Genomic DNA, 57,256 nt, shown 5'->3' on the forward strand with positions numbered 1-57,256 from the left:
GTCGGCGCGGCCATCGGCATGGCGGCGATGGGACTCAAGCCTGTCGCGGAGATCCAGTTCGCCGGCTTCATCTATCCGGCGATCGACAACATCCTGAATCACGCGGGTCATATGCGGCACCGCACACGCGGCCGGATCACGTGCCCGATGGTCGTGCGCGCGCCGAGCGGCGCGGGCATTCACGCGCCCGAACACCATTCCGAAAGCCCGGAGGCCCTGTTCGCGCAGATGCCGGGCATCCGCGTGGTCATGCCTTCATCGCCGGCGCGCGCCTACGGGCTGCTGCTTGCGGCGATTCGCGACCCGGACCCGGTGATCTTCCTGGAGCCCACCCGCCTGTATCGGCTGTTCCGGCAGGAGGTCGCCGACGACGGCCAGGCGCTGCCCCTCGACGCCTGCTTCACGCTGCGCGAGGGCACTGACCTCACGCTGGTGAGCTGGGGCGCGATGTTGCGGGAAACGCTGGCCGCAGCCGATGTGCTGGCCGACGAAGGCGTTTCCGCGGCAGTGATCGACGTGGCCACGCTCAAGCCGCTGGATATGGAGACCATCCTGGAATCGGTTGCGCAGAGCGGCCGATGCGTGATCGTGCATGAAGCACCGCGCACCGCCGGCCTGGGCGCGGAGATCGCCGCCAACCTGGCCGACGCGGGACTCTATTCGCTGAGCGCCCCGGTGCAGCGCGTGACGGCGCCTGACACGGTGGTGCCGCTGGCGCGACTCGAACACAGCTACATGCCGTCGGTGGCGCGGATTGTCGACGCGGCGCGACGCGCGCTGGAAGCAGCCTAGCCAAGGAGAGATAGCGATGCGGATCTTCAAGCTGCCCGACCTGGGCGAAGGCCTGCAGGAAGCGGAAATCGTCAACTGGCATGTGAAGCCCGGGGACATCATCGCAGCCGACCAGCCGCTGTTGTCGGTGGAAACAGCCAAGGCCATCGTCGAGATCCCCTCGCCGTTCGCCGGGCAGGTTGCGAAGCTCTTTGCGCAGCCCGGCGACATCGTCCACCTGGGCGCGCCACTGGTCGGCTTCGAGGGCGCGGGGGCGTCCGACGATGCTGGCACGGTGGTAGGCGCCGTGAAGGTCGGCACGCATGTGGTCAATGAAGGCGTCACGCGCGTAGGCGCCGCCGGCATTCCCGGCGGACACGGCATCAAGGCCACGCCGGCCGTGCGCGCGCTGGCGCGCAAGCTGTCGGTCGACCTGTCGATGGTCACCCCATCCGGCCATGATGGTGTGATCACGGCCACCGATGTGCAGCGCGTGGCCACCACCCTGGCGGACGTCGGCGCGCCGGACGTGCTGCGCGGTGTGCGCCGCGCAATGGCGCAGAACATGGCGCGCGCGCAGAGCGAAGTGGCCGCGGCCACGGTCATGGACGATGCGGACCTGCACGCGTGGCAGGCGACCGGCGCATCGGTGACCGGTCAGGACATCACGATCCGCCTGGTGCGCGCGCTGGTGGCCGGCGTGCGCGCGGAACCGGCGCTCAACGCGTGGTACGAAGGCAGGACCGGCAGACGCCACCTGCTCGAACGGATCGACGTGGGCATTGCGGCGGACCTGCCGGAGGGGTTGTTCGTGCCGGTGCTGCGCAACGTCGGCAAACGCGATGCCGCCGACCTGCGTGCCGGGCTGGACCGAATGCGCGCCGACGTGGTCGCGCGCACCATCGCGCCGGAGGAGATGCGCGGCAATACCATCACCCTGTCGAACTTCGGCATGATCGCGGGCCGCTACGCGGCGCCCATCGTGGTGCCGCCAACGGTTGCCATCCTCGGGGCGGGGCGCGTGCGCGACGAAGTGGTGGCATCCGGCGGCGTGCCTGCCGTGCACCGGGTCATGCCTCTGTCGCTGACATTCGATCACCGCGTGGTCACGGGCGGCGAGGCGGCCCGGTTCCTGCGCGCGGTCATCGAGGATCTGGAACGGCCCGAGTAGCACGACAGGAGTGATTCCGGCGATACCGGCACGGCCCTGGCCAGGCCGGCCATCCGCCACATGGATGAAGGCCATTTGTCCGTCCGGCAGGCAAACCAGTTCCTATACTGGATTTTCGCCGCATAGACGGCTGCGTCACGCCCCCACCCAACCCACCAATAAAGGAGCACGACCATGGCAATCCGACTTGGCGAGGAAGCACCGGACTTCACCGCCGACACCACTGAAGGGAAGATTCATTTTCATGAGTGGATCGGCGACAGCTGGGCCATCCTGTTCTCGCACCCCAAGGATTTCACGCCGGTCTGCACCACCGAGCTCGGCTACATGGCCAAGCTGAAGCCCGAGTTCGACAAACGCAATACGAAGATCATCGGCCTGTCGATCGATCCGGTTGGCGACCATTCGCGCTGGGTCAAGGACATCGAGGAAACGCAGGGCGCCACGGTCAACTACCCGATGATCGGCGATCACGACCTCAAGGTGGCCAAGCTCTACGACATGATCCACCCCGAGGCGAGCGGCGGCCCACGCACGGCAGCGGACAACGCCACGATCCGCGCGGTGTTCATGATCGGCCCTGACAAGAAGGTCAAGGCCATGCTGGTCTACCCGATGAGCGCGGGACGCAATTTCGACGAGGTGCTGCGCCTGCTCGACTCGCTGCAACTGAACGCGAAACACACCGTCGCCACGCCAGTCAACTGGAAGCCGGGCGACGACGTGATCATCCCCACTTCGGTGTCGGATGACGACGCGAAGAAAAAATATCCACAGGGCTTCAAGACGCTCAAGCCCTATCTGCGAACGGTTGCCCAGCCGAAGTAAGGACCGAAGTAAGCACCTCTGTTAATACAGATGGGGTAGTCCGCACGACGGATAGGAACTATCCACAGAGAGCGTGGATAATCCCCCTCTTGACAACCCGCCAGCCCGCGCCGGTATTGGCTCAAGGTTGATTGCCTAATTTTTGGGCAATCAACCCTGGCGGGGTTTTGCTTGCAGGGGTTGAAAATTTGTGCGTTGAGTTGGGGACCGAAGTCGGGGACCGGCCTGCTGCGCTCTGCTCCGATGCATGAGAAGGGGAGGGAGGCTGGACCTCCCTCTCAATGAAAATCCCGACTCCCCACCATCAGCCTCCCCAGCAACGGACTCAGATCCACCAGTTCGTCCGCGACCAGATGACGCACCTCGCCCTGTCGTTGCCAGGTGCCGATCACGCCGAGCAGCGTCGCTCCCAGGACCTCCTTGCGCTGCCGCTCCACCAGGTCTGGCCAGATGATGACGTTGACGGCGCCGGTCTCGTCCTCGATCGAGGTGAAGATCGTGCCGCTGGCCGTCGATGGCCGTTGGCGCACGGTCACGATGCCGCAGGCGCGCACGCGGCGGCCGTTGGCGCAGTTCGCGAGTTGGCGTGCCGTCGCGAACTTGAGCGCGCGCAGTCTGTGCCGCAGTAGTGTCAGCGGATGGCACTTCAGCGATAGCCCCAGGCTGGCGTAGTCGGCGGCCACGTCCTCACCGAGTTTCGGCTCGGGAAGTTGCAGTGCGTGCTCCTGCGGCGGCGCATCATGCAGCAGATCGCGATGCGCGGTCTGCACCGCCGCGCCACGCGCGTGCCAGCGTGCCTGGCGTCGATGCCCCGCGAGAGATACCAGCGCATCGGCCGCGGCCAGCGCGTCAATGTCGTGCCGGTCCAGTGACGCGCGGCGCGCGAGGTCCTCGACGCTGTCGAATGGCCGCGCCACACGCGCCGCCTCGATCCGCAGCGCGGCAGCCTCGCGCATCCCCTTTACGCGATTCATGCCCAGCCGCACGTCGCGGAAGTTCTGCCCTTCCCGGCGCGGCTCCAGCGTGCTCTCCCAGTTGCTGATCGTCACGTCCACGGGCTGCGACGTCACGCCATGCCGGCGCGCGTCCTGCACCAGTTGCGACGGCGAGTAGAAGCCCATCGGCTGACTGTTGAGCAGTGCGCACAGGAACGCCTCGGGGTGATGACACTTGATCCAGGCGCTGACGTATACGAGCTTGGCGAAGCTGGCCGCATGGCTTTCCGGGAAGCCATATTCCCCAAACCCCTCGATCTGCTTGCAGATGGCCAGCGCGAACGATTCGGGATAGCCGCGCCCGGTCAGCGCCCGTACCAGCGCGTCCTGATGCTTCTTGAGATCGCCACGACGACGCCAGGCCGCCATCGAGCGCCGTAACTGATCAGCCTGCCCGGGCGTAAACCCGGCCGCCTCGATCGCAAGCTGCATGACCTGCTCCTGGAAGATCGGCACACCCAAGGTGCGGCCCAGCACGCGGCGGATCACGTCGTCGAAGTAGGTCGGCAGCTTGCGGGTGAGGCGAAACGCTTCGCGCCGCTTCAGATAGGGATGCACCATACCGCCCTGGATCGGCCCCGGCCGCACGATGGCCACTTCCACCACGAGGTCGTAGTACTTCCGCGGTTGCAGCCGCGGCAGCATCGATTGCTGCGCGCGCGATTCGATCTGGAACACACCGATCGTATCGGCCTTGCAGATCATGTCGTAGGTCTTGACGTCGCCATCGGGCAGATCTTCCATGCGTGTGGGCAGTCCGGCGCGCTCCGGGTCCGGATTCGGGATCATCGCCAGCGCACGACGGATCGCGGTCAGCATGCCCAGTGCGAGCACATCGACCTTCAGCAACCCCAGCGATTCCAGGTCATCCTTGTCCCACTGGATCACACTGCGGTTTTCCATCGCCGCATTCTCGATCGGCACGAGCCGCGACAGCTTGTCCCGCGCGATCACGAAGCCGCCCACGTGTTGCGACAGGTGACGGGGAAAGCCGCGCAACTGCTCCGTCAGGCTGGCCCATTGCCGCACGGTGATGGAATCGGGATCAAGCCCGTAGCGCGAAATGCGGTCAATGAACGCCGCGCCGCCATCCCACCAGGCCTGCCCCTTGACCACCTGTTCCACCACGCCCGGGTCGATGCCGAGCGCGCGCCCCACGTCGCGCAACGCGCTGCGCGAGCGGTACGTGATCAGCGACGCGGCCAGCGCGGCGCGATGGCGGCCGTATTTTCCATAGATGTACTGGATCACCTCCTCGCGCCGCTGGTGCTCGAAGTCGACATCGATATCGGGCGGCTCGTCACGTTCGCGCGACAGGAACCGGCCGAACAGCAGGTTGGCCTGTTCCGGGCTGACCTCGGTGATATGCAGGCAGTAGCAGACTAGCGAGTTGGCCGCCGATCCGCGCCCCTGGCACAGGATGCCCTCCTGGCGCGCGAAGCGGACGATATCGTGCACGGTCAGAAAGAACGGCTCGTAGTGTTTCTCCTCGATCAGTTCGAGTTCTTCCTTGAGTTGCGCCTCCCATTCCGGCGCCATGCCATGTGGAAAACGTTCGGTGATGCCGCGCTCCACCTCCTTGCGCAGATAGGTGATCGGCGTTTCGCCGTCTGGCACGAGTTCCTCGGGATACTCGTAGCGCAGCATGTCGAGCGAGAAGCGGCATTGGTCCGCCAGCTTCAGCGTCTGCGCCAGCGCTTCGCGCGGATAGAGCCGCGACAGCACCTGGCGCATGCGCAGATGCGCCTCGGCATTTGGCGCGAGGGCCCGTCCACACGCGGGCAAAGGCTGGCCGATGCGGATCGCGGTCAGCACATCGGCCAGCGGCTTGCGCGAGCGGACATGCATGTTGACCGCGCCGGCCGCCACCAGCGGCACGCCGGTTTCCGCCGACACCTGCTGCAAACGCGCGCGATGCATGGCTTCGGCATGGCCCTGCAGCAGTTCCATCGCCATCCATGCGCGATCGCCGAAGGTTGCGCGGCACCAGCGTGCCTGCGCGCGCAGGACGTCGAGATCGGCGCAGTAATCGGGCAGCAGGACCACCAGGCAATCCGGCATGCCGCGCAGATGCGCCTGCTTCGGCTGCGGATCGGCAAGATCGGATGGATACAGCAGATAGCTGCCCTTCTCCGCGCGGGTGCGGCCCAGCGTGATGAACTCGCACAGGTCGCCAAACCCGATGCGATTGCGCGCCAGCAGCACCAGGCGCGGTGGCGGCATGGTGTCTTCGGGCGCGGCTGTCAACGTGAAGCGGCTGCCGATGATCAGGTTGAACGCATCGGCAGCGGCGGCGCGGGCTTCGAGCACGCGATGACGGCGCGCGGCGGCATCGGGGTCATCGTCGAAATCGTCCGGCGACAGCGCATCCTCATCCTCCGCATCCCCCGCATCCTCCACACCTCCTGCATCGCTCTCTTCGTCGCCGGTGTCGAGGTCGAATACCGACAGTTCTTCCATCTCGTCGACATCGCCCGTCGTCTGCCCCGCGGCAAGCCGCCGGGCGCTGCGTGCCACCGCCTCCCACATATCCTCGCGCAGCACCTTGATCGCATGATGCGCGCGGGCGGTGCCGGCCACCGAGCATTCATCGGTCAGCGCCAGCCCGCTGTAGCCCAGTTGGAACGCGCGCGAAATCAGTTCCTGCGGATGCGAGGCACCGTTCAGGAATGTGAAGTTGGAGATGCAGTGCAGCTCGACGTAGTCGGGCAGCGACGGCAACAACGAAGACAGGCCGGACAGCACGATCAACCTCCTGGCATCCGGGGCGCTCAGGCAAACAGCCCATGCAGGAACCAGCGGTATTCGCCGCCGTCTTCCTGCCCGTCGCGCGTGGGATGCCCCGGGCGTTCACGATAGACCCAGCAACGCAGCCCGTCGTCGCGCTCGGCGATGAAGTAGTCGCGCGTGGCCAGGCCACCATCCCACCAGCCGGCCTCGATGCGTTCGGGGCGCGTCAGCATCACCAGCGGGCCCTCATGAATGGGGCGATGCTTGTGCACGCGCAGCGGCAATGGCGATTCCAGCAGCCATAGCGGCCGTTCGGGCGGGGTCGTGCCGCCGTTTGTCGTGCCGTTTGTCGTGCCGTTTGTCGTGCCGTTCGTCGTGCCCCGGGCGGGCGGTTCGTCGACAGGCGCCCATTGATTGGCGCGCTCGGGCCGGTGATCCGCCAGTGGATGCGGTTGCAGCACGTTGTCGCGCCCTAGCCGCGCCACCAGCGTATCGAGCAGCCGGCCCAGTTCCGCCGGTTCGGCACCCGGTTCCGGAAACAGCGAGTCGCTTTGCGGTACGCAAATTTCCATCGCCTCCACGCGCAACGCCAACCCGCCCACCGGCGCATGAAAGCGGATCTTGTCGAGCTTCTCGCGCAGTAGCTTCGACAGATGCACGGGATCGCGGCTTGGCTGCGCCAGCCTGAGCGGCACCGGCGTGCTGTCGGTGTCTTCGCCCAGCCGGTAGCGTTCGTGCTCCAGCATCAGCACGCAGCGCGTCACGCCGGCCTGCTGCACGGCCAGCCAGCCCGCGAGCGCCAGCAACAGCCGCTGCGCCCCGGCCAGCACGCCCTCGGCCGACTCCACGCGGCCTGGCAGTTCCATGCGCTGCGCAAACGCCGGTGGCGCCTCGAACCAGGCAAACCCGGACGAGATCTGGCCATAGGCCTGGTCAAGCCGCGCCAGCAATTCCGTGCCGATACGGCGTGACAACCCCGCGCGCGGCAACCGGCGCACCTGCCCCAGCGTGCGGCAGCCAATGCCTTCGAGCCATTCGGGATCGGCCAGCCTGTGCAGGCATTCCACCGGCAGGCGGTCGAGCAGGTGCGTCATGCGGGCGGCACGCACCGCGCGGCGCGCGGGCCGGACAATGCCGCGCGACGTCTTGCGCAACGGCTGACGCGCCAGCCATGCGGCGCCCTGCGCCGTGGTACCGCTGCCAATCTGCGCAAACGTGCCCAGTTGCCGCACACGCGCGCGAATCGCCCGGCACAACGCGCGATGGCCGCCGAACAGGCGCAGGCTGGCCGTGACATCGAGCATCACCGTGGCCGCTTCGGGTTCGGCATCGATCGCCACCGCCGGCGTGAAATGCAGCAACGCCAAAGCGGCCGAGGTCATCAATGCGGACTCCGCCGCGAGATCGCGATCGAGTTGCACCACATCGGCCGACAGCGCCTGCACGCCGCCGCGCCGCATTCCATAGCGCACGCCCAGCGCCACGGCCGGGCCATTGGCCAGCACCACGCGCTCGTGCTCGATCACCGCCACCGGCAGCGCCTGATGCAGCGTTCCGGTATGGGGTGCGGGCCGGGGATCGGCGGACGCACCGGCGGACGCACCGGCGGACGTAATGGCAGACGCACGGGCAGACGTAGCGGCGGGCATACCGGCATCGACCGGCTCAGGCCAGCTCGGCTGCAGCGCGTCCAGCGGCAGGCGCGGCAGGTGCACCGCGATCCAGTACGCCGGGATGGCTGGCGCTGCCGCGGATGTCGGAGATATCGGGAACATGATGATCGGCTCCTGCCGGAGTTGCTGGAACGACCAGAGCGACCGGAGCGACCGGAGCGACCGGCGTGGGCACCGCGGGCACACCCGCGCGCCGCGGCACATGGAGCATGCCTTCCAGCGGCAACAGCAGCGGCGTGTCGCGTGCCGGGCCGCGCCGCTTGTGAAAAACGATGGATAGCAGATTGCCGGGCAACGGCGATAACGCCAGCCGCAGCATGGCCGGCGACGATTCGTGCAGCACGCGGATCGGCCGCAGCACCCACACCACGGTATCGCCGGCCTGCGCCAGCACCTGCAGACGCCGCAGCGCCTCTGGCCGCGCCGCCGGGAGCCAGACCAGCACCGCGCCGAACGCCTGGCTGCGCAACATCTGCTCGGCCGCCCACGCCATGTCGGCGCGGCGCGATGCCACGGTCGCACCCGCCTGCGGACGTACCCAGTAAAGCTGACGCGCGGGCAGGCCACCGTCGGCCAGTCCTGCCGCCAGTCCTCCCGTCAATCCGGCCGCATTGGGCAGGTACGGAGGATCGACGAAACCGATGCGGCGCCCCGCCGCGGCCAGCGCGCGCAACGCCGGCATCAGCAGACGCAATTCGCCCGCGCCACCCTGGGCCAGCAGCAACTCGGTCACGGCGCCAGCAGGCCAGCCGCCGCCTGGCAGTTCGGCCGTCAGGGCGTCGTACCCGGTCGGGCACACGGGCAAGCGCCCGGCGCGGCCGAGCTGACCCGCGCGCCACAGCCCGGGGTAGCGGTGCTCGAGTTCGCTCACCGATGCACGGGGCGCGGAGGAGGAGGAAGCCGCATGGCCCGCCACGACTGTCGGCGGCGTGACATGCGATGACACGGTCATGATGTGGATGAAGAGGCGCAATCGACTGGCGTTGCCCTCGTATTTTTACGAATACTGTATATTTATACAGTATCGAGACCGATGCAAGCCTGCAGCACGAATGTGGCGCGCTCACCGCCTGGAATGTGCGCTTGTCAGCGAACTGCCACGGATTCCCGGCACGAATGCAAACAAATGTCATGCACGATTGTGCAGTCCGGGGCAGGTACGCAAAATGCGCGACATGAAACAACGGAATACGCGCGATTGCGTGCATCTGCTGATCGATGGTCTCAAGCGTCAAGGTCCGCTGCGCCGTGACGTGATGGCCGACGCGTGTGGTCTCACCCCCGAGGAAACCACGCGCGCGCTGAAGGCCGCGCGCCAGATGAGCGTGGTCGATCACGTGCCCTACGGTCCCGGCACGTTGCCCGCCGCCATCGTCTACCAGCTCACGGGCCGGCAGCTCCCGCCCGCCCGCAAGAGCACGCGCGTACCGCGCGCGCCCGACGACCGCTTCCAGCCGCTGCTGGAGGCCTGGTGGAGCAGCAGCGAACTCGATCACGCCGATCGCGCGTAACCACGCTCATGCGCTCGCCGGCCCGCACCGGGGAGCTGGGGAGACTTCAATCGGGAATTAGGAGCGGGGCTGTCTCACGATGACCGACTCGATGGCCGATTCAATGACCGATTCAATGGCTGATTCGGCGCCGTGACAGGCCGCGTAATGGTCGCAGCCCTCGCACGAGGGCTCAGGGCAAGGATGAATGTCGAGCCGCTCGCAGACGCGGTGATAGAAGAACTTCTTCCATTTCATGTCCGTGGTATTGGCCGCGAAGACCGGCCAGAAGACCTGCCGCAGCAACGCGGACACATCGTCGCGCCCGGACAGGCCCATGTCCTGCCACAAGTGCGTATGGCCAAAGCAGCCGCAGGCCAGCGCGTGCGCGGCCCAATGCACCAGCATCCCTGCCGCGCCCGGCGCGCAGCCGTCCTCGAGCATCTCCACCAGATCGGCGAATTCGCACGGCAGGCTGTCCGGCGCCTGTGGTGGAACATCTGGCGCCCACCCCGCCTGCGCGGCCCCGGGAAAGCAGTGATCCAGCATGTGCCGGAACGCGTCCGGCGGCAGGCCGAGCCATTGCGCGAAGCGCGGCAGGCGCCCCGCGCAGGCAGACTCCAGCACCCCGGCCAACGCCCGTGTAACGGGATCGCCGGGTTGGGCAGCAAAGGCATCCAGCAACAGCAGTGAGCGGTTCATCGTGGCAGCAGTACGGCAGCGCGCCCGCGGAATGGCGGGCATCGCATCGCAATATAACCACGTATATAACGCCAGTCAAACCGCGAACGGCGTCCTACTTCTCGCGACGATAGCGAGCCTGCACGATCTGCATCCACTCGCCGTTGTCGGCCTGCATGAACGACGTCAGCGTGCGGTGATCGTCATCCACCAGGGCCACAACATCGCGGTACTTCGCCGTTTTTCCCTCGATCATATTGCCATCCGGGCCGAACGCCGGGCCATCGGCACGCAGCGTGAGCGTGCGCCCATCGGCCTCGAGATCGCCTTCGTAGACCCACATGTGGGTCATCATCGAACCGATGAACGTGCCGACGAAATGCTTGCGAACGGGGTCGTAGCCGAGCGTCATGATCGTGACCGCCGACCCGCAGCCCGGAAACTCGCCCTCCGCACGCGCCTGCACCCAGACGTCGCCCACCTGGCTGACCTGCTCGGGGATCTTCCATTTTTCAGGCGGCGCCTCCGGGCCCATCTGGGCCTCGCCTTCGCCTACCCACCTGCCGACGAGCTTCTGTAGCCAGCGGTGTTCGTTGGTCGCTTCGATCTTCATGCAAACGCCTCCTTGTGAGTTGCGCCGCCACTTGTGTACGGCGTACACAAAAGGTTAGAGGACGGGGTCGTCGATGTCCAACAAAAACCCGCAAGATGACAAAAATGTCATCTTGCGGGTTTCCGGTGTGGCAGGGTCAGCGCGGAAATTACTGGGGCAAACGCACCTTCGGCACGATGAACTGGTTACCGGGGGCGCGCATCACATCGCACTGCGCCTCGCCCTTGCGGGCCTGTCCGGACTTGTCCACGTACTCGATGCTGCCGACCACGCTGTAGACGTCTTCGGCCACGCGGCGAGTGGTGCCTCGCACCCAGCGAAACTGGTCGGGATTCGGCAACGCGGCCTTCACTGCGTTCATGCAGGCACCGGGCGCCTCGGGCGCTTCGGGCTTGCCGCCGCGCTGGCCCAGCTCGACGTTGACGGGCGCGTCGGCCGAGGATGCGGCAGGCGCCGCCATCGCGGTCACCGGCAGCGCGATCAATGCGAGCGCCGTCAGCACGCGGCGCGCTTGGATCGTCATGGTATGCACTCCAAACAAAAAAAGGCCGGCACGCGCGTTGCATGCCGGCCGGTTGCCATTGTACTGGCGTACGGATCGAATGTTCCGGGTCGCGTTACACCGACTACACCGACATGTCGCGCGGCTCCGGCTTGCGGTCATCGAACCAGCGGTACAGCGTGGGCACCATGACCAGCGTGAGCAGCGTCGACGTAATCAGCCCGCCGATCACCACCACCGCCAGCGGGCGCTGCACCTCGGAGCCTGGACCCGTCGAGAACAGGAACGGCACCAGACCCAGCATGGCGATCGTCGCGGTCATCATCACCGGACGGAAACGCTGCGTGGCGCCGCGCACCACCGCGTTGCGCAGCGACATGCCCGACTCGCGCAATGTGCGGATGTACGACACCAGCACCACCCCGTTCAGCACCGCCATGCCCCACAGCGCGATAAAGCCCACCGACGCCGGTACGGACAGGTACTCGCCCGTGACGAACAGCCCGATGATGCCGCCGATCGATGCAAACGGCAGCACCGTGATGATCAGCGTGGCATAGCGCACCGAATTGAACAGCAGGAACAGCAGGAAGAAGATCGCGGCGATGGTAATCGGCACGATGATCTTCAGGTGGCCCATCGCGCGTTCCATGTTCTGGAACTGGCCGCCCCACTCGAAGTAGTAGCCCTCGGGCAGCTTGACCTTGCTCTCGGTGGCGGACTGCAGTTCGGCCACGAAGCCGCCGAGATCGCGATCCTTCACGTTGATCATCACCACCACGCGGCGCTTGGCCATTTCGCGGCTGATCTGCGCCGGGCCATCGGTCACTTCGATCTTCGCCACGCTCTGCAGCGGCACCTGCACGCCATCGGGCGCCGATACCAGCAACTGGCGAATCTCCTGCACGTTGCTGCGGAATTCCTCAGGCAGGCGTACGGCCGCCGCAAAGCGACGTTCGCCTTCGAAGATATCCGTGGCACGCTTGCCGCCGATGGCGATCTCGATAATGTCGTGGATGTCCGACACGTTCAGCCCGTACCGCGCAATCGCCTGACGGTCGATCTCGATCGACAGGTATTGCTGGCCCGAGATCCGTTCGATACGGATGTCCTGCGACCCCTGGATGCCACCTGCCACGCGGGCGATCTGGCCGGCCAGGTCACGCAGCGTCTCCAGGTCGTCGCCGAAGATCTTCACGGCGATATCGGAACGCACGCCGCTGACCATCTCGTCCACGCGGTCCGAGATCGGCTGCGCCATGACGATCTGCACGCCGGGAATGGCCTTGAGCTTCTCGCGGATCGCGTTGGCGATGTCGTCCTGTGTCCAGCCATCGGGCCACTCGTCGCGGTCCTTGAGGCTGGCGATCGGCGTCGATTCGTTCTGGCCCTGCGGGTCGGCCGGGCTTTCGCCACGACCCACGCCCGAGACCACCGACTTCACGCCCGGCACTTCGAGCACCAGCTTGTTGGCCTGTTTCTCCAACTTGATCGACTCTTCCAGCGAGATGTTCGGCACACGGTCGATAGCCGGCACGATCGAGCCTTCCTTCATCTCCGGAATGAACGATGTACCAAGCAGCGGCACGATCATCAGCGTGGCGATGAACACCCCCACCGCCGACAGCACGGTCTTCTTGCTGTTTGCCAGCGACCAGTGAAGCATGCGCAGGTAGTAGCGCTTCATGAACGCGATGACGCGCGTGTCGTGTTCGGCGCCGCCCTTGAGCAGGTACGACGACAGCACCGGCGACAGCGTCAGCGACAGGAACAGCGAGATCGCCAGCGCGATCGAGATCGTGAAGGCCAGCGGCGCGAACATCTTGCCTTCCATGCCGGACAGCGTCATCAGCGGCAGGAACACCAGGATGATGATGCCCACGCCCACGATCACCGGCGTGGCCACTTCCTGCACCGCCTTGACCAGCACTTGCGTGCGCGTCAGCCCGGTTTTCTCCGCGTGGCCGAGCCGCTCGAACGCGTTCTCGACCACCACGACCGAGCCGTCGACCATCAGGCCGATGGCGATGGCCAGCCCCCCCAGCGACATCAGGTTGGCCGACAGCCCCACCTGGTTCATCACGATGAACGTCAGCAATGGTGTCAGCACCAGCGTGGCCAGCACGATCACCGAGGAACGCACGTCGCCCAGGAACAGGAACAGCACGATCACCACCAGCACCACGCCTTCGAGCAGCACCTTGGTGACGGTCCACAGCGCGGAGTCCACCAGTTCGCTACGGTCGTAGTACGGCACGATCTGCAGCTTGCCCGGCAACATGCCACGCTCGTTGATATCCGCCACGCGTGCCTTCACGCGGCTCACCACTTCCTTGGCGTTGCCACCGCGCATCATCATCACGATGCCGCCGACGGCCTCGGTCTGGCCGTTCTTGACCAGCGCGCCCTGGCGGACCTCGTGGCCTATCGTCACCTGCGCCACGTCGCGCAGGTAGACCGGCGTGCCATTGATCTCCTTGAGCACGATGCTGCCGATATCGTCGACACCCTTGGCCAGGCCCACGCCGCGGATCAGGTACTGCTCGGCGTAGTGCGGCAGCACGCCACCGCCGGAGTTGGCGTTGTTACGCGCCAGCGCCTGGTAGACCTGCTGGATGTTGATCCCGTAGTGGCGCATCCGCTCCGGATTGACCAGTGCCTGGTACTGCCGCACGAAGCCGCCCTGCGAGTTGATTTCCGCCACGCCCGGGATCGAGCGCAGCAGCGGCCGCACCACCCAGTCCTGCGCGATACGGCGCTCCGACAGTTCCTCCTGCGTCAGTTCGCGGTCGCCGTCGTCGGCGCGGTCCAGCGTGTACTGGTAGACCTCGCCCAACCCGGTGGAAACCGGCCCGAGCACCGGCGTCACGCCCTCTGGCATTCGGCCGGAAACCTCGATCAGCCGCTCCATGACGAGCTGCCGCGCGAAGTAGACGTCGGTCTTGTCCGTGAACACGAGCGTGATCAGCGACAGGCCCGCCTTGTTCAGCGAGCGCATCTCCTCGAGTCCGGGCAGGCCCGTCATCGACATCTCGATCGGCACCGTGACAAAGCGCTCCACTTCCTCAGGCGAGCGTCCCGTGGCTTCCGTGGCAATCTGCACCTGGACGTTGGTCACGTCCGGGAACGCATCGACGGATAGCTTCCCGGCCGCGCGCAGGCCAAAGAAGAACAGCACCACGGCGATCACGCACACCACCAGCCGCTGCTTGATCGCGGCTTCAACAAGCGATGTCATCATGGCCGGTTACCCCTGCTCCTGCTGCTTGCGCTCGTTGTCCAGGTGGAACGCGCCTTCCACGACCACGCGGTCGCCAGGCTTGATGCCACTCTGGACCACACGCATGCCGTCGCTCTCCGGGCCCAGCTTCACCTTGGTCAGGCGGTACTGGCCGTCGCTAACTTCCACATAGACCTGTTCATCGTTGCCTTCACGGACCACGGCTGAACCCGGCACCACCAGCAGTTCCACCGGTTTGGCGGCGATCAGCATGGTGGCGAGCATGGCGGGCTTGAGACGACCATCCTTGTTCTGGAGTTCGGTACGAACCAGCACCGTGCGCGACTGCGGATTCACGGTCCGACCCACGTAGATCAGCTTGCCCGTGATGCGGCCATTGCTGTTGGCGAGTGACGGCACCTCGATATCGACGCTCTGCCCTTCGGCCACCTGCGCAGCCTGCTGCTCGGGCACCTCGGCGACGACCCACACACGCGACAGATCGGCCACCGTGTACAGCGCGTCAGCCGGCTGCACCACCTGGCCCTGCGCCACATTGCGCTCGACCACCGTGCCGTTGATGCTCGAGAACACCGGCGAGTACGACTCGATGCTGCCGCTCTTCGCCAGCGTGGCGATCGACGCGGCGGACATGCCGAGCACGCGCAGTTGATCGCGGTAGGCACGGGCCTCCGCCGCGGCAATCGCGTATTCGCTTTCGCGGCGCTGCAGTTCAGCACGACCGATCACGTCGGCGGCGAACAGTTGCCGCGCGCGCTCCGCATTGCGGGACTGCAGCGTGTTCTGCGCCTCGGCCTTCAGGAAGGCCATCTGGGCAGCGCCCAGTTCGCTACTGTGCAGGCGGGCCAGCACCTGGCCCGCCTTGACCTCCTGGCCGAGCACGGCATAGAGATCGGTCACGCGGCCAGTCACGCTGGCGCCGATGCGCGAGACGCGCTGCTCGTCGAAGTCGATACGGCCCGCCACGCGCAACATCTCGCTGAATGGGGACGCGGCAACCGGCGCCACCTTGAGTGTGCGCTTGAGGTTCTCCTCGGGCTTGACAATGCCAGGTGGCAACTTCGGCGCCTCGGCGGCCGGGGCGGGGTCATCGGAACAGCCGGCCAGCGACAGCATCATCACGGCGGCGGCTGCAAAGGAAAGCAGGAATTGGGGACGCATGATCAGTTCAGATTCGGGAGATCGGGCATGGACGACGCCGGGGCGGTATTGACGCCCGGCGAGGCCGACATGAGCTTGTCAATCTGGATGGCGGCGACTTGCAGTTCGTACTGCGCGGCAATCAGCTCGCTGCGCGCGCTACGCAGCACGCGCTGGGCGTCGAGGTAGTCGAGAATGCCGCGCTCGCCGAAGCGATACGCGGACTCAGCCACGCCCAACGCCGACTCGGCCTCGCGCACAATGCCCGATTCGAGCGCCGTCACCTGGGCCTGCGCGATCTCGTATTGGCGATAGGCGGTGTCGAGTTCCTGCATCAACTCGAATTCACGCGCTTCGAGCGCCGTGCGGGCCTGCGTGGCCTGCGCCGTCGCCTCGCCCACCGGGCCGCTGCGGCGATCCCAGATCGGAATCGTCATCACCAGGCCGATCTGCGAAACATTGTTGTCGGGCTGCCGCTCGGAGCTGGCACGCACCGCCACCTCGGGCCAGCGCAGCGCGCGCTGGTAGTCCACGCCCAGCTTCGCGCGTTCCAGCTCGCTGCGGCGCTGGGTCAGCTCCGCATTGCTGGCCTGCAGCGTGTCGCGCAACGTTGCCAGCGGTGGCATGTCGGGCGCGTGCCCGAGGCTGCCGTCCAGCGCGAAGCGCGCGGGCATTACGCCTCCCACCTGCTGGCGCAGCGTGGCCTTGGCCTGGTCGACACGCAGCTCCGCCGTCTGCAGCGTCTTTTGCGCAGCCAGCAGTTCGGTGTCGGCCTTGATCAATTCATAGCGCGGGGCCTCGCCGACGTTCACGCGCACCTTCGCGCGCTCCTGGATCTGACGCGTCATGTTCAGGTCCTCGCGCGCGGCGGCCAGTTCGGTCTCGCGGCGCAGCACCTGGTAGTACGACGTCTTCACGCGCGCGGCCAGGTCGCTGCGGAAGCCTTGCCGCATTGCCTCGGACGCCTCCAGGCCACGGCCCGCCATCTGCTCGCGCAGATTGCGCTGGTTCGGGTAATCGAGTTTCTGGACGATTGCGTAGGACGGCGCATTGCCGCTGGTCACGCCCGGCTGCTTGCCGGACAGGCGTCCATACATCACTTCCACCTGCGGGTTCGGATACGCACGGGCGCTGGTAATAGCAGCCGTGGCAGCATCCACATTGGCCTGCGCGGCTTCCACGCCCTTGTTGGTCGACTGCGCCAGTTGCAGCAACTGCGGCAGGTCGAACGTGTCGGGGGCTGGCGTGGTAGCGCGCGGCATGGCCCTGGCGGCGAGCTTCGCCGCTTGTGGCGAGGCAGCCCCGGGGGCGGCGGTAACGCCGGCCGGCACGGGCTGCGCGGCCCAGGTCGGCGCGCTCATCAACGACAGCGCGGCGGCCCAAGTCAACGTTTTCTTGGTCTTCATGTCAGGATCGGTCGAACGGTACGACTGCCCCGGTGCCTACACACACGTTTCCCGTCACACGCCCCGCCACCGAACATCGTTCGGCAGGCGGGCACGCATGGCGTCAGACCGCGACGGCAAGCGTCACGGACGTGTGTGGGCTCAGGGGCAATGAAGGCGCACCGCGCGTGCAGTCAGCACGGACGGCGGCCTGAGCGATCAGACGAAGGGTCTGGGCGGCCGGAACTGGCCTTCGGACTGGAACTTGCCGCGTTCCGTGAGCGTGGGCAGCACGACATCAACGGATTGCGCAAGCTGGAATGCGGGAAGGATGAATAACGCGCTGGTCTCGTCGACCGCGTCGAAAAGATCGAGCGGATCGAGCAGATCAGCCGACCAGATATTGCAGTACCCCGGCGGCGGACCGTCATCGAATTCCGCCTCGTCACCGAAGTCGGGATCTCCCGGCAGGGCAAGCTGCGCGAGATCGTCACCGGTGGCGAGCCTCGCATCGTAATCGGGGATGGCCACCTCGACCTTCGCCGCTTCCGCTTTCGCCGCTACCACCTTCGGCACGGCCGAGCGCACGTTCGCCGCTGCCGAGAACGACAGCGCGGACAGGCACAAGGCAGTCAGCAGGAAGAGGACGAAACGCATCAAATCGGGGGCGTGAAAATCGGATAAAAATCACATTTCTTGTGACTGATACGGTACAACTGCAGCATCAGTCTGAGAATTGTGATATTGCGGCACAGCATTGTAACCGACCGCAACAATGGACCCGGCGGAGGGCGGCAAGTTCCTTTGGCGGCTCCAACGACCGATCGGTGTGAAGCATCCGCACGGCGCGCCGGGGCGGAGCCACCGCCGCGAATGCGGCGCGGATCCCGCTTCAATCCGGCGTCCCCGATTCCACCGCATCACCGTTTTTTGCCCTATGCCAATCGCGGGATTGGCATACCTGCCAAGTGTCCGGGCATGTCAGAATGACGCCTTCGGGCCAGATCGGACTGGATCGGGCCAGATGAATCCTGGCTTTCCCGCACACATCGACTGTCCTGGCACCCAATGAAAATACACGGCAAGACCGCCGCGGAGATCTTCGACTGTGTACGCACCCTGACGCAGTCCCGGCAACTGCTCCCCGGAACGTCTCTTCCCCCCGTACGCGACCTGGCCCTGGAACTGGGCATCAATCGGAACACGGTGGCCGCGGCCTACAAGCGCCTCGCCATGGCGGGCATTGCCGTAACGCAGGGGCGGCTTGGCACGATCATCCGCGACCAGTACGAGCCGGGTGAGCAGGAAGGCACGCTGGCGGGCAGCCCCCTGACCGATCTTGCCAGCGGCAATCCGAATATCGAGTGGCTGCCGGATATCTCGGCCGCGCTGCAGAGTCGCCCCTACAAACCGCGGCTCTATGGCGAACCCACCGTCAATGCCGGGCTGGAAGCGTATGTGCGGAAATGGTTCGAGCCCGACTGCCCCACGCCTTTCGAAGTCAATCTGGCGCATGGCGCCGTCGATGCCATCGAGCGGCTGCTCAACGCGTATCTGGTGGCTGGGGACAAGGTAGCGGTCGAAAATCCCTGCTTCCTGAGCAGCATCAACATGCTGCGCGCCATCGGACTGCAGCCGATCGGCGTGCCCGTGGATGCGGAAGGCATCCAGGCAGAAGGTCTGGCAAGCGCCCTTGCCAAAGGGGCTCAGGCTGTCATCCTGACGCCGCGCGCGCACAACCCGACGGGCTGCTGCCTGAGCGAGAAGCGGGCGCGGGCAATCTCGCGATTGCTCGCAAAGCATCCCAATGTGCCGGTAATCGTGGACGACCATTTCGCCCTGCTCTCTGGCGCCTCCTACCACCCGGTGATTCCTCGCAGCACCTATCGCTGGGCCGTGGTGCGGTCCTTCACCAAGGCACTGGGCCCCGATCTTCGCGTCGCCGCGGTTGCCAGCGACGTGGCCACATCCCGGCAGCTACGCTTGTGCCTGGCGCCCGGAACAAGCTGGGTCAGCCACCTTCTGCAGGACATCGTCGAGGTCACCGTCACCCGCCCCGAGACCATCAGGCTGATCGACAAGGCCCGGAACGACTACGCCCGACGCCGGCAGGCGATGGAGCAGGCGCTGGACGCTCAGGGCATCGGGCACATGGCGCAGGGCGATGGCTTCAACCTCTGGGTGCCCTTGCAGCGCGACGACCAGGCCATCGCCCTGGCGCTAGCGCGGCAAGGCTGGCTGGTCCGGCAAGGGAGCGTTTTCTCCGTGCAGGATGGCGTGCGGGGCCTGCGCATCACGATTTCCGCCATCGAACCTGCGCAATGCGAACGGCTGGCGCAGGACATCAGGCGCAGCCTTGGGTAGATCGCCGTCACCACGGTGGCAATACAGTGATTCCCTGCCGTAACAACGACACCTTGCGACGACACCTGGCAGAAACGGTACAAACAGTACAAACGGGATCGTTCCACATTAGAATTCTGCCCCATGAAACAATCAGCGGCCCGATGCGTTGCACCGGGTCGCCCCAACGCCCGCCTCCATGTCCTTTTCGGTCCTGCTGCAACGCCTCGCCCCGCTACACCTGCTGACCCGTATCGCAGGTCAACTGGCGGATTGCCGTCAGCCCTGGCTCGCCCAGTACCTGATCCGCACGTTCGTGCGCCGGCACAAGATCGACCTCGATGAGGCATTGGTCAGCGACCTCACCACCTATCCGACGTTCAACGAGTTCTTTATCCGCGCGTTGCGCCCCGGCGCGCGCCCGATCGCTGCGGCGGACTGGACCAGCCCGGTGGACGGCACGATCAGCCAGATTGGGCGCGTCGAAGCCGGCCAGATGATCCATGCCAAGCAACATGCCTACAGCGCCACCGCGTTGCTGGGGGATGCCGCCCTCGCGAAACAGCTGGAGGGTGGGTGCTTTTCCACGGTGTATCTGAGCCCCCGCAACTACCACCGGATTCACATGCCGTGCGATGGGCGCCTGCTGGGCATGCGTCATGTGCCCGGCAAGCTGTACTCCGTCAGGCCAGATATCGTTGAAGGCATCGACGGACTGCTCGCCATCAATGAGCGTCTGGTTTGCTGGTTCGAGCATCCGCAGCACGGCGTCTTTGCGCTGGTGCTCGTGGGCGCGGCCATCGTCGGGCGCATCGCCACGGTCTGGCATGGCCTGGTGGAGCCCAAGCGATCCGGGCAAGTCTCGGAGTGGCACTACGCCGACGGCGCTACCGCACCTCAACTGAAGGATCTGCTCCAGGGTGTGGAGATGGGGCACTTCCAGCTCGGCTCGACGATCGTGTTGCTGATGCCGGGATCGGCATGGCAATACCATCCTGACTGGCAGGTCGGACAGCCGGTGCGGCTGGGTCAGGCAATTGCCAGCCGCGGCTGAATCGTCCCGCAATCGCCCCACGATCACCCCACAACCGCCCCACGCATCTGACCGATTTCAGCCCTGGACGTGCTCGTCCAGGGACGTCTTGACGAACAGCGGCTCGATGCCGAGCACCCGCACGCCACCGGGGCCGCTTTCCACCACACGACGCTCATCCGTTGCCACAAGCAACTCGAGTCGATAGCCATCCGCAGCACCCAGGCGGCCCGCAACGTCCTTGACGGCCTCCGCGGCCCACGGCGTGCCGGAGTCGAAATGGCCCAGCAGCCTGTCATGGCGCCAGATGTTGAGTCGATACGTTTTCATCGGATCACTCTCGATGCGTGGTACAGGGGTTCGATGGCAATTGAAGCTCCAGGCTTTGCGCGCGACGGGTGGCTTCCAGAGCGGTCACCACGTGGTCGCTGGCGCTTGCAGCGGCCTCGGCCAGCGGCATTCCTTCCAATAGCCGCGCGGTCAACTTCGCGCTGAACAGGTCTCCGGTGCCCTTGGGCGACACCGGGATGCGGGGATGGCTCAGCACCTGCGCATCGTCCCGGGTGACGATGAGCAGTTTCATGTCGTCGTGTCCCCATGTGCCGGGGGCCGCGCTGGTGACTACCATCCATTGCACGCGATCGGTCAACAGGCTGCGCGCGGCGGCGACGACCTGCTCGACGCTGTCGGCGGAACGGCCGCTCAGATGCCCGAGTTCGAAATCGTTCGGCGTGAGTCCATGCGCCAGAGGCAGAAGCAGTTCGCGCACGGCCTCGACCATGCCATCCGCGACATAGATCCCGGTGTCATGGTCACCGATCACCGGGTCGACGATCACCTGCACATCCGGGTACTCGGCCAACACCTGATTGATCCAGCGGGATAGCACGGCCACCTGCTCCGGATTGCCGAGATAGCCGACCAGGATAGCTTTCAGGCGCTGGAGCGCACCACGGGCCGACAGGTCGCTTAGATATCCCCCGAACCAGTCGGTGGGTAGCGCCCCACCGTGCAGCGTCGGGTAGTGAGGGGTGTTGCTGAACATTACCGTCGGCACGGCGGCCACGTTCAGGCCATGCGCGCGCAGCGTCGGCAACGCCACGTTGTTGCCAACATGGCCATAGACCACCTGCGACTGTACGGACACAACGTCCATGAAGATGGGACGCAGCGCGTCCCCGGAATCTGTCTCAGCAGACATGGATCATTCCCTTGCGATGCAATTCAGCGTGTGCCATCAACGTTCGTCTTGAAGGCCGGAGCGAGCAGCACTCATTGTAGAGTCGCCCTCCTCCGCCTCTGGCCAGTAATAGCTATCGGGCGTAGATCTGGCGCCAAAAATTGCCTGACCAACACGCACGACCGTGGCGCCTTCCTCGATAGCAATCTCGAAATCCCCGGACATACCCATCGAAAGCGCCTCGAGCCCGATGCCGACGGGCGCATCCTGCCGTAGCCGCTCGCGAAGCTCGCGCAGCAGCACGAAGCACTGGCGTACCCGCTCGGCTTCCGCCGACAGCAGCGCCAGCGTCATGAGCCCGCGCACGCGCAGGCCGGAGAACGCAGGCAGCGCGCGCAGAAATCCCGGCACCTCATCGGGATGCAGACCAAATTTGCTCGCCTCGCCGGACGTGTTGACCTGCACGAACACATCGAGCGCCCTGCCCTCGATCTGCAGACGTCGGTCCAGTGCCTCGGCCACGCGCAGGCTGTCCAGCGCCTGGAACTCGGTGGCGAAACGCGCCACGAGCTTGGCCTTGTTGGTTTGCAGGTGGCCAATCACCGACCACTGCAGGTCTTCCAGATCCGCCAGCGCCTCCCACTTTCGGTAGGCCTCCTGCGGCTTGTTTTCGCCGAGCAGACGGCAGCCGGCCGCATGGGCCAGACGAATGCTCGCCTCCGGCTTGGTCTTGCTGACGGGCAACAGCCGCACACCGGCAGGATCACGGCCAACCCGGTGACAGGCCGCCGCGATGCGCGCATGAACCGCTGCGAGGTTGTGACGGAATTCCTCCACGGACTCGGCCTGTGGCCAGCGGTTGTGCAGGTCGTGGAGCGGCTGCGTCGGATGTGCGGCGTCTGGGGAATCAGGGGAATCTGTGTGCATGGCCCGGGCCTCGGCGCATATCGGGATATCAGCGGTGAGCGGACATGCCACTCCCGCCGCAGCATTGTCATAGGACAAATTCTATCACGACACAGGACGGAATGGGATCCGGCGAAAACCGAAACCATGCACGGGCACAGGCCCAAGGGTGCAACGGCAGCCCCTACAGATCCAGCACCAGACGTGACCCCGCGCATCCGGCCACACAGACCATGACGTCCTGGGCGCGCTCCTCCGGCGACAGGACCCGGTCCCGATGAATCGGCGGGCCTTCCAGCCAGGTCGTCCTGCACGCGCCACAAACGCCGCCTCCGCAAGACACGGACACGTCCGCCCCAAGTGCCTCCAGCGTTGCGACCAGCCCGACATTTGGCTCGACGATCGCCTCCTTCCCGCTCCTTGCCAGCACCACGGTATAGGGCGCCGCGTCGGTATCTTCCACAGGTTTGGGCGGCGTGAAGCGCTCGATGTGCTTGCGGGCGTCCGGCCAGCCTTCGACGATCCGCTCGAAGACGTCAAGCATCCTCACCGGACCGCAGCAATAGGCTTTGGCGTTCCCATCGCACGCATTCAGAATTGCATCCATATCCGGCGCGGATTCGACGCGCGTGTCGTACAACCGGACCCTGCCCGCCGCGATGGCGTCGCCCAGCATGTCGACGAGCGATGGCGCCCCCGCGCTGGACCAGTGCAACACGTAGTTCGTCTGGCCCCGCAGTTCGAGATCGCGGATCGTCGAGATAAACGGCGTCACACCTATCCCGCCTGCGATGAAGACGTTCATCCCCGTATCCGTGGTGCGGATGCCACCTCTGGGCAGCGACACCCCGATCGACGCCCCGACATCGAGCCGCTCGTGCACGAAGGCCGATCCCCCTCGCCCCGCCACCTCGTGCTTCACGGCGATGACATACCGGTTCCTGTCCGAAGGCGCGTTGCACAGCGAGTACGTGCGCACCAGGCCGCCTCCGAGATGCAGGTCGATATGCGCGCCGGGGGTGAAAGGCGGCAATGGCCAGTGGTCCTGGTCGCTGAGGACGAACCGCTTGACGCCGGGCAGTGGCTCGTCGATGGCGGACACCACCACCGAGACGGTCTTGATGGGCCGGGCCGCCATCAGGCTGGCCTCACTACATCGCCAATACGGACCACACCGCCGCTGAGTATCTTGCAGTTGAGACCCGAGCGATGAACGAGCGGATCGAAGACAGCCTTGCCCAGGATTTCCTCCAGGTGACGGCATGGCGTGGACAGGCGAGTGGCTTCCAGCAACGTGTCGCCAAGCCAGAACCGGCGCCCCACGAGGTGATTGAGAGGCACGCCCTCTACCGTGACGTTCCGGCGGTGTTCCTCGGGATGCAACACGACCTTGGCATCCCGGGCCAGCGCCTCGAGCGTTTCCAGTTCGAACAGCGTGACCTGCCGGCCCTCTTCAGGCTTGTGAGAGTAGAACCCTGCCTCGTTGCCGATCATGTAGCGATCCCCTTCGATACCCTTGCCAGCGACGAGGGTGATCTCCGGAAAGGGCAGCATCGGCAGGAAAGCCCTTGGCGTTTTGTGAAGAAAGCGGACAACACCACGCCACGACGGCGCAGTGGCTTCGACGCTGCGGTCTGAGGTCTGACTCACGGTTTCCTCCATACCCTTAAAATTTCCTATATGACACACTGTGTCATGAAATCATAGGGCCAGAGGTACGGCGCGGCAAGTGAATTGCAGAACTACGTGATCCGTTGTTGCCTGGAGCGAAAGTCAGCCTCCGCGAGGGTTCGCCTTCGCGTCACGCCTTCTTGCGATCGCTGACGACTACCAGGGCCTGTGCCTGAATCCGCCCCAGCGAACGTGACCGGTGCGGAATGGAAGCGTTGAAATACAGCGAATCGCCAGCGCTCATGCGCACGGTACGGTCATCGAACAGGACCTCCATCTCGCCCGAAACGACGAAGATCAGTTCCTCTCCCGCATGGCTCGCCATGGGCTGGCCTTCTTCCAGCGTGAACGGCGGCACCATGATGAACGGCTGCATCTCCTTGTCGGGCCGTTCGGTCGCAATGGCCTCGTAGGTATAGCCAAGGCGCTCCGTGGAAGGGCTGAAAGGAATCCGGTCCGCCGCCCGGATATGAAGAATCTCGTTGGCTCGCGACGACCGCGTGATGAGCTGATCCACCGTCACGCCCAGCGCATCGGCCAGCTTGAGCACAGTGCCAATGGTCGGCGACGACAGTCCCCGCTCCAGCTTGGACAGGTAGCTCTTGGTCAGTGACGCGCGTTGCGCCAGTTCTTCGAGCGTCAGGCCGTTGAGTTTGCGCAGCTCGGCCAGCCGCTCGGCAATGCTCGGCTCGGCCGCCACGGGTTCCACTTTTTGCTTTTTGCTCATCCCGGAATCGAGGTTTGTGCGCGCCTGAACCGGCGCATCCATCGGTCCGCGATTTTACGGCCCGATGGACCCACCCGGCAACTCGGTTGCACTAAGGACACTTTGGTGTCATGCTAGACACACTTGTTTCCAATATGCCCCCTGAAGGAGAATGCAAGTGCGTCCCACCCGCCCTACCCGCCCCCACCGCCGCCGTAGCCTGTCATCCATGGCCAGCCTGGCTGCCGCCATGCTGCTGAGTATCCCGTTCACCGCCAATGCCACCGGATACCCCGACAAGCCAATCACCCTGGTCGTGCCGTTCGGCGCCGGTGGCATTACCGACCTTATCGCGCGAGCGACGGGCAAGGCGCTCTCCGAGCAGCTTGGCCAGTCGGTGGTGGTAGAGAATCGGCCCGGCGCCGGCGGCAACATCGCTGCCGACTTCGTGCGGCGCGCGCGCCCCGATGGCTACACGCTGATGTTTGCCACCGTTGGCGTGCTGGCCGTCAATCCGCATACGGACGTCAAGGTCAACTTTGATAGCGCGAAGGATTTCACCTACATCTCGCTTGTGGGGTCCACGCCATTCCTCGTCGTGGTTGGCGCGGATGTTCCGGCTAACACTCTGCCCGCACTGATCAAGCTCGCTCAGCGCAAGCCCGATGCCATCAGCGTCGGCACCGCCGGCGTGGGGAGCGCGCCCTATCAGGGAATGCGCATTTTCCAGGACGTGGCGAAGGTCGAATTCCTGCATGTGCCATTCAAGAGCGGCGCGGAATCCGTCACCAACGTCGTATCGGGCCAGGTCAACATGACATTCGAGGCCACGCCCCAGGTGATGCCGTTCGTGACGTCCGGCAAGCTCCGCGCGCTGGCCGTGGCAAGCCCGCACCGGCTCTCCACCGCGCCGCAGGTACCCTCCACAGCAGAGCTTGGCTTTCCATCACTGGTATCCGGCTCCGTTGCCGGCCTGATCGGACCCGCGGGACTTGATCCGGCCATCGTAAAAAAACTCAATGCCGCCGTGGCGAAGGTGGCTGCCGATCCGAAGTTCAAGGCAACGCTTATCGCGCAAGGGACCGAGCCCGCCGCGTCATCACCCGAACAATTCCGCAAGCTGATCAGCGACGAGAATCAGCGATGGTCTGCCCTGCTTGGCGCAGGCAACAAGTAAAGCCACCTCCTATCCCGACTCCAGCACATCCCTGAAGGACACAACATGGCCAATACCATGCAGTTGAGCAAGAGCGAAATCGTCGCGTCTTCGCTCGAAAAAATGCAGACCGAACTCCGCGCGGACAGGATGCCGCTGCGCGAAGCTGTCGCCGAGACCTGCCGGATCCTGTTCACGTTCGGGCACGATTCCGTGCTCTCCGGCCAGATCACGGCGCGGGCGGAACAACCGGGCACGTACTACACGCAACGCCTGGGTCTTGGCTTCGACGAAATCACGGCGGACAACCTCCTGCTCGTCAATGAGGACCTCGAAGTGATTTCGGGGAACGGGATGCCAAACCCCGCCAATCGCTTCCATTCATGGCTCTATCGCGCGCGTCCCGATCTGAACTGCATCGTGCACTCTCACGCGCCGCACGCTTCCGCGCTTGCCATGCTGGAAGTGCCGCTGACGATCTCGCATATGGACACGTGCGTGCTGTACGACCAGACCGCGTTCCTGGAAAAATGGCCTGGCATTCCAGTCGGCAATGAAGAGGGCGAACTCATCGCGGGCGCCCTGGGCGACAAGAAGGCGATTCTGCTGTCGCACCACGGCCTGCTGGTAGCGGGCGCATCGGTGGAAGAAGCCTGTGTGCTGGGCGTGATGTTCGAGCGCGCCGCTCGCCTGCAACTGCTGGCGATGGCCGCCGGGGAGATCCAGCCGATCCCGCCCGAACTCGGTCGCGAGGCTCAACGCTGGGTCAGCACGCAGAAGCGATTCGAAGCGACCTTCGCCTACTATTCGCGCCGCGCGCGCCGCCAGCTCGACGCGCAGTAAGGTTGGCGTAGTCCCCTCGACTGCCACAACGCCGCCGCCCGACCAGGCGGCCAGGCGGCTAGGCGGCGGCGTCGTGGACGATGCTTCCGGTCGCCGGCGTATTCATGGCCCCGACCGCGATATCCATCAGCACCCTGCTGCGCTCCGGCGACATCACGACCACAAGGTATTGCACGGGGTGCTGCTGATCGTCATAGATCAACCGGTTGATACCGATCAGCGGCTGGCCCGGGGGTACCTGCAGCAGCCGCGCCTGCGCCGGCGATGCAGCGATGGCGGTGAACTCCTGCGCCACGCGCCCAAACCGGATGCCCCGCTTCATCAGCAGTTCGAACAGCGGCTCTGTTTCCAGATCCGACTGGTTGATCTCTCCGATATACGCCTCCGGCACCCATGTCTCGGTAATCATCACGGGCACTGCGGCCTTGCGGCGCAGACGCGTCACGTGCAGCAGCGGCGACGCCTCCTCGATCCCCAGTAGCTGCACGATATCCCCTGCCGCCAGCAGCCGCTCGAAGTTCAGCACTTCGACCTGCGTTTCATCCGAAATCTGACGTAGCGATTCGAGATACCCAAGCGTGGCCATCGGGCGCATCGCCGGCAGTTCAAGGCGAACGAACGTGCCCTTGCCCTGGCGCTTCTCCACCAGCCCTTCCGCTTCCAGATCGGCCAATGCGCGCCGCACCGTGATGCGCGAAACGCCAAACATGGCGCAAAGCTCTTCCTCCTTCGGAATCATCGCGCCGGCGCGGTACTGGCCGCGCACGATCTGATCGCGCAGGACCGTGAACATCTGCCGGTGCAACGACGTGCCCGGGCTACGTTTTAGCGCGCTATGCATCACATCCGATGTCATTTGTGGCGAATCCCTCCTGTCAGTCCGGAGCTTATCCGAAATTCTCCTTGCTGTGCCGTACCTATGACATCATAATAATATAACAACATTAATTGCGGACGAGGCAGCGCATGCCGAGTCCGTACAGATAAGACGGAGACAACATGACTGATCGGACGCTGTCCGCGGCATCGCAGGCCGCCCCCGCACGCATCAGTGCCGGCGAACTGGCCGCACGGATAGACCGCCTTCCGGCCACGCGCAGCACCTGGAGCCTGGTCCTGCTGCTCTCGCTGGGGGCCTACTTCGAGTTCTATGAGCTCTTCTCCACGGCCTATGTGCTGCCAGGGATCATCCACAGCGGCGTGCTCAGCGCGACCACGGAAGGCTTCTTCGCCCTCGACGGCGCGGCGAGCTATATCGCCGCGACATTCCTTGGCCTCCTGATCGGCGTACTGGCATTCGGGTCGATTGCCGATCGGCTTGGGCGGCGCTCGGTATTCACCGTCGCCCTGCTCTGGTATTCGGCGTCGGCGGTATGCATGGCGTTCCAGCACGACGCGGTCTGGCTGAACTTCTGGCGGTTGATGACGGGCATCGGCCTCGGCGTGGAGCTGGTCACCATCGACGCCTACCTGAGCGAACTCGTGCCGGCGCGCATCCGTGGCCGCGCGTTCGCGGTGAGCGCGGTGATTTCCTACCTTGCCGTGCCGTCAGTCGCGTTGATGGCCTGGTGGTTCGTGCCGCGCGCCGTGCTGGGTCTCGACGGCTGGCGCGTGGTGGTGCTGATGGGCGGCGTCGGAGCACTGTTCGTCTGGCTGTTGCGGCTGGGCCTGCCGGAAAGTCCTCGCTGGCTGGCCAGCCATGGCCGATTGCAGCAGGCCACGGCAGTGGTCGAGCAACTGGAAGCAAAAGCCCGCCAGCAGAGTGGCCGCCCCTTGCCGGCACCTCTCCCGCCGCGCGAGGTGCCCGTTGGCAAACCGGCCGCCTTCCGCGAGATCTGGCGCGCGCCGTACCGACGCCGAACAGTCATGCTCGTACTGTTCCACGCCGCCCAGGCCATTGGCCTCTATGGCTTTTCGAACTGGATGCCCACGTTCCTGGTGCAGCGTGGCGTGGGGCTTTCCTCGAGCCTCGAGTACGGATTGATGGTCTCCCTCGTCGCACCGCTTGGCCCGCTGCTGGCGGTGGCCTTCGTCGATCGTGTCGAGCGCAAGACCCTGATCGTGGTCTCCGCGCTGGTAATGGCCGGCGCAGGCACGATGTTCGTGAACCTGAACAGCGGGGTCGCCATCCTGATGACGGGCGCGCTGCTGACACTCGGGGGAACCATGATTTCGCTGGGCTTCCACTCGTACCAGGCCGAGCTGTATCCGACGCGCCACCGCGCCAAGGCGATCGGCTTCGTCTATGCCGTGAGCCGTGTCTCCGGCGCATTGAGCGGATTCCTGATCGCCGCATCGCTGAAGCACGCTGGCGTGCCCGGCGCGGTGGGGCTGATCGTCGCCTGCATGCTGCTGGTGGCCCTGAGTATCGGCCTGCTCGGACCGCGTACCTCCGGCCTCTCGCTCGAGGAGATCAGTCAGTGACCCAACCCTTCGCATCATCCTCAAATCAAGCCAGGAGACCTCGATGAACGCTGCCACCCAGCTGCGCCAACTGCTCGCCCGACCGGAAATCGTGGTCGCACCGGGCGCTTATGACGGCCTCACCGCCCGCCTCGTTCAACAGGCAGGATTCAGCGCCGTGTACATGACCGGCGCTGGCACCGCCGCCGCCCGCGGGTTCCCTGACTTCGGCCTGCTCGGCATGAGCGAAATGGTCGAGAACGCTGCCGTGCTCGCGCGTTCGGTGGACATCCCGCTGATTGCCGATGCCGACACCGGCTATGGCAACGAGCTCAACGTCACGCGCACCGTGCGCGAGTTCGAATCCCGCAACGTCGCGGCCATCCATATCGAGGACCAGGTCTTCTCCAAACGCTGCGGCCACCTGGACGGCAAGGAGATCGTGGAACGAAACGAGTTCCTCGCCAAGATCCGCGCCGCCGTGGCCGCGCGGCGGCATCCGGACTTCACGATCATCGCGCGGACCGATGCGCGCGCCGTGGTCAGCCTCGAAGAGGCCATCACCCGCGCGAACCTCGCACTTGAGGCCGGCGCCGATATGGCATTCGTGGAAGCGCCGCAAACCCGCGAAGAAGTCGCCACCATCCCGCGCGAAGTCAGCGGGCCTTGTTTGCTCAATCTGGTCCCCACCGGACGCACACCGCTGCTGCCATTCGCAGAAGCGGGGGAACTCGGATATCGCATGGTCATCCTTCCCGGTCTTCTGCTCAAGGCCACCATCGAAGCCTGCGACGCCGCGCTGCAGGACGTGCAGCGCGAGGGGCAAATGCCCGCGCCCCGGATGGACGCGACCGTCGCCGCGCTGTTCCGCCGGCTGGGTGCCGACGAATGGAGCGCGCTCCGGCAGCACTTCCAGCAAAGCCCTCAGGAGTGAAGCATGGATCGAACGCTTTTTGACAAGGTCTGGGATGCGCATGTCATCAAGGACCTCGGTGACGGCTGGGCGCTACTGCACATTGACCGGCATCTGCTGCACGATCTCTCCGGCGCGCCGGCCCTGGGGGAGCTCGCCAAGCGCAAGCTGCCGCCGCACAACCCGGAACTGTGCTTTGCAACGCCCGATCACGTCGTCTCCAGCGCGCCCGGTCGCACGGAAACAACGTATCCACTTGGTGCCATGCTCTGGGCCGGGCTCAAGCAGGGGAGCGAGAAAGGCCGCATTCGTCTGTTCGACCTCGGCCAGCCGGGTCAGGGCATCGTTCACGTCATGGCGCCCGAACTGGGCATCGCGCTCCCCGGCACGACCCTGGTTTGCGGTGACAGCCATACGTGTACCAACGGTGGCCTTGGCGCGCTGGCCTTCGGTATCGGCTCGTCCGAAATCGTGCATGTGCTGGCCACCCAGACGCTGCGCCAACAAAAGCCGCTGCGTATGCGCGTGCGTGTCGATGGACGACTGCCCAGGGGCGTGACACCGAAAGACCTGGCCCTGCATATCATCGCAACACTCGGGGCATCCGCCGGCGTCGGCCACGCCGTGGAGTTCGCCGGACCGGCGATCGAAGCCATGCCGATCGAGGGCCGGCTGACCTTGTGCAACCTCGCGGTGGAGCTGGGCGCCAAATTCGCCATGGTCGCACCGGACGACGCCACGTTCGACTACCTGCGCGGCCGGCCTTTCGCCCCAAAGGGCGAGTTGTTCGAGCGTGCCGTCGAGACGTGGCGGTCCCTGGCCGGCGACGCGGACGCCGTGTTCGATCGAGAAGAACGCATCGTTGCCGAAGCCGTGCGTCCGGTGATTACGTGGGGCACCAGTCCGGACCAGGCAGTCGCCATCGACCAGTGCGTTCCCCACCCGGACAGTGCCCCAAGCCCGGCCGTAGCGGAGGAATGGCGCGCAGCGCAGGCGTACATGGGGCTCGAGGCCGGACAGGCATTGGCAGGCACGCCCGTCGACTGGGTTTTCATCGGCTCTTGCGCCAACTCCCGGCTGTCGGATCTGCGCGATGCCGCGCACGTCGTGCGTGGCCGCAGCGTAGCCGCCGGCGTGACAGCCTGGGTGGTGCCCGGCTCCGAGCTGGTCAAGCGCGCCGCCGAGGCCGAAGGGCTGGATCGCGTCTTCGAAGATGCTGGATTCCAGTGGCGGGAGCCCGGCTGCAGCATGTGCGTGGCGGCGAACGGTGAACAGGTGCCTCCGGGCGCGCGAGCGGTCTCCACCTCGAACCGCAATTTCGTCGGCCGTCAGGGACCGGGCGCCCGCACGCATCTGGCCAGCCCGGCCATGGCAGCGGCTGCGGCGATCACTGGGGTGTTGACCGACATTCGGAGCTTCTGAGATGCAACCGTTCCATACACTTGCTGGCCTTGCGGCGCCGTTGCCCCGCGCCAACCTCGATACCGATGTCATCATCCGCATCGATCGCCTCACCACCGTACCCAGAGACCAACTTGGCGTGCACGCCTTCGAGGCGATTCGTTACCTGGCCGATGGCAGCCCCGATCCGGCATTCCTTCCGGCCCAGCCTGAGTTCTCCGGCGCGCCGATTCTTGTCAGCGGTGCCAATTTCGGCTGCGGCTCGTCGCGCGAGAGCGCCGTCTGGGCGCTGCAGTCGATGGGCTATCGGTGCATCATCGCGCCAAGCTTCGGCAGCATCTTCTACAACAACTGCTTCCAGAACGGCATCCTGCCCTTGATTCTCGACGAGGCGCTGGTCAGCGAACTGATGAACCTCGCGCGCCATGCCATCCCGTTCAAGGTGGATCTCCAGCACAAGGTGGTCGAAGCCGGCGATCGCCGCTGGAGCTTCGATATCGACCCACTCCGCCGGGAGATGCTCCTCCAGGGCCTCGACGAGATCGGGGGCACGCTGCTCGAAGACAACCAGATCCGTGCCTGGCAGGCCGCCGACCGTCAGCGCCGGCCCTGGGTATGGGACCTGTCCGAAGCCAATGCCGATAGCGGAAGCGGAGTCAAATCATGCTGAGCCGCCTGCTGGGACGTCTCCTGAAAGGACGAAGGGCCGGAGAGCAACGCCTTGCCTGGCATCACCCGGCCGTTGCCTCTGCCCCCGCTCTGCTGGAACTCAGCAGCGGCAGCTTCGGCGCCGGGCAAACGATTCCGGTCGCGCACGCCGGCAAGGGCGTCGGCGAGAATCGCTCGCCCGCACTCGCCTGGCGCGGCTTGCCTTCGGAGACCGAGGAACTGGTGCTGATCATCGAAGATGCCGATGCGCCCTTGCCACGCCCATTCGTGCACATGATCGCCACCGGCATCGACCCCAACCTGCCCGGCCTGCCGGAGGCCGCCTTCAATCCACCGGCAAGCATCCATGCCGTGCTGGGCCGCAACAGCTTCGGCAAAACCGCCTATGCCGGCCCGAGAGCCCTGCCCGGCCACGGCCCCCATCGCTACTCCTTCCAGTTGCTGGCACTCAACGGGAAACTGCATTTCGACAAACCGCCGACGCTGCCCGAAGTGCTGGCGCAGCTTGACCGATCGGTCCTCGCCCGGGGCCGTCTGGATGGCATTTTCGAACGTATCTGAAAACATGGAGAACAGCATGAGCGAACAGGCTCGACGACAGGCCAGCGATCCCTCCGGCCCAACCGGTCAACTGGCTACCTGGCTGGCCAACTTCGACTTGAGCGCGGTGCCTGACACCGTGCGCGAACGGGCCAGATTGCTGCTGCTGGACGGCGTGGGTTGCGCGCTGGTTGGCGCCCAGCTGCCGTGGTCCCGCACCGCGGTCGAATCGGTCATGGCCCTCGAAGCCGAAGGGCCGTGCAGCATCATTGGATGGGGTCGCAAGGCGACCGCTCCGGTGGCCGCCTTGCTCAATGGCACCTTTATCCAGGGGTTCGAACTCGACGACTTCCACCCGCTGGCGCCGCTGCATAGCGCGTCACTGATCCTGCCTTCGCTGCTCGCCACGGCGGAAAGACTCGGCGGCATCCGTGGCGATCGGATGCTGGCGGCGGCGATCGCCGGCTTCGAGGTGGGTCCGCGCGTCGGCCTGGCCCTGCACGGTGGCCAAATGTTGTCGCGTGGATGGCATTCCGGTCCGGTGTTCGGCACGCATGCGGCGGCTGCGGCCGTGGGCTTGCTGCTACAACTGGACGCCGCGGGCTTCGAAGACGCCCTTGGACTGGCGGCAACGCAGTCCGCCGGCCTGATGGCCGCGCAATATGAAGCGATGTCGAAACGTATGCACCACGGCTTTGCCGCGCGTAACGGACTCTACGCCGCCCATCTGGCGGCCAGCGGCTACAGCGGTATCCAGCGCGTTTTCGAGCGCGAGTACGGTGGCTTTCTCTCGACCTTTGGCGAGGGGCACAACCCCGATGCCACACAGATCGCGCACGGACTCGGCGACCACTGGGAGACGCCCCGCTTCGTGCTCAAGGCCCATGCGGCGATGGGCGGGCTGCACGCGGGCATCGACGCCCTCCTCGATCTCGTCGCCACGCACCGGTTCCGCGCCGAGGATGTGGAGCGCATCGACGTCGACCTTTCCCACGCCGTCTATCACCACGGCTGGTGGGACCTCGCGCGGCCAATCACGCCGATTGCCGCCCAGATGAACATCGCCTACGCGCTTGCGGTAACCCTGCTGGACGGCGAAGCCATGGTGCGACAGTTCGCGCCCGAGCGCATCGACCGCGATGACGTGTGGGCACTCATTCCACGGATTCGCGCGCACCACGACGCCGGATTCGACCAGGCCGGCGCGCTTGGCCGTGGCCGGACCCGCCTGCGCATTCGCCTGCGTGACGGCACCGAGTTGCAGGCCGAACAACCTGCCCCCAAGTCCGCCCTGCAACCGATGAGCCGCGAGCAGGTGGTGGCCAAGTACCGACGACTCACCGACGGCCTGCTACCCGCGCAGCGCCAGCGCGCCATCGAGGATTGCCTGCTGTCGCTGGATGACCTGGAGGATTCGGGCACGCTCACCGAACTACTGGCGGGACCGGTAGGATCGGCGATGTCGTAGCGCCGATCTCACCCTGCCAAGACCACGTTCAAGGCCTCGTTCACCGCGGCGATCACGGGCAGCCAGTCGCCCGGCGTGGTCTGCCTGACCAGCCGTGCAGACGGATACCAGCGACTGTGCGTCGTATCCTGCCGCCAGCGCCAGTCAGCGGCCACGGCGAGCATCAGCCACAGTGGCTTGCCCATGGCACCGGCAAGATGCGCAATGGCGGTGTCGATCGACACAACGGCGTCGAGCGTTCCGATGATCGCCGCGGTGTCGGCCATGTCCTCGATGTGATGCCTGAAATCATGCGGCCGTCCGGTGCCGGCGTACATGGCAAGGTGTTGCGCATCATCGGCGGGGATGTCCCGCTGCAGCACAATCCAGTCGATGTCATCGCGCGCGAATAGCGGCGCGAGCAGATGCAGCGGGATGGCGCGGTTCTCGTTGGCGCGTATCCGTCCCGACCAGGCGATGCCGACGCGACGGCGCTTCAGGCCCGACAATCTGGCGCGCCACATCTCGCGGCTGGCCTCGGGCACCGGCAGCGGCGCCGGCATGTCCGGAATGCTGTCCATCGACGTGCCAAGCATGAGCGGCAGACTCATCAGCGGGCACCACGCTTGCGCCTCCGGCGGTGCATCGTCCAGCGCGACGATTGAAACTCCCCACTGCGACGCCAGCGGCTTGAGCAGCCGCAGCAATGCCGATTGCACACGCAGGACCACCTTGCCCACCCGGTCGCTTGCAAGTGGCACGAAGCGCAGGAAATGGAGCGTGTCGCCGAGGCCTTGTTCTGCGTCGACGACCAGGCAGCCGTCGAGCGGCGCGCCCGACCAGCGCGGCCACTGTGGCTCGCCAGCGTAGGCATCGAGCTTCAGGCGCCACTCGTATTCCGGCAGTCCACGCGCGAAATCTCCCGCCGACAACCAGTTCATCGCCCGGTGGAAATGGGCGACAGGCCAACCCGGCCGCAGTGCCAGCACGCGCTGGAACGCAGCTTCGGCTTGCACGTAGTGCCCGAGTGCAAGGTGTGCGATACCGAGGTTGAACCACGCGGGCGAGCATTGTGCATCGTGTTGCGTTGCCAGCCCCAGTTGCTCGATGGCCTGCGCGTACCGCTCGATCGCGCACAAGGTGGTGCCGGCGCCCAGACGCGCCTCGACGGAGGCAGGATCGAGCGCGATGGCGCGCAAGAACGCCTCCGCCGCAGGAACGCCATGCCCTGCCCCTTGCAACGCATGGCCAAGCAGCGTGTGGAATCGCGCCTGACCCGGGGCAGTTGCGATGGCCCGACGGGCAGCCACCACTGCCTCAGCATGAAGGCCGAGCGCCAACCTTGCCGAAGCGAGGTTGGCCAGCGCTGCCGCGTCCTGCGGCTGTAGCCGGATCACCGCCTCGAAACTCTCCACTGCCTCGGCGGCCTTGCCGGCGGCCATCCACGCTAGCCCAAGGTTGAAATGCGCTGCCGGCATGGCAGGTGCGAGTTGCGTCGCCCGGACGAGGCACGTCACGGCGGCGGCAAAATCGCCGGCTGCCTTGCAGGCGATGCCGAGGTTGACGATCACACCAGCATCGCCAGGGGCGAGCACGGCGGCGCGCCGCAATTGCGCCACGGCTTCGGCCGGTCGGCCCGCCTGGTGGCACAGCAGACCAAGATGGTGATACGCACCCGCGTGTCGAGGGTCCGATGCCAGCGCGACGCGATACAGGCGCTCCGCGCTTGCGAGGTCGCCGTGCCGGTGCGCATTCATGGCTTGCTCGAAGGCGGGTGTCTTGGCTTGCATGGACTGAAGGTGAATCCTGGCGATATCGGCATTTTTTGCCCATTTTTTAGTTCCAGTGCTCCTGTCGCACACCTGATCGCCGGGATTCCGGGCGAATTGTGGGTTCACCCGCGAAGGAGGGGTAGAAAAGCCGCCACGTCTTGCCGTCAGTGTCCGCGGACCATTCCGGTCGTATTTCCCCTCGCAGGAGACTTTCAGCAGTGAACAACATTCCACGCAAACCCACCGTCATTGCCGCCTTGTGCGCGACCATGCTGGCCGCATGCGGTGGCAGCGGTGACAGCAACAGCCCGAGCACCAGCACGCCTCCGACGACCACGCCCCCGGCCGTCACCACGCCGTCGATCACCGGCAAAGCCATCGACGGCTATCTGGTCGGCGCGACCGTCTGCCTGGACCTGAATGCGAACAACGTTTGCGATAGCGGCGAGCCGTCGGCCACGACCGACGCCAATGGCAATTTCACGCTGCCGTACACCGGCGACACCAGCGGCAAACGCCTGCTGGTGCAGGTCACGCCTGCCACGAAGGACCTGTCCCGCCCGGCGGGCTTTACATTCCCGGCCAGCTACACGATGTCCGCCGTGCTCGAAGGCGGCACCACCGGCCAGCACGTGTCCCCGCTGACGACGCTGGTGACCGCGCAGATGGAAGCCGGCATGAGTCGCGACGAAGCGGTGCGCGCGGTGCAGGCACTGCTGGGCAGCAACGTCGATCCGACGGCCGACTTCGTGGCCAATGGCGACGCTGCCACCACCGCGAAGGCCATCGCCATCATCGACACGATCACCTCGCTGGCCAAGGACGGCAAGGCCGATGCCACGATCGTGCGCAACGTGCTGAACGCGATGGTCACCAAGGGCGACGTGGCTGTGACGCAGGCCGATGTCGATACCCAGGCCGCCAAGCCGCTGTACACGCTGGCCGATGCCTCCAAGGTATTGGCGGCGCCGGTGTACAGCTACATCGATTCGCTGATGACGAACCTGGGCTCCCCCACGCAAGCCGTCATCCAGATTCAGAACAATGCGCTGCGCAAGGACTACCAGGCACGCCAGACCGCCGGCGGCGCCTGGGAGGCGGCCGCCAGCGACTTCGTATCGCTGGGCGATCCGACGTCCGAGTTCGACATGAAGGCCGACGGCACCTGGACCAGGCTCCTCCAGCCCTCCGATCTGAAGGCACCGCTACCGCTGACCACCATCGGCCACCGGCTCGCCGGTACCGATCCGGTAACCGGCATTACGTTCCAGTACGAATCGCGCGACGTGGACATGAGCAACCTGCCGGCCTTTGACGCGGTAACAGGCGGCCGGTTCGGTCCCGACACCTCGCTGGCCCCGGCATTGCAGAATGCAAAGCTGCCGGCGGGCACCCAAGGCTACCTGGGCATCCAGTCATACGACACGGACCGTGTGGTGCTGCCAATTGACCTTGGCGGCTGCCCGGTCCCCTACCAGAGCAACAGCCAGTGCCCGATCGCCCCGGGACTGCCAACGGCCTACCCGTCGGCGGTCATCAACGACACGGCGCTGCCCAGCCCGCTCACGTCGATCCGTCAGCTCGTGGGCCGCACGATGATCGAGCCGGTGATGAGCCAGGTGAAGGTCCAGATCAACGCGGATGGCACGGCGCAGTTCTCGCTGCTGAACTCGGTGTTCGGTTCGCAGGTCAGCCCGGGCCAACCGCTCGGCATGACCGCTTACACCACGGTCACCGGCAAGTGGTCCATCTATGCGCGCAACGAAAACGTGATGGTTTTCGACATGTCGCGCGATGCCGCTGCCACCGTGGCAAGGCTGGGCTGGAACGCCTGGCCGGTGGGACAAGGCGCCAAGCTGGTATTCGCGCTACGCGATGGCCAGCTGCATAGCGGCGTGCTGTTCCCGGCGGGCTACACGGAACGTGCCTATCAGTTCCGTAATGGCCTGCCCAGCGTCCTGACTACTGCGGTCAATCAACCGCGCTGATGCATTAGGGCAGTGACGCACTGAGGGGCGCCGGACGGCGCGGAGCGGGCGGGCTGCGCCACCCGCTGCTTCGCACCGTCCGGCAAACCTGTCCTACCCGATCAGTCTGGTGCCCGCTCGGGCACCGGCAGGTGCACCCACTCCTTGTAGAACGCGTCGATATCCGGCTCGAAGTCGTGGATCACCGGATACCACGGGGTGGGCGCCTCCACGTCATGCATCGCGCCGCACGACGGACAGTAGTACTCGCGATACACCTGCCAACTCGTATCAGGCGCCATCAGCGTCGGATAGACCTCGGCCATGGCCTCCTCGGTATCACGCACATAGATGGAGGCATGGAGCTTCCAGTTCTCGCGGTAGTCGCAGAACTCGTGGCCGCAGTCGCACTTGACCACCCACTTCTTGCTGGCGGCCGATTGCACGATATACATGTGCGGGCTGAGCGGCAGCACGATGCGGTCCGGAAAACTCACCTTCGCCTGCAAGGCCGCCAGGTACTGCTCGAAGCGGCTTTCGTCCTTGGGCATCGACAGCATGCGGAACGTGGTTTCCCAGTCGAGCTTCCCCTCGACGAGGTGGTCGACTTGTTCGTTGGTATAAACAGACATGGTTCGACTCCTGAGTGCGGTGGTTACTCTTCGACCTGGACGACGGTGGTGACGTCCGGCATCAGCGACAGATCCATACGGTGCTTGGCGCCATAGGCCGGCACACCCAGTTCCTCCTCTTTCACGTGCCATGCCTCGGGCAGGTTCCAAAAGTCCTTGAAGCTCTGCGTGAACTTCTCCGACAACGCAAAGCTCGTGGCAAACATGTGCTGCACCTGGACCGATGCGTGCTTGTTGAGAATGCGCTCGCGCTCCTCCTTCATCCACTCGCGCGTCGGCACCGCGCGCGCCAGGCGCTCCTTGCGGATCTCCGCGCGACGCTTTCTGGTCTTGGCGGCATCCACCGCGAACACACCCCTGGCGTCCTGAGCGAACACAGCGCCATAGACCTTCTGCGCATACTCAGGCAGCAAGAACTTCTGGTTGAGGTCCGCCTCGATTGCCTTCGAGTCCCGATCGAGTGGATCGCCGAAGCCCGGGCCGCCGCGCAGGTAGTTCAGGTAGAGATCGTGGTTGGCATAGCAGTCCTCGGTCGTGATGCACTGCTTGTCGCGCTTGACCTCGGCGGTGGCGTCGATATGGCGCTCGTAGTCCGGATTGGCCGGGTCGATGTCGCCGCCAAGCGGCAATGAGTCGCCGCTGGCAATGCGCTGTTCCAGCCCGGTGCGGTGCGCTTCGAAGCGATACCCGGTGGCCGACGGATAGCCACCCATCATGCCCCAGTCGCTGTTCATGAAGCCGTTGCCCATGAAGAACATCGTCCAGTCCTGGGCGTTCCAGACCATGCGCAGGGTCTCGAAGCCGCAGCCGCCGCGATACTTGCCGTAGCCGCCGGAGTTGGCCTTGACGTTCCGGCCCAGGTAGAGCAATGGCTCGGCCATCTCCCAGATCTCGATGTCGCCCATGTCGCCTTCCGGGTTCCAGATGGCAGCGGCGTGGTTGAGACCGTCCTTGACTGCGCACGCGCCTGTGCCGCAGGAGCTGGCCTCGAAGCTGTTGACCGCGTGAATCTCGCCATCCTGGTTGATGCCGCCACCCTGCAGCCAGTTGGAAGTATTGGCGTTGCCCGCGTTCACTTCCTCCAGATAGCCACGGCTGAAGTACGACTGAGAGAGACCACGCCACAGCGCCGCCCAGCCGGACACCAGAAAATGCCAGGCATACGCATGGCCGGTGCGCCGGTCATCGGGATTGCACCATGTGCCCTTGGGCAGCCGGAACTCGGTGGCGAAGTAGGCGCCGTCGTTGATACGCTGGGTCGGCACCAGGGTCTGACACATCATCACCCAGATGCCCGAGGTGAAGGCCACCTGGTGGGCATTGAACGTGTGCCAACCCCAGCGGCTCGCGCCTTCGAAATCCAGGCGCCACTTGCCGTCCGGGCGGATCGTCATTTCCACCGGCGAATGCATGATGGAGTCGAGCTTGGCAAAGGCGTTGGAGACCTGCACGTCCGGATGCTTGTACGGCACGTCGACGAACGACACCTTGCGGTACTTGCCTGGCAGCGTCATGGCCTTGATGCGGCTCAGGAGCCCGCGGCGGCCTTCCTCGATGACTTCGTAGCCGAACTTCTCGTAGGCCTCGATGCCGTCGGCGCGGATCACCTCCTCCACCAGATCGCGAATCATGTGGCAGCCGGCGATGCGGGTCCGTTCGTCGAGAATCCAGTATTTCGGCGTGCGTACCGAGCGCTGCGACTCATGCAGCCAGTCGCGGAACGGCACATCGTTCGCGCCCGTCTTGCGGCACGTGATCATGTAGCCGTCGCCGAAGCGTTGCGTCTGGCCCGTGGACATGGAGCCTGGCGTTACGGAGCCCGTGTCGATGACATGCGTCACGCCGCCCACCCAGCCGATCAGCTTGCCTTCCCAGAAGATCGGCACGATCGTAGCGATGTCGCATGGGTGCACGTTGCCGATGGAGCAGTCGTTGTTCGTGAACATGTCGCCGGGATGGATGCCGGGGTTGGCCTCCCAGTTGTTCTCGATCATGTACTTGATCGCCGCACCCATCGTGCCCACGTGGATGATGATGCCGGTGGAGGTCAGCACACAGTCCCCGACCGCGTTATACAGCGTGAAGCAGAGCTCGCCCTCCTGCTCGACGATCGGGCTGGCGGCAATCTTCTTGGCGGTTTCACGTGCATGGACCAGTCCACCCCGCAGCTTGGAAAACAGCTTCTCGTATCCGATCGGGTCGCTGTCCCGGAAGTCCAGACTGGTAAGGCCGTTGTAGTGGCCAGATTCTTCGGTACGGGCGAGGATGGCGTCGCGGGCTTCCTTGAGGGTCTGGCCGTTCTTCAACAGATCGGCGAACCCGACTTCCTTGTTGCTCATCATGTTCATGATGTGTCTCCTTATTTGACTTCCTTGAGATGGAACAGGCGGTGCTTGTCGATCGTGGTTTCGAAGCCGCCAGGCACCACGAACGTGGTGGCGTCGGATTCGATGATGGCGGGACCCACGATGTGGTTGCCGGCCTTGAGCGACTCCATCTTCCAGAGCGCGGCATCCATCCATTTCTTGTGGCGGTAGAAGGGCCTAACCCCCAGGTAGGCCTCCCCGGGTGGCGTTGGACCGGCGTCCGGGTCCTCTGGCAGCACGGGCTTCTGCGTGACCACCATGCCGCGCAGGATGGCTCCCGTGATCGAAAAGCCCAGTTCCGGCGAGCGGGCCGAACTGGCGTAGACGCGCCCGTAGGTATTCTCGAACGCGTCGACGATGCGGTCCCAGTCCTCGGCGGACGACGCGGTGGCTACCGGCGAGACGATCTCGAGATCATTGAGCTGCCCCATGTACTGCATCTTGTAGCCCGGGATCAACACGACGTCCCTGGCATCAAAGCCGTTGGTCCGGAACTCCTCGATCACCTTGACGGCCAGTTCCGACCACGCTTCCTGCAGGATCCGGCACGCGGTCTCCTTGCTGGCGTCCGGCGCGAATTGCCCGACACCGAGATCCACCGATTTGTCATAGCGATACTCGAAGTCCGCGCAGGCGCAGCCGAAGGCCGAGAAGCCAGCCGCCCAGGCCGGCACCACCACGTCCTTGAAGCCGACGCCGCCGGTGTATCCGTAGGTATGCACGGGGCCCGCGCCGCCGTAAGAAAAGCATGTGAACTCGGCAGGGTTGTAGCCCTTGGCGCTGATGTTGGCGCGCAGATACTCGGACAGCGTGAGGTCCAGCAATTCGATGACCCCTGCTGCCGCGTCCTCGACCGACAGCCCGAGCGGATCTGCGATCTGTACCTTGATGTGCTGGCGGGCGCGTTCCACATCGAGCTTGATCGCACCGCCAAGAAAGTTCTCCGGGTTCAGATAGCCCAGCACGACGTGGCAATCGGAAACGGTGACCGTATCCAGCCCGCTCTCCGGCCAGCAGGTACCCACGCGGTAGCCGGCGCTATCGGGCCCGAGCTTGATCGACTTGCTGTATGGGTCCAGCCGCACGAAGCTGCCAGCGCCCGCGCCCACCGAGTCCATCGCCACCAGCGGCAGCGAGAGCACCAGGCGGGCCATGTCGGGGTCGGACTTGATCGCGAAGTTGCCCTTGGTGATCAACGCTACGTCGAAGCTGGTGCCGCCGATGTCCGAACAAGCGATGTTCTCATCGCCCAGCGCCTCGCCCAGGAGCTTTGATCCGATCACGCCACCAATCGGCCCCGACACGATCGTCCGCGCCAGTTCCTTCGCCTTCCAGCTGATCGTGCCGCCATGGGTGGCCATCACACGCAGATCGAACTTGGCACCGTGTTTCTTGAAGCGGTCGCTGACCTTCTTCAGCGTCTGCCGCGAGGGCTCCGCGCCGTAGGCCTCGAGGATTGTGGTGTTCATCCGGTGGCTTTCCTTGCGCGACGGGTAATAGTCCACCGACGCAAACACCGGGACATCGACCTTCAGCTTCGTCAGTTCATCCTGCACGATGTCGCGCGCACGTTGTTCGCTGGACTCGTTCTTGTGGGATTGCAGCAGGCAGATGACGATCGCCTGCGACTTGGCCTCCACCAGTTCGCGCGTGGCCTGCCGGACTTCTTCCTCTCGCAGCGGAATGACGACCCTGCCCTGCACATCCGTGCGCTCGGTCACGCCACGCGTGCGCGAGACAGGCACCAGCGGTTCGTCGTAGCGATGCGTGTTCAGGTGAATGCGGTCCTCCAATGCGTAGCCCAGATAGCTCTGCAGCGCACGCCCCATCGAATGGATCTGCTCGAAACCGCGATTGCAGATAAGGCCGACGTCCAGGCCCTTGCGCATAAGAATGCGGTTGAGCATCGCCGTGCCGGAATACACGCAGGTCAGCAGTTCCGGGTAGACGTCATCCACGGTGCGCTCCCAGTGCGCCAGCGCATCCTCCGACGAGTTGTAGATGGCCAGCGATTCGTCGCCTGGGTTGCTCTGCGCCTTGCCGACCACGAACCGGCCGTCCGAGCGCACGAAGAATGTATCGGTCATCGTGCCGCCTGCATCGATGCCCATCACCTGTACGGTGGAGTGGGGTTGCATGTTGTCTCCTGTCATTGGTGTCATCGTCGTGGGAGGTCCCACACACCCTTCATGGCAAGGGACATGCCAGGCGGCATTGGCACCTGCAGGAGCCGATCACATGTGATTGAAATCAATGCCTTGCCGTCACCGACTGGCCAGTTCGGGCATGGGGCAATCAACGCCCAACGTTGTGCAATTTCCGGACGTCTACGCGAAAGTGTCCGGATTCCGGACACTTTCGCGCCCCTGCTGCACAGCACAAACCCTTGATTGCAAAGAGAATTGTTGACTTGCGAAAAGCGTGGGGCTACGGTTGCCGGAATCAACTGAGAGTGATCGCTCCATGCCGTTCACCCACTACGGCACTCTGGTCCCCCGCATCAGCGACGAACCTGTCGTGGCCTCGGCCTGGGAACGCTTCCTGCGGGACCATCCCCATCATCCACATGAGGGGGATGGCGTACGCAGAGTTGTCCTCGCTTCCTGGCAGCGGTGTCGTTCCGAGGCTGTCGACCCGACCCTGCATTCGGCGCCGGGCGCCGCCGACGATCGCCTTCGCCAACTGCGCACCCAAAACCGTGACCTCTGCGACGCAGCGGGTCCGGCGCTCGAAGGCCTGCGCGACATCTTGCGCGAATGCGGCACGCTGATCATGCTCAGCGACACCGACGGCACCATCCTTCAGCTCAATGGCTCGACCCGCGTGCGCAGCGTCGGCGAGGAAGTCAACCTTGCCATGGGCGGATGCTGGAGTGAGGAAGTGATCGGCACCAATGCCATCGGCACCGCGATCGCCACCGTCGCGCCGGTGCAGATCCATGCCAGCGAGCATTTCTGCTGGGACGTCAAACGCTGGACCTGCGCCGCCGCGCCGATACTCGATCCGTTCGGACGTCACCTGCTTGGCGTCGTTGATGTATCGGGCGTGAAGGAGTCATTCCACGGGCACACCCTCGGTCTGGTGGTGGCGGCGGCCCGGCAGATCGAGAGCGAGCTGGCTCGGCGCGACGTGGCGATGCACGAGCGGCTGCTGGCCCGCTCCATCGACGATTTCGTGCGCTATGCCAGCGACTTCGTGGTCCTTGCCGATTTCCGCGGCCGTGTCGTTCGTATCAACGGCCACTCGCAGGCCGCCGGGGATGCCCATGGTGTACGTTTCGCGCTGGAGACCGGCAGCGCGATACCAGGGCTCGACCTCACACAGACGGAGGTCGATCAAATACGTCAGCGCCCGGGCTGGCTGCGGCCCGAATGGCTTCACACGGTCAAGGATCGCGAAGGACTGCTCGGCACGATGCTCGTGATTCCACTCGCGGCACGCCCGGGCCGGACCAGCATTTCACTCCCCGCCGCCCCGACTGCGGTGACAACGGATGACCCGTTCACCGAGATCATCGGCGAGAGCGAAATTCTCGCCGCCACCAAGGCACGCGCCCGCCGTATCGCGTCGCTCGATCTGCCCGTGCTGCTGGTCGGTGAGACCGGCGCGGGCAAGGAGCTGTTCGCACGCGCATTGCATCGGTCTGGCAAGCGGCCCGACGGTCCATTCGTTGCCGTGAATTGCGGCGCTCTGACGCGCGAATTGCTGGCCAGCGAGCTATTTGGCTACGCGGAAGGCGCCTTCACGGGGGCGCGTCGCGGCGGCCATCCCGGAAAATTCGAACAGGCCGCAGGCGGCACGCTGTTCCTCGACGAGATCGGCGAGATGCCGCTCGACATGCAGCCGCATCTATTGCGTGTGCTGCAGGATGGCGTGGTGGTTCGTCTGGGGGATACGAGGGAGCGGCAGGTATCGGTGCGACTTGTCGCCGCGACCAACCGCGATCTGCAGAAGGAAATTGCCGCCGGGCGCTTTCGCGAGGATCTGTACCACCGTCTCTGCGCGGTCAGTCTGCAGCTTCCGGCCTTGCGCGACCGGCCTGGCGATATCGAGTCCATCGTCAATCACCTCAACCACAAGCTCGCGCGCAAGTACGGGTGCCCGCCGAAGCGGATCGAACCGTCGGTCTATCAGACACTGGTGCGCTATCGCTGGCCCGGGAATATTCGTGAACTACAGAACGTGTTCGAGGTCATGTTCGCGCTCGGCGAGAACAATGGCATCGATGTGTCGATGTTGTCCTCCCTCGTCGAATCCGGGCCGGCCGGAGACGCGACGGCTCTGGCCCCGATACCGATATCGGCAGCGTCTGGCCGCCTCGACGATCTGGAGCGGCAGGCGATACTCGCCGCCATCAACGATGCGCGCGGCAACCTTTCAAGGGCCGCCAGAACGCTGGGGATTTCAAGAAGCACGCTCTACGTCAAGCTTGCCGCGATCCGGACCTAAGGACATAGCCCCGGATGCAAACCTGCCCGTAGAGCGCGCAATGCCGAAGATCAGGCCAATGCCGGATAGTCGACGTAGCCGTGCGGGCCAGTACCACCGTAGAGCGACGCGTCCTCGAACGGACTGTTCAGCGGCTGGTTCTCACGGAAGCGACGCGGCAGGTCGGGGTTGGTGATCATCTTGCGGCCGAACGAGACCATGTCGGCACGGCCACTGCGGATCGCTTCTTCGGCCATTTCCTTGCTGTAGCCGTTATTGAGCATCCACACGCCCGAGTACAGGCGGTGCAGCGCCTCGTAGTCGAACGGCACGTTGTCGCGCGGGCCACCCGTGTAGCCTTCGACCACGTGGATGTACACCGGATGGAGCTTCTCCAGCTCACGCACGACGTATTCGAACAGCGGCTGCGGATTGCTTTCCACCGCATCGTTGACCGGCGACACCGGCGCCAGTCGGACACCCACGCGATCGGCACCGATTTCGGCAGTCACCGCCGCCATGACTTCAAGCAGGAAGCGGGCGCGGTTCTCGATACTGCCGCCGTAGGCGTCGGTACGCTTGTTCGTGCCATCGCGCAGGAAGGCATCGAGCAGATAGCCGTGCGCGCCATGCACTTCGACGCCATCGAAGCCAGCCTTGATCGCGTTGGCCGCGGCGACGCGGAAGTCATTCACGATCTCCGGAATTTCCGAAGCTTCCAACGCGCGCGGCAGCGAGCATTCGACGTAGCCCTGGCCATTGATATACGTCTTGGCATTGGCCGCAATGGCCGAAGGCGCCACCGGTGCCTGATTGTCGGGCTGGAAATGCGAGTGCGACATGCGACCCGTGTGCCAGATTTGCAGGAAGATCTTGCCGCCTTGCGCGTGCACGGCGTCGGTCACCGTCTTCCAGGCCGCAATCTGCTCGGGCGTGTAGACGCCGGGGGTATTCGTGTAGCCCTGGGCCGTCTCCGAAATCTGCGTGGCTTCGGCGATGATCAGGCCGACGCTGGCGCGCTGGCGGTAGTACTCGACCACCATCTCGGTCGGCACCAGATCGTCATCGGCGCGGCTGCGCGTGAGCGGTGCCATGGCCATGCGGTTGGCGAGTTCGATACGGCCCAGCTTGATCGGCTGAAACAGGGCTTCGGTGAGGAATGCTTCGGTCTGTGCACCCATGAATGACTTACTCCAAGGTTGGACTGTGGTGGATGCCGGCCGCGGCGGCCGGCTGGAACAGGTGGTCGAACATCAGGTCGACGCTGCGGCGCAGCGGGGCCACCGAGCGTTCGATCTTCATACGCAGCAAGGCGCCCTCCCACGTATCCCAGACGAGCCCCGAAAGCTCGGCTGACGCGATATCGGCGCGGATCTCACCATGCGCCTGGGCAAGGCTGATCATGCCGGCCAGCCGTTCGCGCCAGGCGAACTGGGCGTCCTGCAGCACGGCCCGACAGGTATCGCTCGTCAGGGCGATCTCGGCAGCAAAGTTGCCGATCAGGCAACCCGCCTGCGTGGGACAGCATTCGTGATAGGTAATCATCCGCGTGAAGACATAGCGGATCGCCGCCATCGGCTCGGGCGGGGCGTCCTCCATCATGGCTTCCCATGAGCGGTGCAGATAATCGGCGTACTCCGCGATGATCGCTGCCGCGAACGCTTCCTTGCTTTCGAAGTGGTTGTAGAACGAGCCCTTCGGCACGCCAGCGTGATCGGTGATCTGCTGGATGCCGGTGGCGTTGTAGCCGTGGTGGGAGAACAGTTCGCGACCCGCCTTGGTCAGGCGGTTCGGAATGTCGGTCTTGTCTGATGTACGAGCCATGGCGGAAATAATATGACCAGTCGTCTTAAAAAGTCAAACGCCTGAATCGTCACTATTTCCGCCATTGGCCATGGGCCTGGCGGCCCTGCTCCGCCCAGCCTAGTCCAGATGTGCGCCAGACTGCTCAATCAATTGTTTGGACTTGGCCCCCTCCGCCAACGCCCATTTGCGGAATTCGTCCGGCGACGCAGAAGGCAGCGCCTCATTGCCTTGCGCCGCGAGCTTGCGCACCACCTCGGGATCGCTCAATGCCTTCTGGCTTGCGGTGAAGAGCTTGCGCACGACATCGGGCGGCAGATTGGCTGGGCCAAACAACCCGAACCAGAACGTGAAATCGTAGCCCTTGACGCCACCCTCCGACACCGTCGGCAGGTTCGGGAGCAACGGCGACCGCTTCTCCGACGTCACGGCCAGCGCCTTGAGCTTGCCGGTCTCCACCATCGGCAGCACCGACGGCGGCGTGGCGAAGATCATCTGCGCATCACCAGCAATCACGGCCGTCACCGCCGGCGCGCCACCCTTGAACGGCACGTGCTCCATCCGCGTGCCGCCGAGCTTGTTGAAGTAGACGCCAGCCATATGCGGCGCCCCGCCACTGCCGGACGACGCATAGAAGTACTTGCCGGGATTCTGCTTCGCCTTGGCGATCAGTTCCTGCACCGACTTCACACCGATATCGTTATTCACCGCCAGGACCATCGGCGCGATGGTCCAGCGCGAGATCGGCGTGAAGTCCTTCTGCCCGTCGTAGCGGATCGTCTTGTAGAGGATCTTGTCCGCGCCGAAGAGGTTCGCGCTACCCATGAAGACCGTATAGCCATCGGGCTCGGCGCGGGCTGCCGCTTCCGCCGCGATGGTCGTGCCGGCGCCGGGCTTGTTGTCGATGATGATGCTCTGCCCCAGGTCCCGGGACATTCTCTCCGCGACGATGCGCGCCACGGCATCCGCGCCGCCGCCCGGCGGGAAACCGACGATCAGCCGGATCGGTTTGGTTGGATACGCGGCAGGGCCCTGCGCCCACGCCAGCGTCATCGGCACCAGCAACGCGGCGGCGATGCATACCCTCGATGCCTTCGCTATCTTCATGCTTCTGTCTCCATTTCGGTTCTACTAATGAAAGCCGGCTCCCTGGACTAGTTGCCCTGGAACCTTGGTTTGCGCTTTTCCTTCCAGGCCAGCGCACCCTCCTTGATGTCAGCCGATTGCGCGGCGCGTGCAACGTCGACAGCCAGTTCCTCGACATCGAGCACGCCCCGGGCAATCCGGTTGAGATGTTTTTTCATGCCAAGCACCGCGAGCGGCGCCATGCTGGCGACCGTTTCGCTCAGCGCATCGACATTCGCGTCGAGGTCGGCGGCGTCGACCAGCGATGTCAGGAAACCGCAGCGCAGCAGCTCGTCCGACTGGAGCCGGGCCGCGGTCAGGAAGAGCCGCTTGGCGGTGTCCAGGCCGAGCCTGGTCACGTATCGCTCCATGCCACGCTTGTAGAAATGCAGGCCGAGACGCGCGGCGGGCATGAACATGTCCGTTGTCGGTACGCCAACGCGGAAGTCGCACGCGAGCGCGAGATCGGTGCCGCCGCCATAGACGCCACCGTTTAGCGCGGCGATGGTGACAGGCCGGCAGTCCTCGACCGCGTTGACGAGTTCTTCAAAGCCCGACCCACGCTGCCCCGCCGCGAGCTTGCCGATATCGAAGCCGCTGCAGAAGTACTTCCCGGTGCCACGAATCCGCAGAACGAGCGCTTCGCTGGCGTTCACCGTTTCGATATGGCGATGAATCTCGTCGAGATCATCGGGCCCAAGGCGATTGGCGACGTCGGGGCGCTGGAATGTGATGGTGGCAACTCGCCCTTCGATGGCGAGCGAGGGCAGTCCGGATGTGTCGGTCATGGGAGGTTTGGGGATGAAGGTGTGTAAAGGCGCTCACGCAGCAAATCTGTGCATGCGCAAGCTAACGTTATGTGTACATAAACGACGAAAAAGATCGAACTCCGGGCCGGAAGGCGGCCGGAAAGCGCCGGCAGCAGCGTAGAATCGCCACATCTACAGCGATGAACACAGGCATGTCGGAAGAAAAGAAGAGCCGCACCGAGACCATCAGGTCCGAGATAGAGCAGGAAATCCTGTCCGGGCACCTGCCGAGCGGCACCCAGATCGATGAACAGCAACTGATCGACCGTTTCGGCGTGTCCCGCACGCCCGCGCGCGAGGCGCTGATCCAGCTCGCCTCGGCGGGACTCGTCACCCTGGTGCCGCGCCAGGGCGCGATCGTGTCGTCGATTACATTGCGCGACTACGTCGCGCTGAGCGAGATCCTGGTCCAGCTGGAATCGCTTGCCGCCCGACTCGCCTCGCGCCGCATGACACCGGCGGAGCGGGACGCGCTGGAGACCGCGTACGAAGCGTGCGCGGCCGCGCAGGGAGATGCCGAGGCCTACCGCGCCGCCAACGACGAATTCCATGGCGTGCTCTACGAAGGCAGTCGCAACGACATCCTGGCCAAGCAGATCCGCACCATGCGCGCGCGGATGCGTGGCATGCGGGACTACCGCTTCGAGCACCCCGCGCGCGTTCGCGCATCGCTGGCCGAGCACAAGGCCGTGCTCGACGCGATCAAGGTTGGCGACGAGGATGCCGCCGCCGAAGCGATGGTCCGGCACATCTCCGCGGGCGGCAATGTCTATGCCGACATGATCGCGGCGATGCCCGACGATGGCGCGGCGGTCGGCCGCGGACGTCGCCCGTAAACACATCACGCGCATCACGCCGCGACCGGATGAGCGCAGTCGTGGACCACGGCGTTGCGTAGCAGGTCCTCGATCTCTCCCGTGGCAAATCCAAATTCCTGCAACACCGAACTGGAATGCTCGCCCAGCGCGGGGGCCGGGCCGGTCAAGCTGGCGTTGCCCCCGTCGAACAGGACGGGTAGCCCCAGCGCGCGCGTCATGCCGCCGCCTGGCTTGCGGGCTTCCATGACCATCCCGACTGCCTTCGCCTGCGGATGCTCCAGTGCCTGCCCCACGTTCTGAACCGGGCCGACAGGCACCCCCACGGCATCGAATCGCTCCACCCACGTCGCCACGGGCGCGCCCCTCAGGACATCGGTGATCAACACTTCAAGTTCGGCACGGCGCGCGAGTCTTTCCGCCGCGCTGTCGAAACGCGGATCGGCCTTCCACTCCGGATGCCCCAGCACGTCGGCGATGCGCTCCCAGTTGGTCTGATTGGCGCCCCCGAGCGCGATACCGCCATCAGCGCATTGATACACCTGGTAAGGCGCGATGAGCGGATGCGCCGTGCCGACCGGCTTCGCAATCGCCCCGGTCGAGAAGTAGGCCGCCGCGTACCAGTAAAGCTGCTGCATCGACGCCTGAAGCAGCGAGGTCTCGACGCGCGAGCCCTCGCCCGTGCGTAGCCGGTTGATGTACGCGGCCAGGATACCGAATGCGGCCAGGATGCCAGCATTGACATCGGCGATCGACATGCCCGGCTTGACCGGGTCGCGGCCGGGCTCTCCCGTCACGCTGATGAGCCCCGAGAACGCCTGCAGAATCAGGTCGAAACCGCCCTTGCTGGCCAGCGGCCCCGTCCGTCCGTATCCGGTAATAGAGCAGTAGATCAGGGCCGGATTCACCTCGCGCAGCACGTCGTAGCCAAGGCCCAGTTTCTCCATCACTCCCAGACGGAAGTTCTCGGTCAGCACATCGGCCTGGGCAACCATCCGCTTGAGCACGGCCTTGCCCTCTTCCTTGCGCAGGTCAAGTCCGAGCGACCGCTTGCCGCGATTGACAATCAGGAAGGAAGGCGGCAATCCGCTGTCGCCCGGCCGACGGTACTTCCGCGCGTCATCCCCGGCAGGAAATCGCTCGATCTTGACCACGTCGGCCCCGAGATCGCCCAGCATCAGCCCACAGGTGGGGCCCGCCAGAATCTGTGACAACTCAAGCACTTTTACGCCAGCCAGCGGGCGAAACTCATTGGCTTCCATTTTTTGCATACTTTGACTCTGTTAATGTATGCGGATGGTACACCAAAATATTTCAAATCAAAAAGACGAAATTTCGGCGGCTGGTGAACCTCGGTTCAGGCCAACGCCACCCGGCCGGGCCAACGCTGGCGACACACCGCCGCCAGCAGCAGCACCGGCAGAAAGACGCACCAGAAACTGACCGCCTGATAGGCAAGCGCGCCGAGCACCGCGCCGGCGGCAAACCCCACCACGGCTGGCAGCATCTTGCGCAGCCGCGTGACGATCGCCCCGGTCTGTTCCGGGCTGGCGGAAGTCAGATCGACGAGATCGATCACGACCTGGGTGGTGTTGCCAGTCATGATGGTGGTCGGCCCCAGGTCGGCCAGCGCGGTACGGGACAACGCGTTCTGGATGCCCATGGCCACCACGGCCAGCATTCCCGCAAGCGTGGACGGCAACGCATTGGCAGTCAGGCCAGCGCCAGCCTTCGCCCAAAGCCCGGTGCCGATGAACAGCAGCAGGAACAGGCATTCGATGGCGAGCAGCAGCGCAACCACGGGACGCTGGCGTCGCGCGAAATTCGCCTCGAGCACACGTGTGGCGGCCACCGCGATGACAAAGGCCGGCAGTGCCAGCAGCTTGGTCGCCAGGCCGTCCGAGTTCCCGGTCAACTCCACGCCGATCATGATGAAGTTGCCGGTCACGTGGGCCGTGAACAGCCCGAACAGGGCGACAAAGCCAACCACGTCGACAAAGCCTGCGACAAACGACAGCACACAGCCGTGCATGCTGGCCGGAATAGGTTTCTGGTTCTCGAGCGCCATGATTCCCTTGTAGTGGTCCCTCTATCGATCAGCGTCGATTCCCGTCCGTGCGACGCTTCACTACTATAGGAATCAAACCAACGGGGGAGCGCGAGATGACAAGAGTTGGCGTGTGGCACTGGATGCGCCCCCTGGCGGCGTTGGCGACGTTATCGGCCTCGGCCACCTGCCTGGTCGGCACGGCCAACGCCCAGTCATCCGTTGTGATTTACGGGCGACTCAATACGGCCGTCGAATACGCGTCAGCCTCCACCGCGACCGACGGCACCCACCTGGGTGGCACTGCGCGGCTGACCAACAACCGGTCCGTCTTCGGTATTCGCGGCGAGGAAGCGCTCGGCTATGGGCTCAAGGCCATCTGGCAGGTCGAGAGCACGCTGTCGATCGACACCGGCGCGGGGCAGATCGCTGCACGCGACACGCGGCTCGGCATGGCCAGCCCGTACGGCACCGTATTCATGGGCAACTGGGATACGGCCTATACCACTTCGACCAAGACCCTCGACCCCTACTACCCGACCACCGCCGGCTATATGTCGATCATGGGCAATGGCGCGGCCGCCACCACGGACAACGTCCAGAACACCAACTCGTTCGACCGGCGCCAGCAGAACTCCCTGCATTACCAGTCGCCGCAATGGCACGGGTTAAGCGGCGCGATGACCTGGGGCCTGCCGGAAGAAAAGATCAGCGTGCCGCGTAATCCGGCGCTGTACTCGTTCGCGGGTGCGTACGAACGCGGCCCGCTCAGTGTGTCGATGGCCTACGAGATCCATCAGCACTATCAGACCGCCGGCCGTAACGACGATGGCATGAAGGTCGGCGTCTCCTACCAGTTCCCCACGACGACGATCGCCCTGGTGTACGAGCGATTGCACTATCGCACTGCCACCGGCGACCTGACGCGCAACAGCTATTACACCTCACTGGTCCAGAAGCTCGGACCCGGCAGCGTGAAGATCGGCTTCACGTTCGCCAGCAACGGCGCGGGCAATGCGACCGAGACGATTGGGTCATTCCATGCCGGCCCCGAGACCGGCGCCACGCAGATCACTGTTGGCTACGACTATCCGCTTTCCAAGCGCACGTCGATCTATACCTACTACAGCCGGATCAATAACAAGCGGAACGCCCTCTATGACTTCGCCATCAACGGTCTGGGCGTGAAGGCCGGCGCCGACCCGCAGACCTTTGCACTGGCCATGCGGCATAACTTCTAGCACCCGAGCGCGCCGTTCCGCCATGGGCGAAAGGAAGCGACGCCCAGGCAAGACGCCACTCCCTGCCCGACTGCCACCGGCAGGCCGCTCAGCTAGCGATACACAACTTCAGCCGAACAGCTTGTTCGCGGTCTTCGCGATCAGTTCGCCCTGGTGGCGCGCACCCGCGAGTTCGATGGCGCTCGGCTGACGCTGCCCTTGTCCACCAGCGATGGTCGTCGCGCCATACGGCGACCCGCCGACGATTTCATCCAGCGTCATCTGCCCTTGATGGCTGTACGGCAAGCCGACGATAGTCATGCCGAAGTGCAGCAGGTTGGCAATGATCGAGAACAGCGTGGCTTCCTGCCCGCCGTGCTGAGTGGCAGTAGACGTGAAAGCGCCACCGACCTTGCCGTTCAGCACGCCGCGCATCCACAGGCCACCGGCCTGATCGAGAAACGCGGCCATCTGCGAGGAAATGCGCCCGAAGCGCGTTGGCGTGCCGACCACGATGGCGTCGTAGTTAGCCAGATCCTCCACCGTGGCTACCGGCGCTTTCTGGTCGACCTTGAAGTGGGAAGCCTCGGCTACCGCCGCCGGCACCGTTTCCGGTACCCGCTTGACATCGACGGTAGCGCCGGTGGCGCGAGCGCCTTCAGCGACTGCCTCCGCCAGGGCTTCCACGTGCCCGTAGGTGGAGTAATACAGCACCAGGACCTTGGACATTTGCAGACTCCTTCATGAGGTTTCTATGGTTCCGGCAACGCCGGAGGGATTCGGCAGCGCCAGCCTTTGGGGCGGGCGCGCCACGACTCAAGGCAATTCGTCGAAGAAGAGATAAACGGCGACAATGCGGCCGTCCCTGGCAACGATGAAGTCGGTACCCGCATACGCAGGCGCTTCGCCAGGACGCCCCGATACCCATCGAATGCGCCCCCCGTCCCCCGCCACCTCGGGCTCGGCAATCGGCTGATACCGGAAGTCCGGATGCGACGCCTTGATAACACCTGCAATCCTGTCGATCGCGTCGCGGCCACGATGGACACCGCTGTTCGGATCGTAGAACACGCTGTCGTCAGTAAAGATATCGTCGATGGCGCGGCGCCTGCGCGCCGGATCGATTTCGCCGAAGACCTCTTCAAGATTGCGCCGCAACAGCGTTGGAATACTGTTCTGCATTGGTTGCCTCCTGCAGGCAATAGGTCATGCTTGCCAAGCAAGCGCCGATATCAGTTCGCCCGCAACGCCGTCTTGCGCGGCGCCGGCCCCGCAAGACGCGCGTCCAGGCTCCATGCGCCCGCGCCAAAGCTGGCGATCTGCAAAAGGCCGCCCGCGATCATCAGATTCTTCAGGAAGTGAATCATCTGATTCTGATCGGCGAAGTTGTGATGGAAGAAAACGGCTGTCGCCACACAGAATGCCGCCATCACTAGCGACGCCGCGCGCACCCGATAACCCGACAACAGCATCACGCCGCCGCCCACCTCGACCGCCACCGCGATCAGGTATGCCAGCGGCGCCGCCGGCAGGCCGACTGCGGAAATATAGCCAACGGTTCCGCCATATGCGGCCAGTTTGCCGAGACCGCTCATGAGAAATGGCGCACCGAGCAGGATGCGGCCGAGTAGCGGGAAGTACTTGTTGTGTTCCATGGTCATGTCCTTTCAGACGAAAGTGCTTCGAGGTGGATGGATCAAGTGACTCTCAACAGGTTTCCACCATCACCAGTTCAGAGTGTTCAAGCGCCGCGACGTCGATGGATGCGGCGTTCGTGATCGCCACCCCATCGCGTCGCCCGACGAACTCGCCATCCACGGCGATACGTCCCGAAGCCACCACGAGGTAAGCGTTGCTGTGTGGAGCGAATGAATGTGTGAGGCGATCGCCGGGCCCGAGCGTCGCGGCGAGAAGCCGAGCATTCGCACGGATCGGCAGTGCGTCGCCGTCGCCGGGAAATCCACTGGCCAGTACCGCGAAGCGTCCGGATCGGTCAGCCTCGGGAAAAGGCCGGGTCTCCCATCGCGGGTCACCGCCACGCTCGCGCGGCAGCAGCCAGATCTGATAGAGCCTGAGCGTCTCGCTGCCGCGGTTGGACTCGGCGTGACGAATGCCACGGCCGGCACTCATCACCTGAACCTGTCCCGCCCGGATCGTGCCGGTAGAGCCCAGCGTGTCGCGGTGTTCGAGCGTCCCCTGGCGGACATACGTGACGATCTCCATGTCGCGGTGCCCATGAAGCGGAAAGCCTCCATCGACCGCTATCTCGTCGTCATTCCAGACAATCAGCGAGCCAAGCGGGCGATGCGCGGGGTTGCCAGCGGCATCGACCTGGAAGTGGTGCTTCGCGCGGAGCCAGCCATGATCGGCTGCATCCAGTGATTCCCAACGCCGGTGTACGAGCATTTCCATCCCCTCGGTCAGGCCGTCCGCGATCGGCCGGCTCTCCCATCGACCCGCACGATTTAGCGTGGTCTCTGGTTGGGATGAATGCTAGACAAGCAACGACAACGGCGAAATATCCGCGTTTGCAAAGCATCGTTGCCACCAGTAGGATGATCCGATCATCCTGAAGGCCCCTCCACATGGATCAGATACCGGACCTCAACGACCTTCGGCTGTTCGCCGAAGTGGTGGATCGCGGCAGCTTCACTGCCGCCGCCCGTAGCCTTGGCCAGCAGACCTCGAAACTGAGCCGGCGCATCCGCGCACTGGAAGAGGCGCTTGGCGTGCGCCTGCTGAACCGCACCAGCCGCAGCCTGTCGCTGACGGAGACCGGGCGGCACTTTCACCAGCACTGCCTTGCGGTGGTGGCCGAAGCCAGGGCCGCCAAGGAGATCGTCGACCAGACCCGCTCGCAGCCACAGGGCACCGTGCGGATCAGTTGCCCGGTTGCGCTTCTCAGCTCGGGTGTCGCCGAGACGGTTTCCCGTTACGTGCGCGACAACCCACAGGTGCAGGTTCTGATCGATGCCACCAATCGCCGCGTCGACGTCATCGAGGAAGGGCTGGACTTCGCGATCCGCGTCAGGCCCGCGCCGCTGGAGGACACCGACCTCGCGGTCCGGCAACTGGGCTTGTCCACGTTTGTCCTTGTCGCAAGTCCGGAACTGGCAAGGCTGCACGCCCCGCCAGCCTCGATCGAATCGCTACAGGACTGGCCGACCATTGCCATGGCCAGCAACAACGAGCGATACATCTGGAATCTCGTCGATGCCGCCGGAAAGGAGCGTGCTTTCGCGCACCGCCCCCGACTCGCAACGGACGATATCGCTAGCCTGAGAATCGCCGCGATGCTCGGCGTCGGCGTGGCCATGCTGCCGAGGGAATTCATCGAAGAGGATCTGCAGTCAGGCCGGCTGCTGCATCTGCTGCCCGAACTGGCCTCGACGAGTGGGCTCGTGCACGCGATCTTTCCGACGCGGCGCGGCATGGTGCCCGCCGTGCGGCATTTGCTCGATGCCCTCGTCGCCGGATTCGAAGCCGCGAATCAGAAGCGATAGTGGGCCGGCCCCTTACCCTTTATTACCCTTAGCCCAACTCCCGTCCCATCATCCAGCGCTTGTAACGCCTTGTCTGGCAGGCGTTGGCCATTTGCTGCACGACCAGTGCCCTGAGCGGGGAGACCCGTGGATGCGTGCCGCGTCCCTGGCTGAGCCGCTTGAGCTGGAACTTGACCACGGCCATGTTGGCCAGCGAACCCAGCACCTTGTTCTTCCATGTGATCGGGCGGAGCGCGGGCGCGTTGTTCCTGCCCGCCAACCAGTCGCGCGGCAGGTTGGGATCGATGGACAGCGCGGTAGCGATGCCAACCATCGCAATGCCGCTATCGACCACCTGG

General features: G+C 64.9%; 51 protein-coding genes (2 of these 51 cut by a window edge). 19 read left to right on the plus strand and 32 right to left on the minus strand.

Annotated elements, in window-relative coordinates; all coding sequences use genetic code 11:
- The 3 genes from K6G35_RS28180 to K6G35_RS28190 form a co-directional block, all read left to right on the plus strand.
- Positions 1-792, plus strand: the 3' portion of a protein-coding gene (locus K6G35_RS28180) for an alpha-ketoacid dehydrogenase subunit beta (protein WP_008650900.1). 189 nt of this gene lie to the left of the window's left edge; the window shows 792 of its 981 coding nt (coding positions 190-981); its start codon lies off the left edge, out of view; its stop codon occupies positions 790-792.
- Positions 793-808: 16 nt separating this feature from the next.
- Positions 809-1,942: a dihydrolipoamide acetyltransferase family protein gene (locus tag K6G35_RS28185; RefSeq protein WP_008650899.1), complete on the plus strand. Its 1,134-nt coding sequence runs from the start codon at positions 809-811 to the stop codon at positions 1,940-1,942.
- A gap of 174 nt (positions 1,943-2,116) precedes the next feature.
- Positions 2,117-2,770, plus strand: coding sequence for a peroxiredoxin (locus K6G35_RS28190; RefSeq protein WP_008650897.1), 654 nt, complete (start codon positions 2,117-2,119; stop codon positions 2,768-2,770).
- Positions 2,771-3,048: 278 nt separating this feature from the next.
- Here the strand turns inward: K6G35_RS28190 and K6G35_RS28195 are convergent, their stop codons facing one another.
- The 3 genes from K6G35_RS28195 to imuA are packed head-to-tail and all read right to left on the minus strand — an operon-like array spanning position 3,049 to position 9,120.
- Entirely contained in the window at positions 3,049-6,510 is a 3,462-nt protein-coding gene (locus tag K6G35_RS28195) for an error-prone DNA polymerase (RefSeq protein ID WP_495676719.1), read from the minus strand.
- A 26-nt stretch (positions 6,511-6,536) separates the two neighbouring features.
- The gene (locus K6G35_RS28200) at positions 6,537-8,270 is read right to left on the minus strand and encodes a Y-family DNA polymerase (RefSeq protein ID WP_495676720.1); all 1,734 of its coding nucleotides are present in this window, start codon (positions 8,268-8,270) and stop codon (positions 6,537-6,539) included.
- Entirely contained in the window at positions 8,161-9,120 is a 960-nt protein-coding gene (gene imuA / locus K6G35_RS28205) for a translesion DNA synthesis-associated protein ImuA (protein ID WP_035883364.1), read from the minus strand. The genes K6G35_RS28200 and imuA overlap by 110 nt, the downstream gene beginning before the upstream one ends.
- 223 nt (positions 9,121-9,343) lie before the next feature.
- On the opposite strand from imuA, the gene K6G35_RS28210 reads away from it, so the two are divergent.
- Positions 9,344-9,679: a hypothetical protein gene (locus tag K6G35_RS28210; RefSeq protein WP_495676721.1), complete on the plus strand. Its 336-nt coding sequence runs from the start codon at positions 9,344-9,346 to the stop codon at positions 9,677-9,679.
- Positions 9,680-9,736: 57 nt separating this feature from the next.
- Here K6G35_RS28210 and K6G35_RS28215 read toward each other — a convergent pair whose 3' ends face one another.
- The 7 genes from K6G35_RS28215 to K6G35_RS28245 all read right to left on the minus strand — a co-directional run bounded on the left by K6G35_RS28215 (position 9,737) and on the right by K6G35_RS28245 (position 17,877).
- Positions 9,737-10,360, minus strand: a complete 624-nt coding sequence (locus K6G35_RS28215; RefSeq protein ID WP_085959083.1) for a nitrogen fixation protein NifQ — start codon at positions 10,358-10,360, stop codon at positions 9,737-9,739.
- A 94-nt stretch (positions 10,361-10,454) separates the two neighbouring features.
- Positions 10,455-10,952, minus strand: a complete 498-nt coding sequence (locus tag K6G35_RS28220) for a DUF1579 domain-containing protein (RefSeq protein WP_008648671.1) — start codon at positions 10,950-10,952, stop codon at positions 10,455-10,457.
- 148 nt (positions 10,953-11,100) lie between these two features.
- Positions 11,101-11,475 carry a DUF2880 domain-containing protein gene (locus K6G35_RS28225; protein ID WP_008648670.1) on the minus strand — a complete coding sequence of 125 codons (375 nt, stop codon included), beginning with the start codon at positions 11,473-11,475 and terminating at the stop codon, positions 11,101-11,103.
- Positions 11,476-11,578: 103 nt separating this feature from the next.
- Positions 11,579-14,695, minus strand: a complete 3,117-nt coding sequence (locus K6G35_RS28230; protein ID WP_286882560.1) for an efflux RND transporter permease subunit — start codon at positions 14,693-14,695, stop codon at positions 11,579-11,581.
- 6 nt (positions 14,696-14,701) lie between these two features.
- The gene (locus K6G35_RS28235; protein WP_215243084.1) at positions 14,702-15,856 is read right to left on the minus strand and encodes an efflux RND transporter periplasmic adaptor subunit; all 1,155 of its coding nucleotides are present in this window, start codon (positions 15,854-15,856) and stop codon (positions 14,702-14,704) included.
- A gap of 2 nt (positions 15,857-15,858) precedes the next feature.
- On the minus strand, positions 15,859-17,241 hold the full coding sequence (locus K6G35_RS28240; RefSeq protein WP_035883242.1) for a TolC family protein: 1,383 nt from the start codon (positions 17,239-17,241) through the stop codon (positions 15,859-15,861).
- A 198-nt stretch (positions 17,242-17,439) separates the two neighbouring features.
- Entirely contained in the window at positions 17,440-17,877 is a 438-nt protein-coding gene (locus K6G35_RS28245) for a hypothetical protein (RefSeq protein ID WP_008647690.1), read from the minus strand.
- A gap of 411 nt (positions 17,878-18,288) precedes the next feature.
- On the opposite strand from K6G35_RS28245, the gene ptsJ reads away from it, so the two are divergent.
- Positions 18,289-19,584 carry a MocR-like B6 salvage transcription factor PtsJ gene (ptsJ, locus tag K6G35_RS28250; protein ID WP_495676722.1) on the plus strand — a complete coding sequence of 432 codons (1,296 nt, stop codon included), beginning with the start codon at positions 18,289-18,291 and terminating at the stop codon, positions 19,582-19,584.
- Positions 19,585-19,762: 178 nt separating this feature from the next.
- Positions 19,763-20,617, plus strand: coding sequence for an archaetidylserine decarboxylase (gene asd, locus K6G35_RS28255; protein WP_008647693.1), 855 nt, complete (start codon positions 19,763-19,765; stop codon positions 20,615-20,617).
- Positions 20,618-20,674: 57 nt separating this feature from the next.
- On the opposite strand, the gene K6G35_RS28260 is transcribed toward asd, so the two are convergent.
- From K6G35_RS28260 to K6G35_RS28285, 6 genes are all read right to left on the minus strand, one after another.
- On the minus strand, positions 20,675-20,926 hold the full coding sequence (locus K6G35_RS28260; RefSeq protein ID WP_008647694.1) for a hypothetical protein: 252 nt from the start codon (positions 20,924-20,926) through the stop codon (positions 20,675-20,677).
- A 4-nt stretch (positions 20,927-20,930) separates the two neighbouring features.
- On the minus strand, positions 20,931-21,797 hold the full coding sequence (gene pdxK / locus K6G35_RS28265; RefSeq protein WP_008647696.1) for a pyridoxine/pyridoxal/pyridoxamine kinase: 867 nt from the start codon (positions 21,795-21,797) through the stop codon (positions 20,931-20,933).
- A 36-nt stretch (positions 21,798-21,833) separates the two neighbouring features.
- Positions 21,834-22,703, minus strand: a complete 870-nt coding sequence (locus K6G35_RS28270) for a YggS family pyridoxal phosphate-dependent enzyme (protein ID WP_495676723.1) — start codon at positions 22,701-22,703, stop codon at positions 21,834-21,836.
- Positions 22,704-22,866: 163 nt separating this feature from the next.
- Positions 22,867-23,820, minus strand: coding sequence for a PDR/VanB family oxidoreductase (locus K6G35_RS28275; protein ID WP_495676724.1), 954 nt, complete (start codon positions 23,818-23,820; stop codon positions 22,867-22,869).
- The gene (locus K6G35_RS28280; RefSeq protein WP_008647705.1) at positions 23,820-24,344 is read right to left on the minus strand and encodes an MOSC domain-containing protein; all 525 of its coding nucleotides are present in this window, start codon (positions 24,342-24,344) and stop codon (positions 23,820-23,822) included. Before K6G35_RS28280 ends, K6G35_RS28275 begins: the two co-directional genes overlap by 1 nt.
- A 139-nt stretch (positions 24,345-24,483) precedes the next feature.
- Positions 24,484-25,080 carry a helix-turn-helix domain-containing protein gene (locus K6G35_RS28285; protein ID WP_495676725.1) on the minus strand — a complete coding sequence of 199 codons (597 nt, stop codon included), beginning with the start codon at positions 25,078-25,080 and terminating at the stop codon, positions 24,484-24,486.
- Between the two features lie 151 nt (positions 25,081-25,231).
- Between K6G35_RS28285 and K6G35_RS28290 the strand changes: the two genes are divergently transcribed.
- Positions 25,232-26,236, plus strand: coding sequence for a Bug family tripartite tricarboxylate transporter substrate binding protein (locus K6G35_RS28290; protein WP_035883231.1), 1,005 nt, complete (start codon positions 25,232-25,234; stop codon positions 26,234-26,236).
- A gap of 45 nt (positions 26,237-26,281) precedes the next feature.
- A complete protein-coding gene (locus K6G35_RS28295; RefSeq protein WP_011518603.1) occupies positions 26,282-27,058 on the plus strand; it encodes an aldolase in 777 nt (258 codons plus the stop codon).
- 58 nt (positions 27,059-27,116) lie between these two features.
- Here the strand turns inward: K6G35_RS28295 and K6G35_RS28300 are convergent, their stop codons facing one another.
- Positions 27,117-27,914 (minus strand): GntR family transcriptional regulator, encoded by a 798-nt coding sequence (locus K6G35_RS28300; protein ID WP_495676726.1) that lies wholly within the window; start codon positions 27,912-27,914, stop codon positions 27,117-27,119.
- 143 nt (positions 27,915-28,057) lie between these two features.
- Between K6G35_RS28300 and K6G35_RS28305 the strand changes: the two genes are divergently transcribed.
- The 6 genes from K6G35_RS28305 to K6G35_RS28330 are packed head-to-tail and all read left to right on the plus strand — an operon-like array spanning position 28,058 to position 34,452.
- On the plus strand, positions 28,058-29,482 hold the full coding sequence (locus K6G35_RS28305; protein WP_495676727.1) for an MFS transporter: 1,425 nt from the start codon (positions 28,058-28,060) through the stop codon (positions 29,480-29,482).
- A gap of 43 nt (positions 29,483-29,525) precedes the next feature.
- Complete coding sequence (locus K6G35_RS28310; RefSeq protein ID WP_495676728.1) at positions 29,526-30,395, plus strand: isocitrate lyase/PEP mutase family protein; 870 nt, start codon at positions 29,526-29,528, stop codon at positions 30,393-30,395.
- Positions 30,396-30,398: 3 nt separating this feature from the next.
- Positions 30,399-31,796: a 3-isopropylmalate dehydratase large subunit gene (gene leuC, locus K6G35_RS28315; RefSeq protein WP_495676729.1), complete on the plus strand. Its 1,398-nt coding sequence runs from the start codon at positions 30,399-30,401 to the stop codon at positions 31,794-31,796.
- Position 31,797: 1 nt separating this feature from the next.
- The gene (gene leuD, locus K6G35_RS28320) at positions 31,798-32,445 is read left to right on the plus strand and encodes a 3-isopropylmalate dehydratase small subunit (protein ID WP_008644273.1); all 648 of its coding nucleotides are present in this window, start codon (positions 31,798-31,800) and stop codon (positions 32,443-32,445) included.
- On the plus strand, positions 32,439-33,005 hold the full coding sequence (locus K6G35_RS28325; RefSeq protein ID WP_008644275.1) for a YbhB/YbcL family Raf kinase inhibitor-like protein: 567 nt from the start codon (positions 32,439-32,441) through the stop codon (positions 33,003-33,005). The genes leuD and K6G35_RS28325 overlap by 7 nt, the downstream gene beginning before the upstream one ends.
- Before the next feature lie 16 nt (positions 33,006-33,021).
- A complete protein-coding gene (locus tag K6G35_RS28330; protein WP_495676730.1) occupies positions 33,022-34,452 on the plus strand; it encodes an MmgE/PrpD family protein in 1,431 nt (476 codons plus the stop codon).
- A gap of 8 nt (positions 34,453-34,460) precedes the next feature.
- Here K6G35_RS28330 and K6G35_RS28335 read toward each other — a convergent pair whose 3' ends face one another.
- Positions 34,461-36,221 (minus strand): tetratricopeptide repeat protein, encoded by a 1,761-nt coding sequence (locus K6G35_RS28335; protein ID WP_495676731.1) that lies wholly within the window; start codon positions 36,219-36,221, stop codon positions 34,461-34,463.
- Positions 36,222-36,421: 200 nt separating this feature from the next.
- Here K6G35_RS28335 and K6G35_RS28340 point away from each other — a divergent pair, with 200 nt between their 5' ends.
- Complete coding sequence (locus K6G35_RS28340; RefSeq protein ID WP_008644280.1) at positions 36,422-38,191, plus strand: hypothetical protein; 1,770 nt, start codon at positions 36,422-36,424, stop codon at positions 38,189-38,191.
- 101 nt (positions 38,192-38,292) lie between these two features.
- Here K6G35_RS28340 and K6G35_RS28345 read toward each other — a convergent pair whose 3' ends face one another.
- Genes K6G35_RS28345 through K6G35_RS28355 form a run of 3 tightly spaced genes read right to left on the minus strand, consistent with a single transcriptional unit; the run spans position 38,293 to position 43,306 of the window.
- Positions 38,293-38,802 carry an acetone carboxylase subunit gamma gene (locus K6G35_RS28345; RefSeq protein ID WP_008644281.1) on the minus strand — a complete coding sequence of 170 codons (510 nt, stop codon included), beginning with the start codon at positions 38,800-38,802 and terminating at the stop codon, positions 38,293-38,295.
- A 23-nt stretch (positions 38,803-38,825) separates the two neighbouring features.
- A complete protein-coding gene (locus K6G35_RS28350) occupies positions 38,826-41,150 on the minus strand; it encodes a hydantoinase B/oxoprolinase family protein (protein WP_495676732.1) in 2,325 nt (774 codons plus the stop codon).
- Between the two features lie 11 nt (positions 41,151-41,161).
- Positions 41,162-43,306: a hydantoinase/oxoprolinase family protein gene (locus K6G35_RS28355; protein ID WP_495676733.1), complete on the minus strand. Its 2,145-nt coding sequence runs from the start codon at positions 43,304-43,306 to the stop codon at positions 41,162-41,164.
- Positions 43,307-43,631: 325 nt separating this feature from the next.
- Between K6G35_RS28355 and K6G35_RS28360 the strand changes: the two genes are divergently transcribed.
- Positions 43,632-45,617: a sigma-54-dependent Fis family transcriptional regulator gene (locus tag K6G35_RS28360; protein ID WP_008644289.1), complete on the plus strand. Its 1,986-nt coding sequence runs from the start codon at positions 43,632-43,634 to the stop codon at positions 45,615-45,617.
- Positions 45,618-45,667: 50 nt separating this feature from the next.
- Here the strand turns inward: K6G35_RS28360 and K6G35_RS28365 are convergent, their stop codons facing one another.
- The 4 genes from K6G35_RS28365 to K6G35_RS28380 all read right to left on the minus strand — a co-directional run bounded on the left by K6G35_RS28365 (position 45,668) and on the right by K6G35_RS28380 (position 49,312).
- Positions 45,668-46,777, minus strand: a complete 1,110-nt coding sequence (locus K6G35_RS28365) for an alkene reductase (RefSeq protein WP_186425678.1) — start codon at positions 46,775-46,777, stop codon at positions 45,668-45,670.
- 7 nt (positions 46,778-46,784) lie between these two features.
- Entirely contained in the window at positions 46,785-47,420 is a 636-nt protein-coding gene (locus tag K6G35_RS28370) for a TetR/AcrR family transcriptional regulator (protein WP_008644292.1), read from the minus strand.
- A 99-nt stretch (positions 47,421-47,519) separates the two neighbouring features.
- Positions 47,520-48,506, minus strand: a complete 987-nt coding sequence (locus K6G35_RS28375; protein ID WP_008644294.1) for a Bug family tripartite tricarboxylate transporter substrate binding protein — start codon at positions 48,504-48,506, stop codon at positions 47,520-47,522.
- A 47-nt stretch (positions 48,507-48,553) separates the two neighbouring features.
- The gene (locus tag K6G35_RS28380) at positions 48,554-49,312 is read right to left on the minus strand and encodes an enoyl-CoA hydratase/isomerase family protein (RefSeq protein WP_186425680.1); all 759 of its coding nucleotides are present in this window, start codon (positions 49,310-49,312) and stop codon (positions 48,554-48,556) included.
- A 173-nt stretch (positions 49,313-49,485) separates the two neighbouring features.
- Between K6G35_RS28380 and K6G35_RS28385 the strand changes: the two genes are divergently transcribed.
- On the plus strand, positions 49,486-50,169 hold the full coding sequence (locus K6G35_RS28385; protein ID WP_024570673.1) for a GntR family transcriptional regulator: 684 nt from the start codon (positions 49,486-49,488) through the stop codon (positions 50,167-50,169).
- A 14-nt stretch (positions 50,170-50,183) separates the two neighbouring features.
- Here the strand turns inward: K6G35_RS28385 and K6G35_RS28390 are convergent, their stop codons facing one another.
- Entirely contained in the window at positions 50,184-51,419 is a 1,236-nt protein-coding gene (locus tag K6G35_RS28390) for a CaiB/BaiF CoA transferase family protein (protein WP_495676734.1), read from the minus strand.
- 86 nt (positions 51,420-51,505) lie between these two features.
- Positions 51,506-52,216, minus strand: a complete 711-nt coding sequence (locus tag K6G35_RS28395) for a YoaK family protein (RefSeq protein WP_186425682.1) — start codon at positions 52,214-52,216, stop codon at positions 51,506-51,508.
- 122 nt (positions 52,217-52,338) lie between these two features.
- Here K6G35_RS28395 and K6G35_RS28400 point away from each other — a divergent pair, with 122 nt between their 5' ends.
- Entirely contained in the window at positions 52,339-53,436 is a 1,098-nt protein-coding gene (locus K6G35_RS28400; RefSeq protein WP_495677145.1) for a porin, read from the plus strand.
- Between the two features lie 108 nt (positions 53,437-53,544).
- Here K6G35_RS28400 and wrbA read toward each other — a convergent pair whose 3' ends face one another.
- From wrbA to K6G35_RS28420, 4 genes are all read right to left on the minus strand, one after another.
- Positions 53,545-54,144 (minus strand): NAD(P)H:quinone oxidoreductase, encoded by a 600-nt coding sequence (gene wrbA / locus K6G35_RS28405; RefSeq protein ID WP_008644303.1) that lies wholly within the window; start codon positions 54,142-54,144, stop codon positions 53,545-53,547.
- Between the two features lie 87 nt (positions 54,145-54,231).
- Entirely contained in the window at positions 54,232-54,597 is a 366-nt protein-coding gene (locus K6G35_RS28410; RefSeq protein WP_008644304.1) for a nuclear transport factor 2 family protein, read from the minus strand.
- A gap of 50 nt (positions 54,598-54,647) precedes the next feature.
- Entirely contained in the window at positions 54,648-55,070 is a 423-nt protein-coding gene (locus K6G35_RS28415) for a DoxX family protein (RefSeq protein WP_008644305.1), read from the minus strand.
- A 52-nt stretch (positions 55,071-55,122) separates the two neighbouring features.
- Complete coding sequence (locus K6G35_RS28420) at positions 55,123-55,821, minus strand: pirin family protein (protein WP_035883356.1); 699 nt, start codon at positions 55,819-55,821, stop codon at positions 55,123-55,125.
- A 179-nt stretch (positions 55,822-56,000) separates the two neighbouring features.
- Here K6G35_RS28420 and K6G35_RS28425 point away from each other — a divergent pair, with 179 nt between their 5' ends.
- The gene (locus K6G35_RS28425; protein ID WP_495676735.1) at positions 56,001-56,918 is read left to right on the plus strand and encodes a LysR substrate-binding domain-containing protein; all 918 of its coding nucleotides are present in this window, start codon (positions 56,001-56,003) and stop codon (positions 56,916-56,918) included.
- Between the two features lie 28 nt (positions 56,919-56,946).
- On the opposite strand, the gene K6G35_RS28430 is transcribed toward K6G35_RS28425, so the two are convergent.
- Positions 56,947-57,256, minus strand: partial view of an NADH:flavin oxidoreductase/NADH oxidase family protein gene (locus K6G35_RS28430; protein ID WP_495676736.1) — the final stretch only. The gene runs 926 nt beyond the window's last position; the window shows 310 of its 1,236 coding nt (coding positions 927-1,236); its start codon lies off the right edge, out of view — the gene reads right to left on this strand; its stop codon occupies positions 56,947-56,949.

It is taken from the genome of Cupriavidus sp. HY129 (assembly GCF_059492215.1).

What these genes read in the sequence shown, in the direction of transcription:
- K6G35_RS28185 (WP_008650899.1), top strand. Translation starts at nt 809, where the DNA reads ATGCGGATCTTCAAGCTGCCCGACCTGGGCGAAGGCCTGCAGGAAGCG.
- K6G35_RS28190 (WP_008650897.1), top strand. Translation starts at nt 2,117, where the DNA reads ATGGCAATCCGACTTGGCGAGGAAGCACCGGACTTCACCGCCGACACC.
- K6G35_RS28200 (WP_495676720.1), bottom strand. Translation starts at nt 8,270, where the DNA reads ATGTTCCCGATATCTCCGACATCCGCGGCAGCGCCAGCCATCCCGGCG.
- imuA (WP_035883364.1), bottom strand. Translation starts at nt 9,120, where the DNA reads ATGACCGTGTCATCGCATGTCACGCCGCCGACAGTCGTGGCGGGCCAT.
- K6G35_RS28210 (WP_495676721.1), top strand. Translation starts at nt 9,344, where the DNA reads ATGAAACAACGGAATACGCGCGATTGCGTGCATCTGCTGATCGATGGT.
- K6G35_RS28215 (WP_085959083.1), bottom strand. Translation starts at nt 10,360, where the DNA reads ATGAACCGCTCACTGCTGTTGCTGGATGCCTTTGCTGCCCAACCCGGC.
- K6G35_RS28220 (WP_008648671.1), bottom strand. Translation starts at nt 10,952, where the DNA reads ATGAAGATCGAAGCGACCAACGAACACCGCTGGCTACAGAAGCTCGTC.
- K6G35_RS28225 (WP_008648670.1), bottom strand. Translation starts at nt 11,475, where the DNA reads ATGACGATCCAAGCGCGCCGCGTGCTGACGGCGCTCGCATTGATCGCG.
- K6G35_RS28230 (WP_286882560.1), bottom strand. Translation starts at nt 14,695, where the DNA reads ATGATGACATCGCTTGTTGAAGCCGCGATCAAGCAGCGGCTGGTGGTG.
- K6G35_RS28235 (WP_215243084.1), bottom strand. Translation starts at nt 15,856, where the DNA reads ATGCGTCCCCAATTCCTGCTTTCCTTTGCAGCCGCCGCCGTGATGATG.
- K6G35_RS28240 (WP_035883242.1), bottom strand. Translation starts at nt 17,241, where the DNA reads ATGAAGACCAAGAAAACGTTGACTTGGGCCGCCGCGCTGTCGTTGATG.
- K6G35_RS28245 (WP_008647690.1), bottom strand. Translation starts at nt 17,877, where the DNA reads ATGCGTTTCGTCCTCTTCCTGCTGACTGCCTTGTGCCTGTCCGCGCTG.
- ptsJ (WP_495676722.1), top strand. Translation starts at nt 18,289, where the DNA reads ATGAAAATACACGGCAAGACCGCCGCGGAGATCTTCGACTGTGTACGC.
- asd (WP_008647693.1), top strand. Translation starts at nt 19,763, where the DNA reads ATGTCCTTTTCGGTCCTGCTGCAACGCCTCGCCCCGCTACACCTGCTG.
- K6G35_RS28260 (WP_008647694.1), bottom strand. Translation starts at nt 20,926, where the DNA reads ATGAAAACGTATCGACTCAACATCTGGCGCCATGACAGGCTGCTGGGC.
- pdxK (WP_008647696.1), bottom strand. Translation starts at nt 21,797, where the DNA reads ATGTCTGCTGAGACAGATTCCGGGGACGCGCTGCGTCCCATCTTCATG.
- K6G35_RS28270 (WP_495676723.1), bottom strand. Translation starts at nt 22,703, where the DNA reads ATGCACACAGATTCCCCTGATTCCCCAGACGCCGCACATCCGACGCAG.
- K6G35_RS28275 (WP_495676724.1), bottom strand. Translation starts at nt 23,820, where the DNA reads ATGGCGGCCCGGCCCATCAAGACCGTCTCGGTGGTGGTGTCCGCCATC.
- K6G35_RS28280 (WP_008647705.1), bottom strand. Translation starts at nt 24,344, where the DNA reads ATGGAGGAAACCGTGAGTCAGACCTCAGACCGCAGCGTCGAAGCCACT.
- K6G35_RS28285 (WP_495676725.1), bottom strand. Translation starts at nt 25,080, where the DNA reads ATGAGCAAAAAGCAAAAAGTGGAACCCGTGGCGGCCGAGCCGAGCATT.
- K6G35_RS28290 (WP_035883231.1), top strand. Translation starts at nt 25,232, where the DNA reads ATGCAAGTGCGTCCCACCCGCCCTACCCGCCCCCACCGCCGCCGTAGC.
- K6G35_RS28295 (WP_011518603.1), top strand. Translation starts at nt 26,282, where the DNA reads ATGGCCAATACCATGCAGTTGAGCAAGAGCGAAATCGTCGCGTCTTCG.
- K6G35_RS28300 (WP_495676726.1), bottom strand. Translation starts at nt 27,914, where the DNA reads ATGACATCGGATGTGATGCATAGCGCGCTAAAACGTAGCCCGGGCACG.
- K6G35_RS28305 (WP_495676727.1), top strand. Translation starts at nt 28,058, where the DNA reads ATGACTGATCGGACGCTGTCCGCGGCATCGCAGGCCGCCCCCGCACGC.
- K6G35_RS28310 (WP_495676728.1), top strand. Translation starts at nt 29,526, where the DNA reads ATGAACGCTGCCACCCAGCTGCGCCAACTGCTCGCCCGACCGGAAATC.
- leuC (WP_495676729.1), top strand. Translation starts at nt 30,399, where the DNA reads ATGGATCGAACGCTTTTTGACAAGGTCTGGGATGCGCATGTCATCAAG.
- leuD (WP_008644273.1), top strand. Translation starts at nt 31,798, where the DNA reads ATGCAACCGTTCCATACACTTGCTGGCCTTGCGGCGCCGTTGCCCCGC.
- K6G35_RS28325 (WP_008644275.1), top strand. Translation starts at nt 32,439, where the DNA reads ATGCTGAGCCGCCTGCTGGGACGTCTCCTGAAAGGACGAAGGGCCGGA.
- K6G35_RS28330 (WP_495676730.1), top strand. Translation starts at nt 33,022, where the DNA reads ATGAGCGAACAGGCTCGACGACAGGCCAGCGATCCCTCCGGCCCAACC.
- K6G35_RS28335 (WP_495676731.1), bottom strand. Translation starts at nt 36,221, where the DNA reads ATGCAAGCCAAGACACCCGCCTTCGAGCAAGCCATGAATGCGCACCGG.
- K6G35_RS28345 (WP_008644281.1), bottom strand. Translation starts at nt 38,802, where the DNA reads ATGTCTGTTTATACCAACGAACAAGTCGACCACCTCGTCGAGGGGAAG.
- K6G35_RS28350 (WP_495676732.1), bottom strand. Translation starts at nt 41,150, where the DNA reads ATGAACATGATGAGCAACAAGGAAGTCGGGTTCGCCGATCTGTTGAAG.
- K6G35_RS28355 (WP_495676733.1), bottom strand. Translation starts at nt 43,306, where the DNA reads ATGCAACCCCACTCCACCGTACAGGTGATGGGCATCGATGCAGGCGGC.
- K6G35_RS28360 (WP_008644289.1), top strand. Translation starts at nt 43,632, where the DNA reads ATGCCGTTCACCCACTACGGCACTCTGGTCCCCCGCATCAGCGACGAA.
- K6G35_RS28365 (WP_186425678.1), bottom strand. Translation starts at nt 46,777, where the DNA reads ATGGGTGCACAGACCGAAGCATTCCTCACCGAAGCCCTGTTTCAGCCG.
- K6G35_RS28370 (WP_008644292.1), bottom strand. Translation starts at nt 47,420, where the DNA reads ATGGCTCGTACATCAGACAAGACCGACATTCCGAACCGCCTGACCAAG.
- K6G35_RS28375 (WP_008644294.1), bottom strand. Translation starts at nt 48,506, where the DNA reads ATGAAGATAGCGAAGGCATCGAGGGTATGCATCGCCGCCGCGTTGCTG.
- K6G35_RS28380 (WP_186425680.1), bottom strand. Translation starts at nt 49,312, where the DNA reads ATGACCGACACATCCGGACTGCCCTCGCTCGCCATCGAAGGGCGAGTT.
- K6G35_RS28385 (WP_024570673.1), top strand. Translation starts at nt 49,486, where the DNA reads ATGTCGGAAGAAAAGAAGAGCCGCACCGAGACCATCAGGTCCGAGATA.
- K6G35_RS28390 (WP_495676734.1), bottom strand. Translation starts at nt 51,419, where the DNA reads ATGCAAAAAATGGAAGCCAATGAGTTTCGCCCGCTGGCTGGCGTAAAA.
- K6G35_RS28395 (WP_186425682.1), bottom strand. Translation starts at nt 52,216, where the DNA reads ATGGCGCTCGAGAACCAGAAACCTATTCCGGCCAGCATGCACGGCTGT.
- K6G35_RS28400 (WP_495677145.1), top strand. Translation starts at nt 52,339, where the DNA reads ATGCGCCCCCTGGCGGCGTTGGCGACGTTATCGGCCTCGGCCACCTGC.
- wrbA (WP_008644303.1), bottom strand. Translation starts at nt 54,144, where the DNA reads ATGTCCAAGGTCCTGGTGCTGTATTACTCCACCTACGGGCACGTGGAA.
- K6G35_RS28410 (WP_008644304.1), bottom strand. Translation starts at nt 54,597, where the DNA reads ATGCAGAACAGTATTCCAACGCTGTTGCGGCGCAATCTTGAAGAGGTC.
- K6G35_RS28415 (WP_008644305.1), bottom strand. Translation starts at nt 55,070, where the DNA reads ATGGAACACAACAAGTACTTCCCGCTACTCGGCCGCATCCTGCTCGGT.
- K6G35_RS28420 (WP_035883356.1), bottom strand. Translation starts at nt 55,821, where the DNA reads ATGCTCGTACACCGGCGTTGGGAATCACTGGATGCAGCCGATCATGGC.
- K6G35_RS28425 (WP_495676735.1), top strand. Translation starts at nt 56,001, where the DNA reads ATGGATCAGATACCGGACCTCAACGACCTTCGGCTGTTCGCCGAAGTG.